Source organism: Streptomyces sp. NPDC047014 (assembly GCF_040644195.1).
Classification (GTDB): domain Bacteria; phylum Actinomycetota; class Actinomycetes; order Streptomycetales; family Streptomycetaceae; genus Streptomyces.
This window is the reverse complement of the sequence record NZ_JBEYVX010000006.1, coordinates 110,750-167,895: the sequence shown is the minus strand read 5'-3', so window position 1 is coordinate 167,895 and position 57,146 is coordinate 110,750. Positions and strand designations below refer to the sequence as shown.

The window sequence follows — 57,146 nt, the reverse complement described above, 5'->3', positions numbered from 1 at the left end:
GGCTCGTGGAGCCTGGAACGCGCCCGCTCCGGCGCCTGGGCCGCCGCCCGCCTCCTGTGGACCCTCCGCCGCTCCCCCGACCTGGCCGAGGACTTCCGCACCACCCTGGACGCCGGCGTCGGCCTGGTAGGCCGCTGCCTCCTGACCCCCACCCCCTGACCCCGGGCCCGCCACGCCTACCCTCCCCCTTGTGACCAGCTTCGCCACGCACCGCCTGCGGGTGCACGACACCGCCCGGCCGGCCCACCGCCGCCTGTCCGCGCTGCGCACGTGCCTGACGGAGTTCGCCCCGTACGGCTTCCGCGCGACCTACCACCACCTGTGCCGCAGCGCGGGCATCCCCGCCGAGCTGGAACGGGACCCGGGGGCGCTCGTCCGGGCCGTGGAGGAGCTGCATGCCGCGCGGGAGATCTGGCTGTCCGGACAGCGCGCGTGGGAGGCCGGGCGCCGCGTCCAGAAGGGGGCGGGGCGGCGCGTCCCGGAGCCTCCCGCGCCGACGCGGATGCTGTGGTGCCCCGACCCCGAGATCCACCCGACGGGGCCGCTGCCCGCGCTGATGCCGCGGATCATGCGCGCCCGTCCCGGGGACCCGGCGGCGGGCTGCCCGCTGTGCGGGGCGGACCACGGCACGGCGGAACGGCACGACGGCCACACCGCCCACCGCACATGCGCCCCCTGCGGAATCAGCCTCGCCCTCCTCCCCACCCACCCCTCACCCCAGCAACTGGCCGAACACACGGCCCGCTGGAAACTCCTGTGGACGCGGACCGCCCCGGCGCGGGGGTGAGCGGGCGTGAGTACGGGCCGCCGCCGCGCTGTTCGCGTGGGGGCGGCCCGTGGTTTCAGGGGACCGGCTCGGTCAGTCCTCCGGGAGTTCGACCGGGGCGATGTCCTCGTAGACGTCGCCCGGGCCCGGGTTGGTGGAGTCCGTGGAGCCGCCCAGGTGGTGCATGACGCCCCAGACCGCGTTCAGGGCCGTCTGGACGGCGCCCTCGGCCCAGCCCGCCGTCCAGGAGATGTCGTCGCCCGCGAGGAAGATGCCGCGCTTGTCCTCGGGGAGGCCGTCCTGCATGAAGTGGGTGAACAGGCGGCGCTGGTAGCGGTAGTGGCCGGGGAGGTTGGCCTTGAACGCGCCCATGAAGTACGGCTCGTTCTCCCAGGACACCGTCACCGGGTTGCCGATGATGTGGCGGCGGATGTCGACCTTGGGGTAGATCTCGCCGAGGGACTTGAGCATGACCTCCATCCGCTCGGCCGCGGACAGCGGCAGCCACTTGAGGCTGTCGTCGCACCAGGTGTACGAGAGGCAGATGACGGCCGGCTTGTCCGGGCCGTTGTCCAGCAGGTACGTGCCGCGCGTCATCCGGTCCGTCAGCGTCATCGACATGACGTCGCGGCCCGTCGGCTCGCCCTTGTCGTCGACGGCCTTGTCCAGCCAGAACGGCCGGTCCACCGGGATGAAGAGCTTGCTCGACTCCATGTAGTGGGTGCGCTCGATCGCCGTCCAGTGGTCGATCGGGAACAGCGTGTCGTCGCACGCGATCTTCGACAGCAGCATCCACGACTGGGCCGTGAAGATCGCCGCACGGTAGGTGCGGATGTCGCCGGAGGAGTCGGTCACCGTGATCCGGTTGCCGGCCGTCCGGTGCAGGCGGGTGACCGCCGGGCGCGGGGTGCCGTCGTGCAGGGAGGACAGCGAGGTGCCCTGCGCCCAGTGCACGATCTTCTCCGGCTCGCGCTCCCACAGGCGCACCGGCAGCTGCTGCGAGCCGCCGACGATGCCGCGGTGGTGGTCGTCCGCCTCGGTGTAGACGACGCGCAGGATCTCCAGGATGGAGTTCGGGAAGTCGGTGTCCCAGCCGCCGGTGCCGAAGCCGACCTGGCCGAAGATCTCGCGCTTGCGGAAGGACTGGAAGGCTTCGGACTTGCAGAGGTAGCCGTAGAAGGTCTCGTCGTCGAGCTTCTCGACCAGCCGGGCCCAGATCTCGCGGATGCGCGGGACGTCCCGCTCGCGCATCGCGGTGTTCATGTCGGAGAAGTCGGCGCCCTCTTCGAGGCAGGCGTTCCACGCGGCGGCGACATCGCGGTAGACCTGCGGGAGGTCGGCGATGGTCTCGGCGTAGTGGGTCTCGCCCTTGAGGTCCACGACGGTGGAGGGGGTGGCCTCGGCCAGCGGGTTCGGGAAGGGCTCGGTGACCAGGCCCACGAGGTCGATGTAGTGCTGGAGCGCGGTGGAGGAGGGCGGGAAGCGCATGGCGCCCATCTCCGCCGTCAGTCCCTCGGTCCCGGCGCCCTCGAAGCCCACGGTGCGCAGCCGGCCGCCGATCTGGTCGGCCTCGTAGACGACGGGCTTGAGGCCCATCTTCATCAGCTCGTAGGCCGAGATGATGCCGGAGAGCCCGCCGCCGATGACGGCGACCTCGGTGCCCAGCTCGGTCGCGGGTATCTGCCCGAGGCCCGCCGGGTGGGCGAGGAAGTCGTCGTAGGCGTAGGGGAAGTCCGGCCCGAACATGGTGATCGGCGGCTGGCCGTCGCTGTGCGGAACGGCGGTCGTGGGCACCGTGGACGTCATGGGTCGGACTCCTTGGGCAGGGCTCAGGGGGTGGAGCGGTGGGGGGCGGAAGAGGGGGCGCGGGTCAGACGAGGGAGGCGTACAGCCCGGGGCGCCGGTCGCGCAGGTAGGGGTTGTTCTCGCGCGAGGCGCCGAGCAGCACGGGGTCGACCTCGCCGAAGACCATCTCCTCGCCGCGCCCGGCACGGGTACGGGTGGTGCCGTCGGGGCTGGCGAGGCAGCTGAGGCCGACGAACTCGAACTCGCCCTCGGGGCCGGTGCGGTTGACGTACGCGACGTACATCTGGTTCTCGAAGGCGCGTACGGGCACCACGTGCTCGGCGACGAACTGGAAGGGGTGCATCTGCGCGGTCGGCACGAGGAGGAGGTCGGTGCCGGCCAGGGCGTGGGCGCGGACGTTCTCGGGGAACTCCACGTCGTAGCAGATCATGATGCCCACGCGGATGCCGCCGAGGTCGGCCTGGACGACGGGGATGTCGCCGGGGGTGAAGGCGTCCTGCTCGAAGCAGCCGAAGAGGTGGGTCTTGCGGTAGTTCGCGAGGAAGGCGCCGTCGGGGCCGATGAGCTGCGCGGAGTTGTAGACCGCCTCGCCGTCGCGCTCGGGGTAGCCGTAGAGGACGGCGACGCCGTGGCGGCGGGCGATGGCGGCGATGGTCCGGGCGGACTCGCCGTCGCGGGGCTCGGCGTGTCCGGGGACGGCGTCGAGGTCGAGCGCGTAGCCGGTGAGGAACATCTCCGAGGTGACCAGCAGCCCGGCCCCACCCCGTGCGGCGCGCGCGGCGGCCTCGTCGAGCGCCTTGAGGTTCTCGGCGACGTCGCCGAGCCGTCCGGAGCTCTGGAGGAGGGCGGTGCGCAGCGTGGGCATGTACATACCTCTGTGGCAGGTGGGGTGGGTGCGGTCCTGTAAACGGTACGTTTCGCCCACCCGGCGCAACAAGGCGCCGATGTTGCGCGCTGCGGTGCGATTCGTTGCGCCTTGAGGGCCGATTACGGCGATTCGTTGCGCGGCTCGCGCGGGACCCGTGCGAGGCTCGCGCGGGGCCCGTACCCGACCGGTACGCGACCGGCCCCCGGGCCGCCGCCTCAGCCCCCGGTACGCCGCAGCAGGAGGGTGGCGAAACCCCAGGTGGCGCGGTATCCGCGCAGCCATTCGGTGCGGTGCGCGGTGGCCGTGGCGAGGGCTTCGGCGCTGTCCGGGTGGCCGGGGTGGTCCAGGGCCCAGGCGGCCAGGGACCCGGTCCACGACCATTCGTAGTCGTCGCGTTCCTCGCGGGTGCTGAGATGACCGTACACCGGGGTCCAGCCGGCCGCTGTGACCTGGTCGACGGTGCCGGGCAGGTCGGCGAGGGGGCCGATGACGTCGAGGTCGGCGGGGGTGGGCGGGTGCTCCCAGTAGCCCTCGCCGATCAGGACGTGCCCGTCCGGGGCGAGGTGGGCGCCGAGGGCGTCGAGGGTCGGCAGCAGCCCGCCGAAGGCGTGGGTGGCGCCGATGCTGAGGGCGAGCTCGAAGGGGTGCGGGGCGGTGTACTCGGCGGCGGGCTCCCGGCGCAGGGTGAGCCGGTCGGCGACGCCGAGGGCCTCGGCGGTACGGGAGGCCCGGTCGAGGGCGGTGGCGGAGATGTCCACGCCGGTGGCGCGGACGCCGGGGCGCCCGCGCAGGGCGCGCAGCAGCCATTCGCCGGGCCCGCAGCCGAGGTCGAGGACGCGCTCGGTGCCCCGCGGCAGGGCGCGGTCCAGGAGGCGGGCGACGGACGTGTCGGCCAGCGGGGCGGCGACGGGGTGGTGGGTGTGGGCGAGGTGCGAGATCAGTTCACGGTTCACCGGGACACCTTCCCGGGTACGCCGCGGGCCCGGCACCTGGTTTTAGGTGCCGGGCCCGCGATCAGGAGGCTTGCTCCGCCGCGCCTACGCCGGTGCGCCCGAGGTGAAGCGGCGCAGCAGCGGGGAGAGCACCAGCACGGACTTGGTGCGCTCCACGAAGGGCTCGCCCGCGATGCGCTCCAGGACCCGCTCGAAGTGCCGCATGTCGGAGGCGAAGACCTGGACGACGGCGTCCGCGTCACCGGTGACGGTCGACGCGGACACCACCTCGGGGTAGCGCTCCAGTCCGCGCCGGATGTCGTCCGGCGAGGTGTTGTGCCGGCAGTAGATCTCGATGAAGCCCTCGGTCTCCCAGCCCAGCGCCGCCGGGTCCACGCGGACGGTGAAGCCGGTGATGGCGCCTTCGGCGCGCAGCCGGTCCACGCGCCGCTTGACGGCGGGTGCGGAGAGTCCGACCTCGGAGCCGATGTCCGCGTAGGAGCGGCGGGCGTCCTCGGCGAGGGCGTGCACGATGCGTTCGTCGAGATCGTTCAGTCGCACGGGGGGTGGGTCACTTCTCTGTCGGTACCTCGGCCGCGGCCACCGCCAGGGTGGAGCGGCGCATTCCGTAGAGGAAGTAGATCACGACTCCGACGGCCATCCAGACACCGAACGCGACCCACGTGGCGACCGGCAGGCTGTACATCATGTAGCCGCAGGCGAGGAAGCCGAGGATCGGGGTGACGGGGAAGAGGGCGACCTTGAAGGTGCGCGGCATATCGGGCTTGGTACGGCGCAGGATCACCACGGCGATGTTGACCAGGGCGAAGGCGAAGAGCGTGCCGATGCTGGTGGCGTTGGCCAGCTCGCCCAGCGGGACGAAGGCGGCGAGGGCTCCACAGAAGAGGGAGACGATGACCACGTTGGCGCGGGGGGCGCCGGTCTTGGCGTCGACCTTGGCGAAGACCTTGGGGACGAGGCCGTCGCGGGACATCGCGAAGAGGATGCGGGTCTGGCCGTAGAGCACGGCGAAGACGACGGAGGCGATGGCGACGACGGCGCCCGCGGCGAGGACGACGCCCCAGAAGGTGCCGCCGGTGACGTTGTTCATGATCTGGGCGAGCGCGGCCTCGGTGCCCTCGAAGTCCTGCCACGGCATGGCGCCGACGGCGACGAAGGCGACGAGGCAGTACAGGATGGTGACGATGCCCAGCGAGAGCATGATCGCGCGGGGCAGGTCCTTCTTCGGGTTCTTGGCCTCTTCACCGGCGGTGGAGGCGGCGTCGAAGCCGATGTAGGAGAAGAAGAGGGTGGAGGCGGCGGCGCTGATGCCGGTGACGCCGAGCGGGGCGAGCGGGGCGTAGTTGCCGGCCTTGATGCCCATGACGCCGATGCCGATGAAGAGCACCAGCGTGACGATCTTGATGACGACCATGATCGTGTTGATCCGGGCGCTCTCCTTGGCGCCACGCATCAGGAAGACCATGGCGAGCAGGACGACGACCAGCGACGGCAGGTTGATCCAGCCGCCGTCACCGAGCGGGGCCGCGGACAGCTTCTCGGGGAGGGTGACGCCGATGGTGCCTTCGAGCAGCTCGTTGAGGTACTGGCCCCAGCCGACGGCCACCGCGGAGACGGAGACGGCGTACTCCAGGACCAGGCACCAGCCGCAGACCCAGGCGATGAACTCGCCCATGGTGGCGTACGAGTAGGAGTACGAGGAGCCCGAGACGGGCACCGAGCCGGCCAGCTCCGCGTAGGAGAGGGCGGAGAACAGCGCGGTGAGGCCCGCGATGATGAAGGAGATCGTGACGGCCGGACCGGCCTTGGGGGCCGCCTCGCCGAGCACGACGAAGATGCCGGTGCCCAGAGTGGCGCCGATGCTGATCATCGTCAGCTGCCACATCGTGAGCGAGCGGCGCAGGACGCCGCCCTCTCCCTGGCCGCCCTCGGAGACCAGCTGATCGACGGGCTTGCGCCGCAGCAACGGGTTCACAGGCTTGCGCGGCTCATCGAGGAGCGGGGGCGCCTGGCCGTGATCGAGCACGAGGGACTCCTTTGACACTGCGGTTGGGGACGAAAGGCGTCGACCGCAGCGGTCCTGAGCAGGAGCAGGCAGAGATCTGCCTGGGCATGGGGGACCGCGAGCAGGCGGTCCGCGCCACTCCACGTACAGCGAGTGAGCCTACGAGCTGAGAGATACCGCCCGTAATGCACCATCCTTGCACATTGCCGCACGATCATTGCGCGGATCTGTCCGGGATGGACCTTTGTTGCGTGCGGATGATCGATCGCTGCGCAGCCCTCCTCCGACCGCCTTTCTTGACAGTTCGTCAGATCTCCCGCAGCGTGCCGACCGGCCATGAGGTGGGCAGACGTACCGGAGGGCGGGTCCGGCGTACGGAGACCACCCGCCCGGCGAACGGAGACGACGGATGAGCGCACCGGCACACGACGAGGTCCGGCCAGGCCCCTGGCGGGACCCGCGGCCCTTCCTGCGCGGGGTCGCCTGGCTGGACCGGGGCCGCCCGGTGCGCGCCGACCCGGCCGACACCATGCGGCTGCCCTGGGACACCGGCGAGCGGGCCACCCTGCCGATCGGGGTCCGGCTGGAGTTCACCACCGGGAGCGCCCACGCCGTGGAGATCCGCTACCGGGCCACCGTGCCCGGCCCCACCGACGCCCTGCGCGACCTCGCCCACGGCTTCGCGCTGTGGGACCGCCACGGGGTGGTCACCGAGGTGTTCACGGAACCGGCCGCGGAGGCCGTCGTACGCATCGAACTGGGCGGCGGGCACGGCCCGTTCACCGTCCACCCGCCCGAGAACCAGTCCCCCGTCGTACTCGGCCTGCGCGGGATCGGCGGGGAGCTGACCCCGGCCCCGGCCGCCCCGCGCTGGGTGGTCCACGGCGACTCCATCACCGAGGGCTGGTGGTCCACCCGCCCCGCCCACGGCTGGCCCGCCGTCGCCGGCCGGGCCCTCGGCTGGGACACGGTCAACCTGGGCTACGCGGGCGCCGCGCGCGGCGAGCTGAGCACCGCCGAACAGCTCGCCGGGCTGCCCGCCGACGTCCTCACCCTCGCCTTCGGCACCAACTGCTGGTCCCGGGTCCCCTTCACCGCACCCCTGCTGTACGAGACCACGCGCGCCTTCCTCGACCTGGTCCGGCAGGGGCACCCGCGCACCCCGCTGCTGCTGGTCTCCCCCGTCCTGCGGCCGGACGCCGAACGCACCCCGAACCGGCTCGGCGCCACCCTGGGCGCGCTGCGCGACGCGATGGAGCGGGCCACCCGGGACCGGATCGCCGCCGGGGACGACCGGCTGGCCGTGCTCCCGGGCCGTGACCTGCTCGGACCGGAGCACCTGGCGGACGGCCTGCACCCCAACGACAGCGGACACCAGGTGCTCGGCCTCGCTGTGGTCACGGCCCTGCGGCGGGCCGGGTTCGGCCCCGGGTGAGTGAAACAGCCCACACCGGTCCGGCTGAACAGATCCGGGCCCGGGCGGCGTGTCCTGAGCACAGTTGCCGCCGCTCCGGTGGCGGCCACGCGAGACACCACACGTGGGAGAGATCAAGATGGGCATCAAGCGGGGAACCACTCTGGCCGCGGCCGCGATCGCCGTAGCGCTCACGGCGACGGCCTGCGGTACGACGGACTACAAGGCCGGCGACACCACCCAGCCCGCCGCGAACGCCGCCGCGCAGCCCGCCTATCCGGCCGCCGACGCGGGCGCGGCGGCGAAACCCGCCGGGCAGCTGGCGACCGTCTCCAACGAACAGCTCGGGCAGATCGTCACCGACAGCGCCGGAATGACCCTCTACCGCTTCGACAAGGACACCCCCAAGCCGCCGAAGTCGAACTGCGAGGGCGACTGCGAGAAGACCTGGCCCGTGGTCGCCGCGGGCGATGCCACCGCCGCCGCCGGCATGGACCCGGCGGTGCTGGGCGAGGTGGTGCGCGGGGACGGCAGCAAGCAGCTGACGATCGGCGGCTGGCCCGCCTACCGCTACGCCAAGGACACCAAGGCGGGCGACGTGAACGGGCAGGGCGTCGGCGGGGTGTGGTTCGCGCTGGCGCCCGACGGCAAGAAGGCGGCCAAGGGCGGCGGCGCCGGGGCCGGCGAGGCCGACAAGGGCGAGGCGGAGAAGAAGGAGCCGGGCAAGGCGGAGGGCGGCCAGGGAGGGTACGGCCAGGGCGACTACGGCAAGCCCGAGGGCGGCGCCGCCGAGGCGGGCGCGGGCGAGGCCGCCCCCGGCCTGTCCGTGGCCAAGGACCCCAAGCTGGGCGACCACATCGTCGACGGCAAGGGCATGACGGTCTACCGCTTCAAGCCCGACACCGCCTGGCCGATGGTCTCCAAGTGCGTCGGCGACTGCCTGAACAAGTGGCCGGTGGTGCCCCCGGTGGAGAAGGGCAACGCCAAGGGCATCACCGAGCGGAACTACCGGGTCATGGACCGCCCCGACGGCAAGAAGCAGCAGACCGTCGACTGCTGGCCCGTCTACACCTTCACCGGGGACAAGAAGCCCGGCGACACCAACGGCCAGGGCGTCGGCGGCACCTGGTACGCCATCTCCCCCGAAGGCAAGCTGATCACCACCCAGTGACCCCGGGGCGCCCCACGCCCCCTCTCCCCCCACCACGGTCCGCGCGGCCCCCGCCCTCCCTCCCCCCGGGGCGGGGGCCGCGCCTTCCGTCCCACCGCCCGCCGCAGGCCCGGACGGGATCCGCGCGGCACGGCCTAGACTCGGCCGCATGCTGCGCGTGCTCGCTGTCGACGACGAGAAGCCGCTCCTGGAGGAACTGCTCTACCTGCTGCGCGCGGACCCCCGCGTGCGCAGCGCGGAGGGCGCCTCGGACGCCACCGGCGCACTGCGCCGGGTCACCCGCGCGCTGGAGTCCGGCCCGGACGGCCCCGAGGGCATCGACGTCGTCTTCCTCGACATCCACATGGCCGGGCTGACCGGCCTGGACATCGCCCGGCTGCTGGCCGGGTTCGCGCGGCCGCCGCTGATCGTGTTCGTCACCGCCCACGAGGGCTTCGCCGTCCACGCCTTCGACCTCAAGGCCGTGGACTACGTCCTCAAGCCCGTACGCCCCGAGCGGCTGGCCGAGGCCGTGCGCCGGGCCTGCGAGCGGCTGGGCCGCACCGGGGAGGCGCCGCCCGCGCCCCCGGCGGCCGCCGCCGGGCGCGGCCCGGAGCAGATCCCCGTCGAACTGGGCGGCGTCACCCGCTTCGTGGCCATCGACGACATCGCCCATGTCGAGGCGCAGGGCGACTACGCCCGCCTGCACACGGACGAGGGCAGCCATCTGGTCCGGATCCCGCTGTCCACGCTGGAGGAGCGCTGGGCGGAGCGCGGGTTCGTCCGCATCCACCGCCGCCACCTGGTGGCGCTCTCCCGGATCGAGGAGCTGCGGCTGGACGCGGGGACCACCACGGTCCGGGTCGGCTCGGCGGAGCTCCAGGTCAGCCGGCGGCACGCGCGGGAGCTCCGCGACCTGCTGATGCGGCGCGCCACGCACTGACACGGGCCGTCCCCGGCCGCGGGGCCGGGCCCGCCGCGTGCCTGTCGCCCGCGCCGGGGCCGTGCGTAGACTCCGCTGACCGCTCCCCCAGCCGAAGGACCGCCCGGTGAACCAGACGTACGCGCTGACCGCGGTCGCCGTCGTCGTCCTGGTCACGATCCTGCTGGGCGCGCTCGGCCTGCGGATCTCGCGCACCACCTCCGATTTCTACGTGGCCTCGCGCACGGTCGGGCCCCGGCTGAACGCGGCGGCCATCAGCGGCGAGTACCTGTCCGCCGCCTCCTTCCTCGGGGTGGCCGGGCTGGTGCTGCTCCAGGGGCCGCAGATGCTCTGGTACCCGGTGGGCTACACCGCCGGGTACGTGGTGCTGCTCGCCCTGGTCGCGGCCCCGCTGCGCCGCTCCGGCGCCTATACGCTGCCCGACTTCGCGGAGGCACGCCTGCAGTCCCGGGCGGTGCGCCGGATCGCGGTGCTGTTCGTCCTCGGGGTGGGCTGGCTGTACCTGCTGCCGCAGTTGCAGGGCGCCGGGCTGACCCTGGAGATCCTGACCGGGGCCCCCGAGTGGGTCGGGGGCGTGGTCGTGGCCGGCGCGGTGAGCCTGGCGGTGGCCGCCGGGGGCATGCGCAGCATCACCTTCGTGCAGGCGTTCCAGTACTGGCTCAAGCTCACCGCGCTGCTGGTCCCGGCCTTCTTCCTGCTCGGCGCGTGGGCCGGGGACGGCGCGCCCCGGGCCACCTTCGACGCCCCGGCGGTCTTCCGCGAGCACACCGCGGTCACCCTGGCGCAGGACGTCCGGCTGGCGGTGCGGGAGCCGCTGGCGCTGACCGTGACCGGGCAGGTGGACGGGCGTACGTACACGGGGGCGCCGCTGACGCTGGAGCCCGGGGAGCATGCCGTACGGGCCCACGCGCGGCTGGAGTTCACCCCGGGCACGGCCCTGCCGGAGGCCCGTACGGAGGCGGGGCGCGGGGTGCCCACCTGGTCCGAGCCGCCGTCCGGGGAGCCCGTGGAGTACCGGCTGTACGCCACCTACGGGCTGATCCTGGCCACCTTCCTCGGCACGATGGGCCTGCCGCACGTGGCGGTGCGCTTCTACACCAGCCCCAACGGGCGGGCCGCGCGCCGCACCACGCTGGTCGTGCTCGGCCTGGTCGGGGTCTTCTACCTGCTCCCGTCGGTGTACGGGGCGCTGGGCCGGATCTACGCGCCCGAGCTGGCCCTGACCGGCGACGCGGACGCGGCGGTGCTGGTGCTGCCCGGCCGGATGCTGGGCGGGACGGCCGGGGAGCTGCTGGGGGCGCTGCTGGCCGGGGGCGCCTTCGCGGCGTTCCTGTCGACGGCGTCGGGGCTGACGATGGCGGTGGCCGGGGTGCTGCACCAGGACGTGCTGCCGGGGCGCGGGGTGCGCGGGTTCCGCCCGGCGGCGCTGCTGGCGATCCTGGTGCCGCTGGCGGTGAGCACGGCGGCCGCGGCGGTGCCGGTCGCGGACGCGGTGGGCCTGGCCTTCGCGGTGTCGGCCTCGTCGTTCTGCCCGCTGCTGGTGCTGGGCATCTGGTGGCGCGGCCTGACCCCGCCGGGTGCGGTGGCCGGGCTGCTCACCGGCGGCGGGGCGGCGCTGGGCGCGGTCCTGGCGACCCGCGCCGGGCTGGCTCCGGCGGGCTGGGCGCACGCGCTGCTGGCCTGGCCCGCGGCCTGGTCGGTGCCGCTCGGCTTCGCGACGATGACCGGGGTCTCCCTGGCCACCCGCTCCCGGATCCCGCCCGGTACGGCGGCGGTGCTGGCCCGGCTGCATCTGCCCGAGGCCGTGGCGGGCAGCCGTACGGGGGCCCTGCGGTGAGCGGGGCCGGGCAGGCGCTGCCGGTGGTGCTGGGGGCGGCGGGCGCGGCCCTGCTGCTCGGTACGGGCTGGGCGGGCGGTCGGTGGCAGGCCCGCCGGGGCGAACGGCTGACCGGGACCGACCTCGGGACCCCGGTGGAGCGGGCCACCTTCCACACCCTGCACACGGCTTCGCTGGCGGCACCCCCGCTGCGGGCCGGGCTGACGGAGGACGCGGCCCGCAAGGCCGCCCGGCGGCTGCGGTCGCTGCTGGGCACGGAGGCGCTGTGCCTGACCGACCGGGAGTCGGTGCTGGCCTGGGACGGGCCGGGCGCCGACCACCACGGGCGGCGGGTGATGGAGCGGGTGGCGGAGCTGCTGGAGTCGGGGCGCGGCCAGAGCCTGCGGACCGACTGCGGGCGGCCCGGCTGCCCGCTCAAGTGGGCGGTGTTCGCGCCGCTGACCGGCGAGGACGGCGTACTCGGGGCGCTGGTGGCCTACGGGTCCCGGGAGTCGGCGGTGCTGGTGCGGGCCGCGACGGAGCTCGCGCGCTGGGTTTCCGTACAGCTGGAGCTCTCCGAGCTGGACCGCTCGCGGACCCGGCTGATGGAGGCGGAGATCAGGGCGCTGCGGGCGCAGATCTCCCCGCATTTCATCTTCAACTCCCTGGCCGCGATAGCGTCGTTCGTCCGGACGGATCCGGAGCGGGCGCGGGAGCTGCTGCTGGAGTTCGCGGACTTCACCCGCTACTCCTTCCGGCGGCACGGCGATTTCACCACGCTGGCCGACGAGTTGCGCTCCATCCAGCAGTATCTGGCGCTGGCCGGGGCCCGGTTCGGGGACCGGCTCACGGTGACGCTCCAGGTGGCTCCGGAGGTGCTGCCGGTGGCGCTGCCGTTCCTGTGCCTGCAGCCGCTGGTGGAGAACGCCGTCAAGCACGGGCTGGAGGACTCCACCGAGGAGTGCCGGATCACCATCACGGCGCGGGACGCCGGCCCGGACGCGGTGATCACCGTCGAGGACAACGGGGTGGGCATGGACCCGGCCCTGCTGCGCCGGATCCTGGCCGGGGAGCAGGCCGGGTCCGGCTCGGGCATCGGGCTGCCGAATGTGGACGAGCGGATCCGGCAGGTGTACGGGGACGCCTACGGGCCGGTGATGGAGACGGGCGTGGGGGCGGGCATGAAGGTGACGGTGCGCATCCCCAAGTACCGGGCGGGCGTGCACAGTCCGCTGCCGGCGCAGCTCCCGCCGCGGCCCTGAACGCCCGTGGCCCCCGGCCGTCCGCGCAAGGACGGCCGGGGGCCACGGAACGGGTGCGGCTAGCTCCAGCTGGCGTGCAGCGGCTTGCCCTCGGCGTAGCCGGCGGCGGACTGGATGCCCACGACGGCCTTCTCCTCGAACTCCGCGAGGGAGCCGGCACCGGCGTAGGTGCAGGAGGAGCGGACGCCCGCGATGATCGAGTCGATCAGGTCCTCGACACCCGGGCGGGCCGGGTCGAGGAACATCCGCGAGGTGGAGATGCCCTCCTCGAAGAGGCCCTTGCGGGCGCGGTCGTAGGCGGACTCCTCGCTCGTACGGTTCTGCACCGCGCGGGCGGAGGCCATGCCGAAGGACTCCTTGTACAGGCGGCCCTCGGCGGACTGCTGGAGGTCGCCCGGGGACTCGTACGTCCCGGCGAACCAGGAGCCGATCATGACGTTGGAGGCACCGGCGGCCAGCGCCATGGCCACGTCGCGCGGGTGGCGGACACCGCCGTCGGCCCAGACGTGCTTGCCGTACTTCTTCGCCTCGGCCGCGCACTCCAGCACCGCGGAGAACTGCGGGCGGCCCACGCCGGTCATCATGCGGGTGGTGCACATGGCGCCGGGGCCCACACCGACCTTGATGATGTCCGCGCCGGCCTCGATGAGGTCCTTGACTCCCTCGGCGGCGACGATGTTGCCGGCCACGATCGGGACCTGCGGGTCCAGCGCGCGGACGGCCTTGATCGCGTTGATCATCGACTCCTGGTGGCCGTGCGCGGTGTCGATCACGAGCGTGTCCACGCCCGCGTCGAGCAGCTGCTTGGCCTTGGCCACGAAGTCGCCGTTGATGCCGACGGCGGCCGCGATGCGCAGCTTGCCGTCCGCGTCGGTGGCCGGGGTGTAGAGGGTCGCGCGCAGGGCGCCCTTGCGGGTGAGGATGCCGACGAGCCGGCCGTCCTCGTCCACGGCGGGGGCCAGCTTGCGGTGGCCGGCGTCGAGCTGGTTGAAGGCTTCGCGCGGGTCCATTCCGGCGTCGATGAGCAGCAGCTCCTTCGACATGACCTCGGAGAGCTGGGTGAAGCGGTCGACACCGGTCAGGTCGTGCTCGGTGACGACGCCCACCGGGCGGCCCTCGCCGTCGACGACGACACCGGCGCCGTGCGCGCGCTTGGGCAGCAGCGACAGGGCGTCCGCGACGGTCTGGGTGGGCGCCAGCGTGATCGGGGTGTCGAGCACGAGGTGGCGGGTCTTCACCCAGGAGATGACGTCGGTGACGACCTCGATCGGGATGTCCTGCGGGATGACGACCATGCCACCGCGGCGGGCGACGGTCTCCGCCATCCGGCGGCCCGCGATGGCGGTCATGTTCGCCACGACCAGCGGAATGGTGGTGCCGGTGCCGTCGGGCGAGGTGAGGTCCACGGCCTGGCGGGAACCGACCGCGGAACGGCTCGGCACCATGAACACATCGTCGTACGTCAGGTCGTACGGCGGCTTCAGGTCATTGAGGAAACGCACGTGCTGAACATCCCAGTCGATCGAAGGACTTTCTACGGCCTCGACAGAGAGGACAGCCGAGGAAACGCACGTACTTCATTCTCCCACGACCTGCCACGCACGCCGCCCGGTCCGATCGTCCAAGGCCCCCGGAACGGCCTGGTGCGTTCCTACGGGACCTTGGTCCCGCAGGCGCGCGCTGAGCAGGCGGGCGGCGTGGGCGACGCTGGCGAGGGTGGCGTGGTGGTGCCAGCCGCGGAAGGACCGGCCCTCGAAATCCCGGATCCCGACGGGCTCGCAGACCTCGGTGAAATCCCGGTCGACCCGGTCGGTGAGCCGGGCGAGCAGCATGAGCCGTCCGAGGGACCGGTCACCGATATTGGTCACCCAGTACGCGCCGGGGTCCGTGGCGGGGACCTCCTCGCTCCAGGCCCCCACCAGCAGCAGCGGACTCTCGGCACCGGGAGCGGTCAGCACAGGAGCAGAGGTCAGGGCGGTCACGGCCCCCTCCTCACCCCGGTCCCGCACCCGCTCGACGACACGCCCCCGGCAGCGCAGCGAATCGACCACCTCGCGGGCGGAGGCGGCACAGCGCCCGCCCCGCCCGAAGCGGACCGGCAGCGCGCCCTCCACCTTGAACAGGAAGGGAATCCCGCACCGCCCGAGAAACTCGGCACTCTCCGCGCAGTCCTCCGTGGCCACCTCCATCACCACGGGCCGCCGCGGCAGCCGCCAGGTGGCGGCCATCCGCCGGACGGCGTGCACGGCGTCCTGCGCGGGGGTGAGGGAGCGCGCGGTGTCGGGTATACCGGCGCGGCGCCGGCGCAGGAGCTCGCCGGTCCACTGACCCGGGAGGGTGAGCGTCCACTCCACGGGGAAGCTGGCCTGCCCGGAGGCGAGCCAGATCCCGCCGGCCTGCTGGCAGTTGGCGGTCCGCCCGAGCTGCGGCACGAACTGCCGCCCGACCCCCACGGACCGGTCCCCGGCCTTCTCGACGACCATGGGCCGGAGCACCCAGGCCAGGGGCCGCTGGGCGGAGCGTTCGAGATGCTGGGCGAGGGAGCGGCGTACGGGGATCCAGTCCCAGGGCGACTTACTGACGAACTGCTGAAGACTCTGCTCCACGGAACTCGCCCCCGACCCGGCGATATTCCGGATGGTCTTCTTCCCGGCGGTCCGCACGAGCCCGTTCAGATACACACGGGCCCAGTTGCGCTGATCCCGCCGGGGTAAGGAGGCAAACAGCGGCGCGATCATCCGATCGATAACCTGCGAAACCTCCCACACCCCCTCCTCCCCCACAAACCCCACCCCACCCTCCCCAACCCAACACCCCTCCCACCGACGGTACCCGCCCCCACCACCCGGCCAACACATTCCGGCCACGACCCCAGCCCCACACTTTCAGCCCCGCCGGCGTTTGAGGCGCGGGGCCCGGGGCGGAGCCCCAAATCCAGCCTCGCCGGCGTTTGAAGCGCGGGGCCAGGGGCGGAGCCCCAAATCCAGCCTCGCCGGCGTTTGAGGCGCGGGGTCCGGGGCGGAGCCCCGTGCACTCGGCCCGCAGCCATGCGCACGCACCACCCCGGGCGGAGCCCGAATCTAGCCCCGCCGGCGCTTGAGGCGCGGGCCCCCCGGCAAAGAACCCGGCTCGGCGAGCACCACCCTCAACTCCCCCCGCCAGAACTCCACCGCCTCCTCCAGCACCTCCACAAACGTCCCCCACTCCCGCGGCCACCCCACCGCGAACCCACCCCAAGAGCTCACCACAAGCACCCGCCCCACCTCGGGCAACCACCCCAAATCCCGCAAGGCATCAGCCAACGCATCCCAGTTCCCCCCCACCCACCCCGGCACCCGCAGAGCCACCCCGCACCGCGCGATCAGCTCCGCCTTCCCCCGTACCCCCTCCAGGTCCAGCCGGATGACCTCCCACCGCGCCCCCGCGCCCTCCACCTCCGCCAGCACCGCCGCCAGCGCCCGCCGCTCAAGCGTCATCGCAGAACCGCCTTGAAGGTGTCGTAGTGGTCGTCCGTGTAGTAGAACTCCCCACCCTGCCCGGTCACGATCCGCCGGGCCCCCCGGTCCCGCTCCCCGGGCGTCCGTACCGTGAACTCGTGGTAGTAGCCGCGCTTCTGCCGCGGCAGCGCCTTCTCGAAGTTCCCGAAGACGGTGCCGTCCTGCCGGTACGGGTACGGCCCGCCCGCGTCGATCAGCGCCAGGACCTCCCGCGCCTCCCGCGGCAGCGCCCCGGCCCGTACGACGCCCATCCCGCGCGCCCAGTCCGGGGTAGCGCCGACCTCGGCACCACGACTGGCCTCAGCACTGCGGCCGGCATCGGCACTGCGACTGGCCTCAACACGGCCACTGGCCTCGGCCGGCCCGGCACCCCCCGCACCGCACCCCGCCGCCCCCACCAGGACGGCCACGCACAGGAACAGCGCCCCCAGCACGAGCCGGGCGCGCCGCACACTCCGCACGAACCGCGCGTTCCGAAGGATCATGCGCAGATCGTGCCAAATATCCGATTCGCTCGCGAATCGCCCTACGCTCTACGGCACGCTCTACGGCCTCAGAGCGCGGCCATCTTGTCGTAGGGACTCAGGATCCGCTTCTGGACCGACCCGAAGTCGACGAGTACGGCGATTCCCTCCTCGATCCCGACGACACGGCCGAGGCCGTACTCGTCGTGAGTGACCCGGTCACCGACGCCGAACTCCCGTACGGGCAGTTCGACAGGCGGCTTGAACGGGCTGGACGGCAAGTGACGGCGAGGTACCACGGGCTTTGTCATCGCCTCCAGTATGCGCCCCCGCGCCCGCCCCGCGGTCCTCATTCGAAGATCGGCCTCCCCGGGAGAGCCCGCGCCCCGCCACTCGGCCCGCGACCCGGCCCGCGACCCGCCCCGCCCGGCCGCCCACCCGGGCTCAGTCGTCCGGATCCGCCCGGTCCAGCGCGGGTCGCAGCCCCGGGGCCGACTCGGTCAGCAGGTAGTCCGCCACCGCCGTGTCCGTGACCAGGCTGGTCACCAGCCCGGACCGCAGCACCGCCCCGATCGCGGCCGCCTTCCGCAGCCCGCCCGCGATCGCGACGACCTCGGGGATCCGGCGCAGCCGGTCCGCCTCGACGGTGATGCACCGCTCGCCGAGGTCCCGGCCGACCCGCCGCCCCTCGGCGTCGAAGAGGTGCGCGGACATCTCGGCCGCGACGCCGAGCGAGGCGTAGTGTCCGCGCTCCTCGTCGGTGAGCATGTCGTGGACGGTGGAGATGCCCGGCTCCCAGGAGCCGATGGAGACGGCCGCGACCGTCACCTTGTCGAAGTACTCGAAGGCGCGCGCGATCCCCGTCTGGTTCCGCAGCGCCGCCGCCGTGGCCGGGTCGGGCAGCAGCATGGGCGCGTAGATCGGGTGCGCGTCCCCGCCGGAGACCTGCGCGGCCCGGCGTACCGCCTCGACGGAGCCGCGCTCGGCGGTGCCCGCGTCGTACACGCCCGTCAGCTGCACCACGGTGCAGGGCGGCAGCCGGTGCAGGGAGGCGGCCATGTGGATGGTGGACCGCCCCCATGCGAGGCCCAGTACGTCGCCCTCGCTCACCAGCTCGCCCAGCAGGTCCGCGGCGACGGCGCCCAGGTTCTCCGGGTCCGGCGCGTCCTCGGTGGCGTCGGCGGGCGACTCCACGACGACGGCGTGCCGCAGCCCGTAGCGGGCGCGGAGCGCGTCCGACCGCTCCGCGTCGAGCTCGGCCGGTACGCGGATCTCGATGCGTACGAGGTCACGTTCGAGGGCGGTCTCCAGGACCCGGGCCACCTTGAAGCGGCTCACGCCGAACTCCTCGGCGATCTGGATCTTGGACTTGCCCTCCAGGTAGAAGCGGCGGGCCATGGCCGCCGCCTGCACCAGCTCCGCGGGTCCCATCCGCAGGGCTGACCGTCCCGCCGACATTGCAGACACCGCGTTCTCCTCACTGCTGTTCACACTCTCGTGTTCACACTCTCGACTCGCCGTTCATCCTGTCAGATCCGACGGCCGTTGATCAGCCTGGACAGCTCCCGTTCACCGAGCTGTTCATCAACCCTTGGCTCAGTGGTCGCAAGCCCACGGCGCCGCCGCGATCGCCGCACCCGCCTGGTCACGGAGCGTACGGACGGCCGCGGCCGGGTCGACCGCGCCGTAGACCGCGCTGCCCGCCACGAACACGTCCGCGCCGGCCTCGGCGCAGCGCTCGATGGTCGAGGCCGAGACCCCTCCGTCGACCTGGAGCCACAGCTCCAGACCGTGCTTGGCGATCAGCTCCCGGGTGCGGCGGATCTTGGGGAGCATGATGTCGAGGAAGGGCTGGCCGCCGAAGCCGGGCTCCACGGTCATGATCAGCAGCATGTCGAGCTCGGGGAGCAGGTCCTCGTACTGCTCGATGGGCGTCGCGGGCTTGAGCGCCATCGACGCCCGCGCCCCCTTGGCCCGGATCTCCCGCGCGAGCCGCACGGGCGCGGCGGCGGCCTCGGCGTGGAAGGTCACGGAGCCCGCGCCGGCCTCCACGTACTGCGGGGCCCAGCGGTCCGGGTCCTCGATCATCAGGTGCAGGTCGAGCGGAATGTCGGTGGCCCGGCTCAGGGACTCCACGACGGGCATGCCGAGGGTGAGGTTCGGGACGAAGTGGTTGTCCATGACATCGACATGCAGCCAGTCGGCGCCTTCCACCGCCTTCGCCTCCTCGGCGAGGCGGGCGAAGTCGGCGGAGAGGATGCTGGGAGAAATCTGAGCGACCATGCCCCAAGCCTGCCATGCCCCCACCCCCTTCCGGCCACGACCCCGACAACTCACCCCGACCCCGCCGACCCTGCCCTCACCCGGCGGTGGGGGACGCCGTGCCCGTGGGGCGGAAGCAGGGGGAGGTCACCTTGAGGGAGGCGAGCCCCTCCCCCTTGGCGCGATCGGTCACGCCCGTCACCGCGTCCATCCAGAAATCGTCGGACCGGGTCCGCAGATAGACCGCCGGGAACGGGGTGGACCAGTCCACCTCACCCGACGTATTGCGCTCGTGGCCCTGCTCCAGCCAGGCGTCCCGCGCCTGGCGCACAAGGTTCTGAGCCTCGGCGGCGGGTACACCCGTCAGCTTGTAGACGACCGTGACCTGCACGCGGTCGTCGGGACGGTGATCGTCCCGGGCGATGCAGGCGCCGACGGGCGCCGGGCCCATCCGCTCCGGCGTGGGCCGCGGGGACATGCCGTCCACCGCCTGGCGAATGATCTCTTCCGCCCGGTCGAGCGCCCGCCGCTCGTCCAGGGCCGCCAGCCGCGGCGCCGGGGCGCCGGTGCCGCCCCCGTTCCCCGGCGCCCCGCAGCCACTGACCGTGATCATCACAGCCAGGGCCGCGGCCGCCGGGGCAGTTGTACGTGGGTGCACGGGCCCGCTACGCCGTGCGGCGGAGGAGGGCCAGGTACATGGCGTCCGTGCCGTGGAGGTGGGGCCAGAGCTGGATGTCCGGGCCGTCGCCCAGGGCCGGGACGCCCGCCATGTACGGCCTGGCGTCGATCAGTTCGGCCGCGACCGGGGCGGCGCCCGCGCCGCGGCCCTTGAGGACGTCGTCCACGACGACCCGGGTCTCCGCCAGGTGCGGGGAGCAGGTCGCGTAGCCCACGACCCCGCCCACGCGGACCGCCGAGAGGGCCTGGCGCAGCAGCCCCCGCTGGAGCGGGGCGAAGCCCTCCAGGTCCTCCGGGCGGCGGCGCCAGCGCGCCTCGGGGCGGCGGCGCAGGGCGCCGAGGCCCGAGCACGGGACGTCCATCAGGACCCGGTCGAAGGAGCCCGGCAGCCACGCCGGACGGGTGCCGTCCGCGGCGATGACCTGGTAGGGGCCCGGGTTGCCCGCGAGGGACCGCTCCACCAGCCGGGCCCGGTGCGGCTGCTTCTCCGAGGCCAGCAGGAAGGCACCCCGCCCGGCCGCCAGCGCCCCCAGCAGGGCCGCCTTGCCGCCGGGGCCCGCGCAGCCGTCGAGCCAGCGCTCGTCGCGGCCCTCCACCGGCACGGCCGCGAGGGCCATCGCCACCAGCTGGCTGCCCTCGTCCTGCACGCCCGCCCGGCCCTCGCGCACCGCCTCCAGCGCGCCCGGCTCGCCGCCCTCGGCCATCCGGACCGCGTACGGGGACCAGCGCCCGGGAAGAGCCGAGTCCTCGCCGACCGCCTCCAGCAGCTCCTGCGGCGTGGAACGGCCCGGCCGGGCGACCAGGGTCACCTCGGGCCGCTCGTTGTCGGCCTCCAGCAGGTCCTCGATCCCGGCGCGGCCGCCGCCCAGCGCGTCCCACAGGGCGCTGACGACCCAGCGCGGGTGCGAGTGGTAGACGGCCAGGTGCTCCTCGGCGTCCTCCTCGTACGGCGGGGCCACCCGCTCCAGCCAGCCGTCCAGGTCGTGCGCGGCGATCCGGCGCAGCACGGCGTTGACGAACTTGGCGCGCCCGTCGCCGAGCACCACCCGGGCCAGTTCCACGCTCGCCGAGACGGCGGCATGGGTGGGGATGCGGGTGCCCAGCAGCTGGTGGGCGCCGAGCGAGAGCACGTCGAGGACCGGCGGGTCCACCTCGCGCAGCGGCCGGTCGATGCACGCCTTGATCACCGCGTCGTAGGTGCCCTGGCGGCGCAGGGTCCCGTAGACCAGCTCGGTGGCCAGGGCGGCGTCGCGCGCCTCGAAGCCCTCGTTCTGGCGGGCCTTGCGCAGCAGCGGGGGCAGGACGAGGTTCGCGTAGGCGTCGCGCTCGTCCACCGCCCGCAGCACCTCGAAGGCCAGCATCCGGACGGGGTCCTTCTGGGGCCGCCGGTAGGGCTTGGCCGGCCGCTTGCCTGCGGTGCCGCGCGGGGGACGGTGCTGTTCGCTCACGTGAAAGGTGCTCCGGGGTTACGAGGTGGTGCCGACTGCGGACCGGTGCCCGATCGGGGTACCGGCACCGCTCAGCCTACGTCGGCCCCGCCGAGCCGCTCGCCGGGAGCGATCCGCACCCCGCGCGCCCAGTCGGCGGCGCGCATCGGCTTCTTGCCCTGCGGCTGCACCCACAGCAGCTCGACGGCGTGCGAGCCGGTGCCGACGTGGACGTTGTTCTTGGCGGGGGCCAGCAGGCCCGGCTCCAGGTCGGTGCGGTCGGGGACCAGGCCGAGGGAGATCAGCTTGAGCCGTTCGCCGCGGAAGACGGTCCACGCGCCGGGCGCGGGCGTACAGCCGCGTACGACGCGGTCGGCGCGCAGCGCGGGCGCGGTCCAGTCGATCCGCGCGTCCTCGACGGTGATCTTGGGGGCGAGGGAGACGCCGTCCTCGGGCTGTCCGACCGCGCGCAGGCTGCCGTCCTCGATGCCGTCCATGGTGGCGGCGAGCAGTCCGGCCCCGGCGAAGGCGAGCCGGGTGAGCAGGTCGCCGCTGGTGTCGGTGGGGCGGATCTCCTCGGTGAGGACGCCGTAGACCGGGCCGGAGTCCAGGCCCTCCTCGATCAGGAAGGTGGAGGCGCCGGTGACCTGGTCCCCCGCCATGATCGAGTGCTGTACGGGCGCGGCGCCGCGCCAGGCCGGCAGCAGCGAGAAGTGCAGGTTCACCCAGCCGAGCCGGGGGATGTCCAGGGCGCTCTTGGGCAGCAGGGCCCCGTAGGCGACGACCGGGCAGCAGTCCGGGGCGATCTCGCGCAGCCGGGCCTGGAAGTCGGGGTCGCGCGGGCGGGCCGGCTTGAGGACCTCGATGCCGGCTTCCTCGGCGCGCTCGGCGACGGGGCTGGCGACGAACCGGCGGCCGCGGCCGGCCGGTGCGTCGGGCCGGGTGACGACGGCGGCGACCTCGTGGCGGCCCGAGGCGAGCAGTGCGTCCAGGGCGGGCACGGCGACCTCGGGGGTGCCGGCGAAGACGAGCTTCACGGGGGTCCAACCTCGCTGTATGGGCGCACACAGCAGCGCACCGGTCTGTGAACGCGCCCGCCGCCGGAGCGACGGGCTGCCACCCGAAGGTCGCGGGTCCGGCCCGAACCGACCCCGTTCGGAGCAGGCCCAAACTACCAGAAAGATCCACGCGCGCACGGGGCGCGGGGGGCGTACGTCCGCGCTCCGCACACCCCTCGCATATGCCGACCCGCCCCCACAGCGTGACCTGCACGACGGGTGGAGCGTTGGTCAAGAGAGATTGACCGTAACGGGCCGCGTACGCAGGGTGTCCGCGGCCCGACCAGCCCTTAGCACCGGTTCGAGAGGCTTCTTCATGGCCGACCACGCCACCCACGACGCCCAGGCCCGGGCGAGTCTGCACCTGCTGGTGCGGGACATCGAGCGGGTCCGCCGGCAGGTGGACGCTCTGCGTACGCTCACCGCCCAGCTCGGCAATGTGTACCGTCCCCGCCGGTCCGGCCCCTCCACGGGCTTCGTCGTCTACGGCCGGGCGCCCGCGCCCACCGTCCGCCTCGCCCAGGAGCTGCGGGACAGCGTCGAGACGCTGGTCACCGCCGCGGTGGACTTCGACCGCTCGCTCGGCTTCTCGTGGGACGCGGTCGGCTCGGCCCTCGGTGTGACCAAGCAGGCCGTGCACCGGCGCTACGGGGCCCGGCGCGCGCAGTCCGCGGAGACCGCGGAGCCGCTGGCCGAGGGGACGACCACCCGGACCCTGGGACCGCTGCCCACCGTCCCGGCCGCCCGTTCGGCGCCGCCGCAGCCCGTCCGCGAGGAGGCCCCGGCCACCGCCGCGGTGCCGCAGGCCGCCCGGCCGCTCGCCGAGCCCGCCCGCTCCCCCGCCTTCCCCGGCCCGCGCGGCGGCTGAGCCGCCCCGCCGCCGGGATGCCGACCCCCGGTGGCCGGCCCCGCGCGAGCGCCGCGCCCGCAGCCGCCCCCGGTGGGACGACCGTACGGTCCCCGCCGGGGGCTTCGGCGTATCCGGCGGCCCCGCGGGCGGTACGGCCCCGCTCAGCCGATGTCCGGCGGGTCGATCCGGACCCGGACCGCGTCGGCCGCGGCCACCCGCCGGGCCGTCCGGGCCGCCTGCGCGGATTTCAGCGCGGCGGCCAGGGCGGAGCCGCTGCCGGGCGGCACCCGGACCAGCGCCCGCTCCCCCGGCGAGGGCTCCCCGCGCCGGCCCGGCAGCGGCACCGGGCCCAGGATCTCGGCGTCCGGCGGCAGGTCGGCCGCGGCCAGGAACTCCTCCACGGCGGCGGCCCGCCCCACCACCGACGCCATCCGCGACACCGGCGGGAAGCGCAGCTCGGCCCGCTCCGCCAGCTCCCGCAGGGCGTGCCCCACCGGGTCCCACCGCACCAGCGCCTGGACCGGCCGCAGGGTCGGTTCGGCGACGACGACCACCTGGCCCTCCCCGCGCACCAGGCAGGCGGCGGCGATCCAGCGGCGCAGCGCCTCCTCCCCGGCCCGCAGGTCGGGGAAGCCGAGCATGGCCCAGCCGTCCAGCAGCAGGGCCGCCGCATAGCCCGCGCCCTCGGCCACCGGTTCGGCGCCGGGCGTGGACACGATCAGCGCGGGCGCCTCCGGGACCCGCTCCAGGACATGGTCGCGCCCCGAGGTGCGCACGGGCACCGCGGGGAAGGCCCGCCCCAGCTCCTCGGCGGTCCGCCGGGCGCCGACGACCTGCGCCCGCAGCCGGAAGGAGCCGCACTCCTCGCAGTGCCAGGAGCTCTCCGGCAGCCCGCACCAGCCGCAGTGCAGCTCCCGCTGGTCGGGGGCCTCCAGCGGGCCCGCGCAGGCCCGGCAGCGGGCCGGAGTCCGGCAGCGCTCGCAGGCCAGCCGGGGCACATAGCCCCGCCGCGGCACCTGCACGAGCACCGGCCCCGTTTTCAGCCCCTCCCGTACGGTCTCCCAGGCCAGGCTGGGCAGCCGGGCGGCCCGGGCCGCCTCGTCGCGGGCGAGCAGTTCGTCCCCGACGGTACGGATCCGGGGCGCGCAGGCCCGTACGGTCGCGCGCTCGGCGACCAGGGGGCGGGCCCAGCCGGACTCCACCAGCTGGGCGGCCTCCACGGTGCAGCCGGTGCCGCCGAGGAGGAAGCCGCAGCCCTCGGTGAGGGCGCGCAGCTGGAGCACTTCGCGGACGTGCGGGAAGGGGGCGCTGGTGTCGCTGTGGCTGGAGTCCCCGTCGTCCCAGATCGCCACGAGGCCGAGCCGGTGCACGGGGGCGAACATCGCGGCCCGGGTGCCGATGACGGCCCGGACCGCGCCCCGGTGCACGGCGAGCCACTGGGAGTACCGCTTCTGGGGGCCGGACTCGGCGGTGAGCACGGCATGCAGGCCCTTGCCGACGAGGGCGGTCAGCGCCTCGTCGAGCCGGGCGGCGGTGCGGCCGTCGGGGACGACGGCGAGCGCTCCGCGCCCGGAGGCCAGGGTGGCGGCCATGGCGCGGGCCAGTTCCTCGGGCCAGGTCGGGCCGGGCAGGGCCGTCCACACGGTGCGCGGGCTCGCTCCGGAGGCCAGCTCGCGCAGCAGGGTGGGCCCGGCCGGATAGCGCTCCCAGCCGCCGGGGGCGGGGGCCTCGGGCGGCGGCAGCGGGGCGGGCGAGGGGCGGCTCTCGGCCTGGCCGTGCCGGGGCGGGATGGCCAGTTGCAGGACGTCCGCGAGGCTGCCGCCGTAGCGCCGGGCGACCGCGCGGGCCAGCCGCTCGATCTGCGGGCTGAGGACCCGCTCGGGCGAGACCACCTGGGCGAGGGCCGCGAGAGGCCGGTCGTAGTCGGTCTCGGCGACCCGCTCGATGAGGTAGCCGTCGATGAGGCCGCCGCCCTCGCGGCGCCCTTCGCGGACCCGGCCCTCGCCGGCGCCGAACCGGACCCGGACGCGGACCCCGGGCTGGGCCTCCTCGGCCAGGTGCTCGGGGACGGCGTAGTCCCAGGTCTGGTCCAGATGCAGGACGCCCTTGTTGACGAGGACCTTGGCGATCGGCAGCTCCCCGGCCAGGGCGGCTCCGCGCCAGGTGCGCGGCTTCGCCTTGGGGGCCTTGGCCTGGGACTCGGCCACCATCTCCCGCATGAGCGCGAGCTGTTCCGGCGGGCCACCGGGATCCTCGTCCCAGCGCCGCCGCTCGGACTCGTTCGCGCTGCTCACACCCGCATTCTTACCAAACGGCACTGACAAACGGGCGGCCCCCGGACCGCCGAAGGCCCGGACCGGCCGGCTCCGGCACCGCCGAAGCCCCGGACCGCGCGGCTCCGGGAACGCGGAAGGCCCCGGACCGGGCGGGTCCGGGGCCTTCCGTGCTCAGGTCCTACAGACCGGCGGCGGCGCGCAGGGCGTCCACGCGGTCGGTGCGCTCCCAGGTGAAGTCCGGCAGCTCACGGCCGAAGTGGCCGTAGGCGGCGGTCTGGGCGTAGATCGGGCGCAGCAGGTCCAGGTCGCGGATGATCGCGGCCGGGCGCAGGTCGAAGACCTGGCCGATCGCGTCCTCGATCTTCTGGACCTCGACCTTGGCGGTGCCGAAGGTCTCGACGAAGAGACCGACGGGCTCGGCCTTGCCGATGGCGTACGCGACCTGCACCTCGCAGCGCGAGGCCAGACCGGCGGCGACCACGTTCTTGGCGACCCAGCGCATGGCGTAGGCGGCGGAGCGGTCGACCTTCGACGGGTCCTTGCCGGAGAAGGCGCCGCCACCGTGGCGGGCCATGCCGCCGTAGGTGTCGATGATGATCTTGCGGCCGGTGAGGCCGGCGTCGCCCATGGGGCCGCCGATCTCGAAGCGGCCGGTCGGGTTCACCAGGAGGCGGTAGCCCTCGGTGTCGAGCTTGATGCCGTCCTCGACGAGCTGGGCGAGCACGTGCTCGACGACGAACTCGCGGATGTCGGGGGCGAGCAGCGAGTCCAGGTCGATGTCCGAGGCGTGCTGCGAGGAGACCACGACGGTGTCCAGGCGCACGGCCTTGTCCCCGTCGTACTCGATGGTGACCTGGGTCTTGCCGTCGGGGCGGAGGTACGGGATGGTCCCGTTCTTGCGGACCTCGGACAGGCGGCGCGAGAGCCGGTGCGCGATGTGGATCGGCAGCGGCATCAGCTCGGGGGTCTCGTCGCAGGCGTAGCCGAACATCAGGCCCTGGTCGCCGGCGCCCTGCTTGTCGAGCTCGTCCTCGTCGCCCTCGACGCGCTTCTCGTAGGCGGTGTCGACGCCCTGCGCGATGTCCGGGGACTGCGCGCCGATGGACACCGAGACGCCGCAGGAGGCGCCGTCGAAGCCCTTCTTCGAGGAGTCGTAGCCGATCTCCAGGATCTTCTCCCGGACGAGCTGGGCGATCGGGGCGTAAGCCTTGGTCGTCACCTCACCCGCGATGTGCACGAGACCCGTGGTGATGAGGGTTTCCACGGCCACGCGCGAGGTCGGGTCCTCGGTGAGGAGTGCGTCGAGGATCGTGTCGCTGATCTGGTCAGCGATCTTGTCGGGGTGGCCCTCGGTCACGGACTCCGAGGTGAACAGACGACGGGACACAACGCTCCCTGGGGTTGCAGCGGCTGCTGGCTGATCATTTGGCGGAACCACATCGGGGGCTGCGCCCGATCACGTTCCGAAGGCAGTTTATCGGTCGCCGCCGTGGGCCGGACCACCCGTCTCGCCTTCTGGGAGCCCTGTGACCTGCGGCACTCACATTCTTGCGCACGGAGGGGAGCTGGAGAAGGGAAATCGGCTCAGGCGCGTCGGGGGCTCAGCCGCTCGGCCACCCGGTCCCAAATCACCTCGGCCAGGGCCTCCTTCGGTCCATGGGGCACCGGGAATTCCGAGCCGTCGGAGCCCAGGACGACCGCCTCGTTCTCCTCGGATCCGAAGGTGCGGGCCTCCCCGACCTCGTTCACGACGAGAAGATCACATCCCTTGCGGCGGAGCTTGGCGCGCCCGTTGTCGAGGACGTCGTCGGTCTCGGCGGCGAAGCCGACGACCACCTGCCCCGCCACGGCCCGGTCGGCCGAGACCTCCGCGAGGACGTCGGGGTTGCGTACGAGGGCCACCGGGGCCGGCTCCTCCCCGTCCTTCTTCTTGATCTTGCCGCCCGCGTACACGGCGGGCCGGAAGTCGGCCACGGCCGCGGCCATCACCACGGCGTCGGCGTCCGCCGCCGCCTTGAGCACGGCCTCGCGCAGCTGCACGGCGGTCCCCACCCGTACGACGTCCACCCCGGCCGGATCGGCCAGCGCGGTGTTGGCCGCCACCAGGGTGACCCGCGCGCCGCGGGCGACGGCCGTGCGGGCCAGTGCGTAGCCCTGCTTGCCGGAGGAGCGGTTGCCGAGGAAGCGGACCGGGTCCAGGGGCTCGCGGGTGCCGCCCGCGCTGATCACCACATGCCGGCCGGCGAGGTCCGGCTCGACCACGCCGCGCCGCAGGACCTGGCGGCACACCTCGAAGATCTCGTCGGGGTCGGGCAGTCGGCCCTTGCCGGTGTCCTTGCCGGTGAGCCGGCCGACGGCGGGCTCGATGACGAGGGCGCCGCGGCGGCGCAGCGTGGCCACGTTCTCCCGGGTGGCGGGGTGCTCCCACATCTCCGTGTGCATGGCCGGGGCGAAGACCACCGGACATCGGGCGGTCAGCAGGGTGTTGGTCAGGAGGTCGTCGGCGAGGCCGTGGGCGGCCTTGGCGAGCATGTCGGCGGTGGCCGGGGCGACGACCACGAGGTCGGCGCCCTGCCCGATGCGGACGTGCGGCACCTCGTGGACGGTCTCCCACACCTCCGTGGAGGCCGGGTTCCCGGAGAGGGCGGCCCAGGTGGCCTCGCCCACGAAGTTGAGCGAGGAGGCCGTCGGCACCACCCGTACGTCGTGACCGGACTCGGTCAGACGGCGCAGCAGCTCGCACGCCTTGTAGGCGGCGATCCCGCCGCTGACGCCCAGTACGACCTTCGGCTTACCCACCAGAGACTCCCCTTCGGCTGTGGTCCTCGTACCCACCCATGACACACCACAGGCCCGGCTGATGTTCTGCCGGGCCTGTGGTGAAAGGAATTCCGGGTGCCCTACTGGGCCGGGGCCTCGATGGCCTCGGAGGTCAGCAGACCCGCGTTGATCTCGCGCAGCGCGATCGAGAGCGGCTTCTCGTGGACGTGGGTGTCCACGAGCGGGCCCACGTACTCCAGCAGGCCCTCGCCCAGCTGCGAGTAGTAGGCGTTGATCTGGCGCGCCCGCTTGGCCGCGTAGATCACGAGGCTGTACTTCGAGTCCGTGGCCTCGAGCAGCTCGTCGATCGGCGGGTTGATGATGCCCTCGGGCGCGGTGATGGAAGAGGACACGCTCTACCTTCCGAAGATGGGTGAAAGATCGGGCTGACCTGGTCCCGGGCGACGCGTGGGCGGCGACCGGCGATCAGACAACTTCCATCAAGGCTAGCAGCTCGCGTGCCACGTCCTCGACGGAGGTGTTGACCAGGGTGACGTCGAACTCGGATTCGGAGGCGAGCTCGATCTTGGCCGCGGCCAGCCGGCGCTCGATGACCTCGGGCGACTCCGTGCCCCGGCCGGTGAGCCGGCGGACCAGCTCGTCCCAGCTGGGCGGGGCGAGGAAGACCAGCTGTGCGTCGGGCATCGACTCACGGACGAGCCGTGCGCCCTGGAGGTCGATCTCCAGCAGCACCGGCTCGCCGCTGTCCAGGCGCTCCAGCACCGCGCCGCGCGGTGTGCCGTAGCGGTTGCCCGCGAACTCGGCCCACTCCAGCAGCTCGCCGTTGGCGATCAGCTTGTCGAACTCGTCGTCGTTGACGAAGAAGTACTGGACTCCGTGCCGTTCACCGGGCCGCGGCTTGCGGGTGGTGGCCGACACCGAGAGCCATACCTCGGGGTGAACCTTGCGCATATGCGCGACGACCGTGCTCTTGCCGACCCCGGAGGGGCCGGAGAGCACGGTCAGCCGCGGACGAACCTCTGCTGCCATAAAGCGATTATCCAGGCTCTCGGGACTGCCTGAGAACACCGGGAGAACGCCAGGCGACGCCTCAGGCGCCGGTGCTGCCGAACTCGCGCTCCAGAGAGGCGATCTGGTTGGAACCGAGACCTCGGACACGCCGGGACTCGGAGATGCCGAGACGCTCCATGATCTGCTTGGCGCGGACCTTGCCGACGCCGGGGAGGGACTCGAGCAGGGCGGAGACCTTCATCTTGCCGATGACGTCATTCTCCTGACCCGTCTTGATGACCTCTTGGAGCGAGGCGCCGGAGTGCTTGAGTCGATTCTTCACCTCGGCCCGCTCCCGGCGAGCCGCGGCGGCCTTTTCGAGCGCGGCTGCGCGCTGTTCAGGGGTAAGGGGCGGAAGAGCCACGCCTACGTCACCTCGGATGTCGAACTGTCGGATACGGACCGGTGGGGAACCCAAAGGCACCACACCTGGCGAGGTCCCGAACAGCGATGGAACTCGTTCGCTGCGCGTTCACTCTGGTCGGAGACTAGCGGCCAACACCGCTCCAGTCAGCGAGAACGGACGAAAAGTCCTGGTCAGCCTCCACTGAACCGTACATCACGGACAAACTACCCCCGTTTTGTCCGGTGAAGTACGTTCGATTTCCGTCAGCACGTACGAGACCCCGCTCCGCACGGATGCGCAGCGGGGTCCCGGGCATGTTCGGCTACGCCCCGGCAGCCTCACGGATCCCGTCCGCGAAGCCGGCCGCCGCGTCGCGCAGCGCCGCCGGGTCCGGGCCGTGGCGCAGCACCCCGCGCGAGACGTTGGGGACCACGTTGCGCACGGCCGTCCCGAAGACCGCCGGGAGGTCGGCCGCGGTGGCGCCCTGCGCGCCGACGCCGGGGGCCAGCAGCGGGCCGTTGATGTCCAGGTCGAAGGAGGACAGGTCGCCCAGGGTGGCGCCGACCACCGCGCCGAAGGAGCCGAGGGGCTCGGCGCCGGCGTTCTCGGCGGCCAGGTGGCGCAGCATGGTCGCGCCGACGCCGAGGCCGTCCTCGCGCACCGCGCGCTGCACCTCGGCGCCCTCGGGGTTGGAGGTGAGGGCGAGGACGAACAGCCCGGCGCCGTTCTCCCGGGCCAGCTCCACGGCGGGCGCCAGGGAGCCGTAGCCCAGGTACGGGGAGACCGTCAGGGCGTCGGAGAAGAGCGGGGAGTCCTTGTGCAGGAAGGTCTCGGCGTACGCGGCCATGGTGGAGCCGATGTCGCCGCGCTTGGCGTCCATGACCACCAGGCCGCCGGCCGACCGGACGTCGGCGACGGTGCGCTCCAGGACGGCGATGCCCCGGGAGCCGAAGCGTTCGAAGAAGGCGGCCTGCGGCTTGAAGACGGCCACCTGGCCGGCCAGGGCCTCCACGACGGTGCGGGAGAACCGCTCCAGGCCCGCGACGTCGTCGCCGAGGCCCCAGGCGGTCAGGAGGGAGGCGTGCGGGTCGATGCCCACGCAGAGCGGGCCGCGGGTGTCCATCGCCTCGCGCAGGCGGGTGCCGAAGGAGATCACTGGGCGTCCTTCCGGGTCTCGGCGCCCACCGCTTCGGCGAGGGTCGCGTAGGGGCTGGCGGCCAGGCGCGCGGCCAGGCCCTTGTGGACGGCTCGGGCGTAGCAGGGGCCCTCGTAGACGAAGGCGCTGTAGCCCTGGACGAGGGTGGCGCCGGCGAGGATGCGCTGCCAGGCGTCCTCGGCGTTCTCGATGCCTCCGACGCCCACGAGGACCAGCCGGTCCCCCACACGGGCGTACAGGCGGCGCAGGACCGCGAGCGAGCGCTCCTTGACGGGGGCGCCGGACAGTCCGCCGGTCTCCTTCACCAGGGAGGGCTCGGACCGCAGGCCCAGGCCCTCGCGGGCGATGGTGGTATTGGTGGCGATGATGCCGTCGAGGCCGAGCTCCAGGGCCAGGTCGGCGACGGCGTCCACGTCCTCGTCGGCGAGGTCGGGGGCGATCTTGACCAGCAGCGGGACCCGGCGGCCGGTGACGGTGCGGTCGGCGGCCTCGCGGACGGCGGTCAGCAGCGGGCGCAGCGACTCGGTGGCCTGGAGGTTGCGCAGGCCGGGGGTGTTCGGGGAGGAGACGTTGACCACGAGGTAGTCGGCGTGGCGGGCCAGGCGCTCGGTGGAGAGCACGTAGTCGGCGGCGGCCTCGGCCTCGGGCACCACCTTGGTCTTGCCGATGTTGACGCCGACGACCGTGCGGAAGACCGGGTTACGGGCGGCCAGGCGGGCGGCGACGGCCTCGGAGCCCTCGTTGTTGAAGCCCATGCGGTTGATCAGCGCGCGGTCCGGGACCAGGCGGAACAGCCGCTTCTTGGGGTTGCCGGGCTGCGCCTGGCCGGTGACCGTGCCGATCTCGACATGGTCGAAGCCGAGCATGGACATGCCGTCGATGGCCACGGCGTTCTTGTCGAAGCCGGCGGCCAGGCCGAAGGGGCCGTGGAAGCGCAGGCCCAGGGCCTCGGTGCGCAGCTCCTTGTGGCGGGGGGCGAGGTAGGCGGCGACGAAGGTGCGCAGCACCGGGGTGCGGGCGGCGAGGCGGATCCAGCGGAAGGCCATGTAGTGGGCCCGCTCGGGGTCCATCCGCTTGAAGACCAGGTTGAAGAACAGCTTGTACATCGTCCGATTTTTCCCTTGAATCCCTTGTGCGCTCGGAAGGACCTCATGAAAGGGGGGACACCGGTCGCTGTCGCCGGTGCCCCCCTTTCGTACGGGCTGCTAGTCGCGGGCCGCGGTCAGGTGCTCCGCGTGCTCCTGGAGGGAGCGGACGCCCACGTCGCCGCGGTTGAGCGCGTCGATGCCCTGGACGGCGGCGGCGAGCGCCTGGACCGTGGTCAGGCACGGGACGCCGCGCGCCACGGCCGCCGTACGGATCTCGTAGCCGTCGAGGCGGCCTCCGGTGCCGTACGGGGTGTTGACGATCAGGTCGACCTGGCCGTCGTGGATCAGCTGGACGATGGTCCGCTCGCCGTTCGGGCCCTCGCCCTCGCTGAGCTTGCGCACCACGGTGACGTTGATGCCGTTGCGGCGCAGCACCTCGGCGGTGCCGGAGGTGGCCATCAGCTCGAAGCCGTGGGCGACCAGCTCGCGCGCCGGGAAGATCATCGAGCGCTTGTCGCGGTTGGCGACGGAGATGAAGGCGCGGCCCTTGGTCGGCAGCGGGCCGTAGGCGCCGGCCTGCGACTTGGCGTAGGCGGTGCCGAAGACGGCGTCGATGCCCATGACCTCGCCGGTGGAGCGCATCTCCGGGCCGAGGACGGTGTCCACGCCGCGGCCGTGGATGTCGCGGAAGCGCGACCACGGCATGACGGCCTCCTTGACGGAGATCGGCGCGTCGATCGGCAGGGTGCCGCCGTCGCCGGCCTTCGGCAGCAGGCCCTCCTCGCGCAGCTCGGCGATGGTGCTGCCGAGCGAGATGCGGGCGGCGGCCTTCGCCAGCGGGACGGCGGTGGCCTTGGAGGTGAAGGGGACGGTCCGGGAGGCGCGCGGGTTGGCCTCCAGGACGTAGAGGATGTCGCCCGCCATCGCGAACTGGATGTTGATCAGGCCGCGGACGCCGACGCCCTGGGCGATGGCCTCGGTGGAGGCGCGCAGGCGCTTGATGTCGTAGCCGCCGAGGGTGATCGGGGGCAGGGCGCAGGCGGAGTCGCCGGAGTGGATGCCGGCCTCCTCGATGTGCTCCATGACGCCGCCGAGGTAGAGCTCGGTGCCGTCGTAGAGGGCGTCGACGTCGATCTCGATCGCGTCGTCGAGGAAGCGGTCGACCAGCACGGGACGGGTCGGGGAGATCTCGGTGGACTCCGCGATGTAGGACTCCAGGCGGGCCTCGTCGTAGACGATCTCCATGCCGCGGCCGCCGAGCACGTACGAGGGGCGCACCAGGACCGGGTAGCCGATCTCGTCCGCGATGGCCTTCGCGCCGGCGAAGGTGGTGGCGGTGCCGTGCTTGGGGGCGGGGAGCCCCGCCTCGGCCAGGACGCGGCCGAAGGCGCCGCGGTCCTCGGCGGCGTGGATGGCCTCCGGGGAGGTGCCCACGACGGGGACGCCGTTGTCCTTGAGGGCCTGGGCGAGGCCCAGGGGGGTCTGGCCGCCGAGCTGGACGACGACACCGGCGATGGGGCCGGCCAGGGACTCGGCGTGGACGATCTCCAGCACGTCTTCGAGCGTCAGCGGCTCGAAGTACAGGCGGTCGGAGGTGTCGTAGTCGGTGGAGACGGTCTCCGGGTTGCAGTTGACCATCACGGTCTCGTAGCCGGCGTCGCTGAGGGCGAAGGAGGCGTGGACGCAGGAGTAGTCGAACTCGATGCCCTGGCCGATGCGGTTCGGGCCGGAGCCCAGGATGATCACCGCGGGCTTCTCGCGCGGGGCGACCTCGCTCTCCTCGTCGTAGGAGGAGTAGAAGTACGGGGTCTTCGCGGCGAACTCGGCGGCGCAGGTGTCGACCGTCTTGTAGACCGGGCGGACGCCGAGGGCGTGGCGCACCTCGCGGACGACGTCCTCGCGCAGGCCGCGGATCTCAGCGATCTGGGCGTCGGAGAAGCCGTGGCGCTTGGCCTCGGCGAGCAGTTCCGGCTCCAGCTTCTCGGCGCCGGCGAGCTCGTCGGCGATCTCCTTGATCAGGAAGAGCTGGTCGACGAACCAGGGGTCGATCTTCGTGGACTCGAAGACCTCCTCCTGGGTGGCGCCGGCGCGGATGGCCTGCATGACGGTGTTGATGCGGCCGTCGGTGGGGCGGACCGCGGTGGCCAGCAGCTCCTCCTTGTCGCCGGGCTCCCCGACGAAGGTGAACTGCGAGCCCTTCTTCTCCAGGGAGCGCAGGGCCTTCTGGAGGGCCTCGGTGAAGTTTCGGCCGATGGCCATGGCCTCGCCCACGGACTTCATGGTCGTGGTGAGGGTGGCGTCGGCCAGTGGGAACTTCTCGAAGGCGAAGCGCGGGGCCTTGACGACGACGTAGTCGAGGGTGGGCTCGAAGGAGGCCGGCGTCTGCTCGGTGATGTCGTTGGGGACCTCGTCGAGGGTGTAGCCGATGGCCAGCTTGGCGGCGATCTTGGCGATCGGGAAGCCGGTGGCCTTGGAGGCGAGCGCCGAGGAGCGCGAGACGCGCGGGTTCATCTCGATGACGATGACGCGGCCGTCGGCCGGGTCGATCGCGAACTGGATGTTGCAGCCGCCGGTGTCGACGCCGACCTCGCGGATGATCGCGATGCCGATGTCGCGCAGCCGCTGGTACTCGCGGTCGGTGAGCGTCATGGCCGGGGCGACGGTGATGGAGTCGCCGGTGTGGACGCCCATCGGGTCGAAGTTCTCGATGGAGCAGACGACGACCACGTTGTCCTTGGTGTCGCGCATCAGCTCCAGCTCGTACTCCTTCCAGCCGAGGATGGACTCCTCAAGGAGCACCTCGGTGGTCGGGGAGAGCGTGAGGCCCTGGCCGGCGATGCGGCGCAGCTCGTCCTCGTCGTGGGCGAAGCCGGAGCCGGCGCCGCCCATGGTGAAGGAGGGGCGTACGACGACGGGGTAGCCGCCGAGGGTGTCGACGCCCTGGAGGACGTCGTCCATCGAGTGGCAGATGACCGAGCGGGCGGACTCGCCGTACCCGATCTTGCCCTTGACGGCCTCGACGACGCCCTTGAAGAGGTCGCGGTCCTCGCCCTTGTTGATGGCCTCGACGTTGGCGCCGATCAGCTCGACGTTGTACTTCTCCAGCACCCCCTGCTCGTGCATGGAGATGGCGGTGTTCAGGGCCGTCTGGCCGCCGAGGGTGGGGAGCAGCGCGTCGGGGCGCTCCTTCGCGATGATCTTCTCGACGAACTCGGGGGTGATCGGCTCGACGTACGTGGCGTCGGCGATCTCCGGGTCGGTCATGATCGTCGCCGGGTTGGAGTTCACCAGGATGACGCGCAGGCCCTCGGCCTTGAGCACGCGGCACGCCTGGGTGCCGGAGTAGTCGAACTCCGCTGCCTGGCCGATGACGATCGGGCCGGAGCCGATGACCAGGACGGACTGGATATCGGTGCGCTTAGGCACGCTCGGCCTCCATCAGGGCGGTTTCCATCAAAGACGTGAAGCGGTCGAAGAGGTACGCGGCGTCGTGCGGGCCGGCGGCCGCCTCGGGGTGGTACTGGACGGAGAAGGCCGGCTGGTCGAGCAGCTGGAGACCTTCGACGACCTGGTCGTTCAGGCAGACGTGAGAGACCTCGGCGCGGCCGTAGGGGGTCTCGGAGACCTTGTCGAGGGGCGCGTCGACGGCGAAGCCGTGGTTGTGCGCGGTGATCTCGACCTTGCCGGTGGTGCGGTCCTGGACCGGCTGGTTGATGCCGCGGTGGCCGTACTTGAGCTTGTACGTGCCGAAGCCCAGGGCGCGGCCGAGGATCTGGTTGCCGAAGCAGATGCCGAACAGCGGCGTCCTGCGCTCCAGCACGCCGCGCATGACGGCGACGGGACCGTCGGCGGTGGCCGGGTCGCCGGGGCCGTTGGAGAAGAACACGCCGTCGGGGTTGACCGCGTACACGTCCTCGACGGTGGCGGTGGCGGGCAGCACGTGCACCTCGATGCCGCGCTCGGCCATCCGCTGCGGGGTCATGCCCTTGATGCCGAGGTCGACGGCGGCCACGGTGAAGCGCTTCTCGCCGATCGCGGGGACGACGTACGTCTCCTTGGTGGCGACCTCCGCGGAGAGGTTCGCGCCCTTCATCTCGGGCTGGGAGCGGACCTTGGCCAGCAGGGCCTCGTCGCGGATGCCGACCCAGGTGTCGCCGGAGAAGATGCCGACGCGCATGGCGCCGCGCTCGCGCAGGTGGCGGGTGAGGGCGCGGGTGTCGATGCCGGAGATGCCGACGACGCCCTGGCGGGCCAGCTCCTCGTCCAGCGTGCGGCGGGAGCGCCAGTTGGAGGGGATGCGGGCGGGGTCGCGTACGACATAGCCGGAGACCCAGATCCGCGCGGACTCGGGGTCCTCGTCGTTGACGCCGGTGTTGCCGACGTGCGGGGCGGTCATGACCACGACCTGCCGGTGGTACGACGGGTCGGTCAGGGTCTCCTGGTAGCCGGTCATGCCGGTGGAGAACACGGCCTCGCCGAAGGTCTCCCCCACTGCGCCGTAGGCGCGGCCGCGGAAGATGCGGCCGTCCTCCAGGACGAGTACGGCGGGAGCTTTGGCTGCTCCCCTGGTGGAGGTCGTCATCGTTCGGCGCCTTCCGTCGTGATGGATGGGTTCATGAGGTTGACGGCTTCGACCCAGGCGGCGTGTTCGGCCGCCCGGTCGGAGCGGAATCCGGAGTCGATCAGCTTGTCGCCGTGCGCCCAGGTGACGACGAGCAGACCGCCCTCGGTGAGTACCTTGCCCGCGATTCCCTTGTCGAGGCGGGCGCCGCGCAGCTGCGCGGCCGGTACGAAGAAGTCGTTCGCACCCGGTCGGACCACGTCGAGGCCCGCGTCGGTGAGCGTGAGCTCGACCCGGCTGCGGACGCCCAGACCGTGGGCGACGATCCGGTCGAGCCATTGCCCCGCGGTGGTGGACCCGTGGTACCGGCCGGTGAGGGCGAGCCAGTGCTCGGGGAGTCCGTCGGGGGCGGCGGGGAGCTCGGGCAGATCGTTCTGCAGAGCCCCTCGCCATTTCCAGCCCTGCCGCATCAGCCAGTACACGAACGCGATGAAGACGACCAGGCCGATCACCCACGCGATGCGCGCGCCGACCTGGGTCACCTCCGCCGACTGTCGTTCGGCGGCCTCGGCGGCCAGTTGGATCACTGCAGGTGTCACGCCAGTTTCCCGTCCACGACCGTTGCCCGGCCCCGCAGGAAGGTGTGAGTGACGCGTCCCGGCAGCTCGCGGCCCTCGTAGGGCGTGTTGCGGCTGCGGGAGGCGAAGTGTGCGGGGTCCACGACACCACGGTACGAGGTGTCGACCAGGGTCAGGTTCGCGGGTTCACCTGCCGAGACGGGACGGCCGTGGTTGCTGAGACCGCCGATCCGCGCCGGGGCGGCGGACATGCGGTCGGCGACGCCCGCCCAGTCGAGCAGTCCGGTCTCCACCATCGTCTGCTGGACGACGGAGAGGGCGGTCTCCAGGCCGACCATGCCCATGGCGGCGGAGGCCCACTCGCAGTCCTTGTCCTCGTGCGGGTGCGGGGCGTGGTCGGTGGCGACGATGTCGATCGTGCCGTCGGCCAGCGCCTCGCGGAGCGCGAGGACGTCCTTCTCGGTGCGCAGCGGCGGGTTGACCTTGTACACCGCGTTGTAGGAGCGGACGAGCTCGTCGGTGAGGAGCAGGTGGTGCGGGGTGACCTCGGCGGTGACGTCGATGCCGCGGGACTTGGCCCAGCGGACGATCTCGACGGAGCCGGCGGTGGAGAGGTGGCAGATGTGGACGCGGGAGCCGACGTGCTCGGCGAGCAGCACGTCGCGGGCGATGATCGACTCCTCGGCCACGGCCGGCCAGCCGCCGAGACCGAGCTCGGCGGAGACGATGCCCTCGTTCATCTGGGCGCCCTCGGTGAGGCGGGGCTCCTGGGCGTGCTGGGCGACGACGCCGCCGAACGCCTTCACGTACTCCAGGGCGCGGCGCATGATCACGGCGTCGTCCACGCACTTGCCGTCGTCGGAGAAGACGGTGACGTTGGCGGCGGACTCGTGCATGGCGCCCAGCTCGGAGAGCTGCTTGCCCTCCAGGCCGACGGTGACGGCGCCGATGGGCTGCACGTCGCAGTAGCCGGACTCCTTGCCCAGGCGCCAGACCTGCTCCACGACGCCCGCGGTGTCGGCGACGGGGAAGGTGTTCGCCATGGCGAAGACCGCGGTGTATCCGCCGGAGGCGGCGGCGCGGGTGCCGGTGAGGACGGTCTCGGAGTCCTCGCGGCCGGGCTCGCGCAGGTGGGTGTGCAGGTCGACGAGGCCGGGGAGGAGGACCTGGCCCGCGGCCTCGACGACGGTCGCGCCCTCGGCGGAGAGGTTCTGGCCGACCTCCGCGATGGTCTCGCCGTCGATCAGGACGTCCTGCGCCTCGCCGCCGAGTACCTTCGCGCCACGGATAAGGATCTTGCTCATGGTTACTTGCTCTCCTCGGTACGCGCGGCGGGGGTGGTGGTGACGGCGGGCTCGGAGCCGCCGAGCAGCAGGTAGAGCACGGCCATCCGGGTGGAGACGCCGTTGGCGACCTGCTCGACGGCCGTGCAGCGGTCGGAGTCGGCGACCTGCGCGGTGATCTCCATGCCGCGGTTCATCGGGCCGGGGTGCATCACGATGGCGTGCTCGGGCATCTTCGCCATGCGGTCGCCGTCGAGCCCGTACCGGCGGGAGTACTCGCGCTCGGTCGGGAAGAAGGCGGCGTTCATGCGTTCGCGCTGCACACGGAGCATCATCACCGCATCGGACTTCGGCAGCACCTCGTCGAGGTCGTAGCTGACCTCGCACGGCCAGGTCTCGACGCCGATCGGGACGAGCGTGGGCGGGGCCACCAGGGTGACCTGGGCGCCGAGGGTGTGTAGCAGGTGGACGTTGGAGCGGGCCACGCGGCTGTGCAGGACGTCACCGACGATGGTGATGCGGCGGCCGGCCAGGTCCTTGCCGAGGCCCGCGTCGCGGCCGACCAGGCGGCGGCGCATGGTGAAGGCGTCCAGCAGGGCCTGGGTGGGGTGCTCGTGGGTGCCGTCGCCGGCGTTGACCACGGCGGAGTCGATCCAGCCGGAGGTGGCGAGCCGGTAGGGGGCGCCGGAGGCGTGGTGGCGGATGACGACCGCGTCGGCGCCCATGGCCTCCAGGGTCAGCGCGGTGTCCTTGAGGGATTCGCCCTTGGAAACGGAGGAACCCTTCGCGGAGAAGTTGATCACGTCGGCGGAGAGCCGCTTGGCGGCCGCCTCGAAGGAGATCCGGGTGCGGGTCGAGTCCTCGAAGAAGAGGTTCACGACGGTGAGGCCGCGCAGGGTGGGCAGCTTCTTGATCGGCCGGTCCGCGACGCGGGCCATCTCCTCGGCGGTGTCGAGGATGAGGACGGCGTCGTCGCGCGTGAGGTCGGCGGCCGAGATGAGGTGGCGCTTCATCTGGATGGCTCCGTAGGTCGGGAGGGCATGCGGGAGGACGGACGGGCGGCTCTGCGAGCGGGCAGGGCAGGGCGCGGCGCGGACCCGCTCGGGGTCCGGCGCCGGAGGGGGCTACTGCCCTGCCGGCTGGGCGGTCCGCTGTCCGAGCAGCACGGCGTCACGGCCGTCCTCCTCCTGGAGCTGGACCTTGACGGTCTCCCGCAGCGACGTGGGGAGGTTCTTGCCGACGTAGTCGGCGCGGATCGGCAGCTCGCGGTGGCCCCGGTCGACGAGGACGGCGAGCTGCACGGCGCGCGGACGGCCCAGGTCGCCGAGGGCGTCGAGCGCGGCGCGGATGGTGCGGCCGGAGAAGAGGACGTCGTCGACGAGGACGACGAGACGGCCGTCGAGGTCGTCACCGGGGATCTCGGTACGGCCGATGGCGCGGGCCGGCTTCATCCGCAGGTCGTCGCGGTACATGGTGATGTCGAGCGAGCCGACCGGGATCTTCGTACCGGTGATCTCTTCGAGCTTGGCGGCCAGCCTGCGGGAGAGATGGACACCGCGGGTGGGGATGCCGAGAAGCACCACGTCGTCGGCACCCTTGGCGCGTTCGACGATCTCGTGGGCGATGCGGGTCAGGACCCGCGCGATGTCCTGCGCCTCGAGTACGGGGCGCGCGGAATCGGAGTTCTGCTGGGCGTCCATGAAAAGGACCTCCTTCTCCGCCTCACGGGACGGACCTTAAAGGACGTCTGATGTACGCCTCACACCGTACCAGGGCCGGACGGGTGACCGGACACCGGCTCCTCGCGCGGGGCCGCCGGGAGCCCGCCGGGGACCGCGGGCGAGGGGTGGCGGTGACCATTCGGCTTGACGCACCCAAGTAACGCTGCGTAACCTCACAGTGAGTTACCAGCCCGCGCGGCGGAGCCGCATGGTGTCCATGTCGTCACAGCGTCACAGCGTCCGGGAGCGTTATGTCCAGCGAATACGCCAAACAGCTCGGGGCCAAGCTCCGCGCCATCCGCACCCAGCAGGGCCTTTCCCTCCACGGTGTCGAGGAGAAGTCCCAGGGCCGTTGGAAGGCCGTGGTGGTCGGGTCGTACGAGCGCGGGGACCGCGCCGTGACCGTCCAGCGCCTTGCCGAGCTGGCGGACTTCTACGGGGTTCCGGTCCAGGAGCTGCTGCCGGGTACGACGCCCGGCGGTGCGGCCGAGCCGCCGCCGAAGCTGCGTCTCGACCTGGAGCGCCTGGCGGGCGTACCCGCCGAGAAGGCCGGCCCGCTCCAGCGCTACGCGGCGACGATCCAGAGCCAGCGTGGCGACTACAACGGCAAGGTGCTGTCGATCCGCCAGGACGACCTGCGCACTCTGGCCGTCATCTACGACCAGTCGCCCTCGGTCCTGACCGAGCAGCTGATCAGCTGGGGCGTGCTGGACGCGGACGCCCGTCGCGCCGTGGCGCACGAGGAGATCTGAGCCGGTCCGCCCGGCCTGCAGAAACGTTTACCGGCGGGTGCCGGGTCCTTCCGGGGATCCCGCGCCCGCCGGTTTTTTTCATGGCCGGGTTCCATGGCCCGTTTCATGGCCCGCACACGGAAGGGCCCGCAGCGCGTGCGCTGCGGGCCCTTCCGGATGGCGGTGCCAGTGCTGTGGCGGCGTGCGGTGCTCAGCTCTCGCTGCGCCGCAGGCTCGGCTTCAGGTCCTTGAAACGGGCCAGCAGCCCGTTCACGAACGACGGGGAGTCGTCCGTCGAGAACTCCTTGGCCAGCTGGACGGCCTCGTCGATGGCCACGGCGTCCGGGGTGTCGTCCACCCAGATCAGCTCGTAGGCACCGAGCCGCACGATGTTCCGGTCCGCGGCCGGCATGCGGTCGAGGTCCCAGTCCACGGCGTAGGTGACGATCAGGTCGTCGATGCGGTTCACCTTGTCGGCATAACCCTCGACGAGATCCATCGTGAAGGCGCTGACCGGCGGCTGCCGGTCGTCCGACCGCGCGTGGCGGATCCAGTCCGCGAGGACCTCGCGGACGGACACCCCGCGCTGGTCGGCCTCGAAAAGGATCTGGAAGGCGCGCTTGCGCGCGTTGCTCCGGGCAGCCACGGTTAGCTGTTCACCCGGCCGAGGTAGTCGCTGGTGCGGGTGTCGACCTTGACCTTCTCGCCCGTGTTGACGAACAGCGGGACCTGGATCTCGTGACCGGTCTCCAGCTTCGCCGGCTTGGTGCCACCGGTGGAGCGGTCGCCCTGGACGCCCGGGTCGGTGTGCTCGATGGTGAGCTCGACGGCGGCGGGCAGCTCGACGTAGAGCACGGAGCCCTCGTGCTGCGCGACGGAGGCGGTGAAGCCCTCGATGAGGAAGTTGGCGGCGTCGCCGACGGCCTTGGAGTCGACCATCAGCTGGTCGTAGGTCTGCATGTCCATGAAGACGAAGTACTCGCCGTCCATGTACGAGAACTGCATGTCGCGGCGGTCGATGGTGGCCGTCTCGACCTTCGTGCCGGCGTTGAAGGTCTTGTCGACGACCTTGCCGGAGAGCACGTGCTTGAGCTTGGTGCGCACGAAGGCCGGGCCCTTGCCGGGCTTGACGTGCTGGAACTCGACGACGGACCAGAGCTGGTCACCGTCGAGCTTGAGCACCATGCCGTTCTTGAGGTCGTTCGTGGAAGCCACGGTTGCGGAATCTCCTGCACTGGAAGACCACGGGCGCACGCCCGGCCCGGCAGTGCGGGCTAGAGCGCGAGCAGCTCCTTGGTCGTAATGGTGAGTAGCTCGGGACCGCCGTCCGCCTCGGGGCGTACGACGAGCGTGTCATCGATCCGGACACCTCCCCGGCCGGGGAGGTGAACCCCCGGTTCGACGGTGACCGGCACGCAAGCGTCCAGTTTACCCATTGCCGTAGGTGCAAGCTGCGGGTCCTCGTCGATTTCGAGGCCGACCCCGTGACCGGTCCACGGAGCGATGGCCTCCGCGTGCCCCGCCGAGTCCAGTACGGAGCGGGCAGCGTGGTCGACCTCCCGGTAGGCCGTGCCGGGCAGCAGGGCCTCGCGGCCCGCCCGCTGCGCGTTGAAGACCACGTCGTACAGCTCGATCTGCCAGTCGGCCGGGGTGGTGCCGATCACGAAGGTCCGGCCGATCTCGCAGCGGTAGCCGCGGTAGCTGGCGCCGAGGCAGACGGAGAGGAAGTCGCCCTCCTCCACCCGGCGGTCGGAGGGCCGGTGCCGGGAGCGCCCGGAGTGCGGGCCGGTGCCCACGGAGGTGGGGAAGGCCGGGCCGTCCGCGCCGTGGTCGACCAGCCGCCGCTCCAGCTCCAGGGCCAGATGCCGTTCGGTGCGCCCGACCAGGATGGACTCCAGCAGCTCGCCCAGGGCCTGGTCGGCGATCTCGGCCGCGATCCGCAGGCAGGCGATCTCGCCCTCGTCCTTGACCAGCCGCTGCTGCTCCACGGCCGTGCCGAGGTCGGTGAGGCGCAGCGCGGGCGCCACGGAGTTCAGCGCCCGGTGCCGGGCGACGGTGAGGTGGTGCTCCTCCACGCCGAGGGAGTCGGCCCGCGCGGAGGCGGCCGCGTCGGCCGCGGCCACGGCCGGGTCGCCGCCGCGGCCCGCCAGCACGGAGACCCGGAGGTGTTCGTCGAGGCGGCCCTCGTCCACCTCGCCGGTGGGGGCGCCGGAGCAGAACATCATGTCGTCGGACGGGCCGACGAGCAGGACGGCCCCCAGCGGGGAGGCCCCGGAGAGGTAGCGGACGTTCGCCGGACGCGTGATCAGCGCGGCGGCGGTCCCCGCGGCGGCGCAGCGGTCGCGGAGCAGGCCCCGGCGGGCGGCGTACACGTCTGACATGTCTTCGAGACTACGAGCGGCACGCCGATCCGGCCCGGCGAGCGCGTCCGGACGGGCGCGGGGCCCGTCCGGGGTCACCGGCCGGCGTCACCGGCCGGGGATGCCTACCAGCCGCCGGGCGCCGAGAGGGTGCGGGCCAGAGCCTCGTCCAGGGCGCGGGCGGTGCCCTCCACGTCGAGGTGGGAGTTGTCGATGATCGGCAGCCCGGAGCCGTACCAGCCGGCCATCCGGCCGTGGATGCGGGCGACCTCCTCGTCGGAGAGCCTGCGGTTGCCCGAGCGTTCCGCGTTGCGCTCCAGGACGATCTCCAGTCCGGGCAGCAGCACGACGGGCAGCAGCGAGGGGCCCACGTGCCGCTTCCAGCCGCCCAGGCCCACCACGGGCCGGTCGGGGAAGACCGCGTCGTCGAGGATGCAGGAGATGCCGTTGGCGAGGTAGTTGCGGGCCGCGAAGCCGCAGGTGCGACGGGCCAGCCGGTACTGGGCCTCGGAGTGCTCGTTCCAGCCGGCCTGCGGGTCGGCGAAGCCGGAGCAGACCCACTCCCGGACGTCGTCCAGGCTGACGTGGGCGGTCGCCACCGGGCGGGTGCTGGCCCAGTGCCGTGCCACGGTGGTCTTCCCGGCGCCGGCCGGGCCGATGAGCAGCACGGCGAGCACCGCTCCCCCGGTCCCGCCCGCCGCGGGCGGCAGCGGGATGTGCCCGGTGGCCTCGGGAACCGGCGGCACCGGGGGTGCCTGGGGCACCTGGGGCTGCTGGTGCGGGGGGTGGTGCGGAGACTGCGGCGGGGGCGTGCCCGGCCAGCCCTGCGCCGGGGGTATCGGCGGCTGCGGCGGTGCCGCCGGCTGCGGTCCCGGCTGCCCCCAGGCGCCGCCGCCCACTCCTTGCTGCATCCGCTGCCACTCCGTCTCGTTCCTGCGACTGATGCGAGAACGTTATATGACCGCCAGGGCCCGGCCGTCCACCAGGACCGCCGGGCCGTGCCCCGTACGGAGTCTCAGGAGGCGATCTCGTCCGCCAGCGCCCGCAGCGCCAGCCGGTAGGAGCCGATCCCGAAGCCCGCGACCGTGCCGGTGGCCACCGCCGCGATCACGGAGGTGTGCCGGAACTCCTCGCGCGCGTACGGGTTCGAGATGTGCACCTCGATCAGCGGCGCCGTGCGCTGCGCCGCCGCGTCCCGCATCCCGTACGAGTAGTGGGTGAAGGCCCCCGGGTTGATCACCACGGGGAGCTTGCCGTCCGCCGCCTCGTGCAGCCAGCGGATCAGCTCGCCCTCGTCATTGGTCTCGCGGACCTCGACGTCGAGGCCCAGCTCCTCCCCCAGCGTCCGGCAGCTCTCCACCAGCCCCGCGTACGAGGTGGCCCCGTACACATCGGGCTCGCGCGAGCCGAGCCGGCCCAGGTTCGGGCCGTTCAGCACGAGCACGCGGCGGCTCACGCCGACACCTCGCCGTAGGCGGCGACGAGGTGCGCCGGGTCGGGGCCCTCCAGGACGGTCGGCTTGCCCAGTCCGTCGAGGACGATGAAGCGCAGCAGGTTGCCGCGGGACTTCTTGTCGACCTGCATGGTCTGGAGCAGCTTGGGCCACTGGTCGCCGCGGTAGGTCAGCGGCAGTCCGACGGAGGCGAGCACCGCCTTGTGCCGGTCGGCGGTCGCGTCGTCCAGGCGTCCGGCGAGCCGGCCGAGTTCGGCGGCGAAGACCATGCCGACGGAGACGGCCGCGCCGTGCCGCCACTTGTAGCGCTCGTTCTTCTCGATGGCGTGCGCGAGGGTGTGACCGTAGTTCAGCACCTCCCGCAGCCCCGACTCCTTGAGGTCGCTGGAGACTACGTCGGCCTTGACCCGGATGGAGCGGACGATCAGCTCGGCGGTGTGCGGACCGGCGGGCGTACGGGCCGCCTGCGGGTCCTCCTCGATCAGGTCCAGGATCACCGGGTCGGAGATGAATCCGGCCTTGATGATCTCGGCGAGGCCGCTGACGTAGTCGTTGACCGGCAGCGACTCCAGCGCCGCCAGGTCGCAGAGCACCCCGGCCGGCGGGTGGAAGGCACCCACGAGGTTCTTGCCCTCGGCGGTGTTGATGCCGGTCTTGCCGCCGACGGCCGCGTCCACCATCGCGAGGACGGTGGTCGGTACGGCGACCCAGCGCACCCCGCGCAGCCAGGTGGCCGCGACGAAGCCCGCGAGGTCGGTGGTGGCCCCGCCGCCGACGCCGACGATCACGTCGGTGCGGGTGAAGCCGGACTGGCCGAGGGCCTTCCAGCAGTACGCGGCCACCTCGGCGGTCTTGGCCTCCTCGGCGTTCGGCACCTGGATGGCGACCGCCTCGTAGCCCTGCTCGGCCAGGTCGTCGCGCAGCGCCTCACCGGTCGAGGCCAGCGCCTCGGGGTGGATCACGGCGACCCGCTGGGCCTTCGTACCGATCAGGGAGCCGAGCTCGCCGAGCAGCTGCTGCCCGACCAGCACGTCGTACGGCTCGTGGCCGGCGCTTCCGCCGACGTGGATCCGCGTCACCTGCTCTGTCATACGTCCTTCAACTCCAGTGCGTCGAGGACCGCCTGGGCGACCTCTGCGGGGGTGCGGTCGTCGGTGGGCACGACGACGCGCGCGACTTCGGTGTAGAGCGGGCGCCGGGCCTCCATCAGCTCGCGCCACTGCCGGCGCGGGTTGACGGCCAGCAGGGGGCGCGCGGCACCGAGCCCCACGCGCCGTACGGCCTCCTCCACGTCCATCGACAGATAGGCGACGGGCAGGCCGGCCAGCAGGGCGCGGGTGCCGTCGTCGAGGACGGCGCCGCCGCCGAGGGCGAGGACTCCGGTGTGCTCGGCGACGGCGGCCGCGACGGCCCGCCGTTCCAGCTCGCGGAAGTACGGCTCGCCCTCGTCGACGAAGAGGTCGGAGATCTCCCGGCCCTGGGCCGCGACGATGTCCGCGTCGGTGTCCCGGTAGGGCACGCCCAGCCGTTCGGCGAGCAGCGCCCCCACCGTGGACTTGCCGGACCCCATGGGTCCGACGAGGACGACGAGCGGTCCGCCCGTCACCGGATCTGCAGGTGGTCGAGGTAGGACCGGACGTTGCGGCGGGTCTCGGCCACCGAGTCGCCGCCGAACTTCTCCACGACGGCGTCGGCCAGCACCAGGGCGACCATGGCCTCGGCGACGATGCCCGCGGCGGGCACGGCGCAGACGTCGGAGCGCTGGTGGTGGGCGACCGTGGCCTCGCCGGTGGCGACGTCGACGGTGGCCAGCGCCCGCGGCACGGTCGCGATGGGCTTCATCGCGGCCCGTACGCGCAGCAGCTCGCCGGTGGTCAGACCGCCCTCGGTGCCGCCGGAGCGGCCGGAGGTCCGCCGGATGCCCTCGGGGGTGGAGACGATCTCGTCGTGGGCCTTCGAGCCGGGTACGCGGGCCAGCTCGAAGCCGTCGCCGACCTCGACGCCCTTGATGGCCTGGATGCCCATGAGGGCGGCGGCGAGCCGGGCGTCGAGACGGCGGTCCCAGTGCACGTGCGAGCCGAGGCCGACGGGCACGCCGTAGGCCAGCACCTCGACGACGCCGCCGAGGGTGTCGCCGTCCTTGTGGGCCTGGTCGATCTCCGCGACCATCGCCTTGCTCGCGTCCGCGTCGAGGCAGCGCACCGGGTCGGCGTCGAGCTTGTCCACGTCGGCGGGGGTGGGCAGGACCCCGTACGGGGCCTTGGCCGCGGCCAGTTCCACCACGTGCGAGACGATCTCGATGCCCGCGACCTCCTTGAGGAAGGAGCGGGCGACGGCGCCGAGGGCGACGCGGGCGGCGGTCTCACGGGCGCTGGCGCGCTCCAGGATCGGCCGGGCCTCGTCGAAGCCGTACTTCTGCATGCCGGCGAGGTCGGCGTGGCCGGGGCGCGGCCGGGTCAGCGGCGCGTTGCGGCCGGTGTCCTTGAGCAGCGCGGGGTCGACCGGGTCGGCCGACATGACGGTCTCCCACTTGGGCCACTCGGTGTTGCCGATCATGACCGCGACCGGGGAGCCCTGGGAGAGTCCGTGGCGGACGCCGCCGAGGAAGGTGATCTCGTCCTGCTCGAACTTCATCCGGGCACCGCGGCCATAGCCGAGCCGGCGCCTGGCCAGGTGATCGGCCACCAGCTCGGTGGTGACCGGGACGCCGGCGGGAAGGCCCTCCAGCGTCGCGACCAGTGCCGGTCCGTGCGACTCTCCTGCGGTCAGCCAACGCAACCTGCTCAACGATGCTCCTCATGCTCGCGCCGGGTACTGCGACGGCGCGATCGGGTGCGCGGCCCTGACCCGCCTGCCCCGATCCTCCCACGTCCGGAGGGGTCTCCAGGGCCGAGGTCCAGCTGTCGGACGGTCGGTCCGTCATGTGGTCGGCCGGCGGCGCTCCCGGAGCCAGCTGACGGCGGTCCAGACCCCCAGTGAGCCGACGAGCCCGCAGACGAGGACCTTGGCCCAGACGGGCAGGTCCCCGAAGGCCACCCTGAGCGTGCCGGCCAGTACGAAGGGCAGGTCCCACTTCGACGCGAGTAACTGCCCGGCGCCGGTCTCGTCCATGTTCTCCCCCTGTGAGGACGCGGGGGGAGAGCCTATCGGGCGGCCAGCGCCCGCTCCCCGGCGGCCCGCATCGCGGCCAGCGGGCCCGGAGTGCGGCCCGTCATGCGCTCCACCTGGAGCACCGCCTGGTGGACGAGGAGGTCCAGCCCGCCGACCACCTGGCCGCCCCGGTCCGCCCAGGAGGCCGCGAGCGCGGTCGGCCAGGGCTCGTACAGCACGTCGAAGAGGGTGCCCGGAGCCTCCGGTACGGAGGCGGCCAGGGCGTCGGTGGTACCGGCCGGTGTGGTGGCGATCACCAGCGGCGCGGCCAGGGCCTCCGCCGCGTCGGCCCAGTCTGCCGTGCGGACGGCGACGCCGAGCCGGTCGCCCCACTGCCGCATCTCGTCCGCGCGGGCCCGCGAGCGGACGTACGCGGTGACCTCGCCGGTGCAGATCCGCGCGAGCGCGGCGAGCGCCGAGGAGGCGGTGGCGCCCGCGCCGAGGATCGCGGCGGCGGGCACCTTCCCGACGCCGCGCTCGCCGAGCGCGGCGACGATGCCGGGGATGTCGGTGTTGTCGCCGAGCAGCCGGCCGTCCCCGGTGCGGACCACCGTGTTGACGGCCTCGACGGAGGCGGCCGTGTCGCTGACCCCGTCCAGCAGCGGCAGGACCGCCCGCTTGAGCGGCATGGTCAGCGACAGCCCGGCCCACTCGGGGCCGAGCCCGGCCACGAACCCGGGCAGCGCGGCCTCGTCGATCTCGAAGCGGTCGTACGACCAGTCGTCGAGGCCGAGCGCCCGGTAGGCGGCGCGGTGCAGCACCGGTGAGAGGGAGTGCTCGATGGGCGAACCCAGCACCGCGGCCCGTATCCGTGACATGTTTGCGCCTATCCGCCGTTCTTCTGCTTCTGCCGCTCCTGGAACTCCGCGACGAGCTTCAGGTGCTCCTCGTAGGTCTTGGTGAAGGTGGTCTTGTCACCGTCGACCGACACGAAGAACATCCAGCCCCCGCGGTCGGGACTGAGCGTAGCGGTCACGGCGTCCGTGCCCGGGTTGCCGATCGGGCCGGGCGGCAGGCCCTTGATGAAGTGCGTGTTGTAGGGGTTGTCGAAGCGCTGGGCTTCCTTGAGGTTGAAGTTGATCTCGCTCTGGTTCTTGACGTAGTTGTACGTCGAGTCGAACTCGATCTTCTGGTTGGTGACGTCGTTGGTCTTCTTGAGGCGGTTGTAGACCACCTCCGACATCTTCCGGAAGTCGTCGTGGTTCTTGCCCTCGGCGTTGACGAGGCTGGCGATGGTGACCACCTGGAGCGGGTTCTCCAGCCCCAGTTCCTTGGCCTTGGCCTCGACGCCCAGCTCCACGTACTTGTCGGCCGCGTTCTTGACCATCTGCCGGAGCAGCGTCTCGGGCGTGGTGTCCTTGCCCAGGTCGTAGCGCGCCGGGTACAGGAAGCCTTCGAGCGGGTCGATGAGCTTCGGGTTGTTGCCCGCCCAGGCCGGCAGGCCCAGGTTCTTGGCCTCGCGCTGGGCGATCTCCTGCGTGGTGCCCTGCGGCTTGCCGAGCTTCTTGTCGATCGCCTCGTAGACCTTGCTGTTGCGCCAGCCCTCGGCCACGGTGAGGACGTTCAGCTTGCTGGGGTCGACCATGACGGCCACGGCGGCCGCCGCCGACATCTTCTTCTTCAACGGGTAGACGCCGGGCTGGATCGCCTTGCCCTTGGGGTTGGCGTTGGCCGCGTCCACGAACGCCTGGGCACTGGCGACGATCCCGGCCTCCTTGAGGATCCGGCCCATCTGGCCCAGGCCCGCGCCCTTGGGGATCTCGACGTCGACGCTCTCGCCCGAGCCCTCGCCCGCGAAGTCCTCGGCCGCGCCGAAGCGCTCCTTGAGGTAGGAGTAGCCGTAGTAACCGCCACCGCCGACGACACCGATGATCACCACGGCGGCGAGCAGGCAGGCGGTACCGCTGCGCTTCTTGGGCTTGCCGCCCTTCGAGCGGCCGCCGCGGCGGCCCGGCTCCTCGCCGTCGCCGTCGTCCCCGCCGCCACCGGTGAGGAGCGTGCCCTCGGGCTCTTCCTCCTCCTCGACGGGCTCGGGCTCCAGGTGCCGGCGGCCCGGGGGCGTCGGCGGCGCGTAGGCGTCGTCGGTGCTGTAGAGGTCGGGGGCCTCGCCCGGGTACTCGGTGACCGGCTGCTGGGTGTACGGGTCGACCCCGGCGTAGAGGTCGGTCTGCACCGCGGCCTGGTACTGGCCCTGGCCGGTGTCCCAGCCCTGCTCGTCGTAGACCGGCTGCTGCGGGGCGTACCCCTGCTGCTGCTGGTGCTGGTGCTGCTGCTGCGGCTCGGCGTACTGCTGGGGGTGTTGGGCCTGCTGCTGCGGGTGGGCGTACTGCTGGTGCTGCTGCGGCTGCTGCGGCTGGTGCTGCTGCTGCGCGTACTGCTGCTGGTACTCCGGGTACTGCTGGTACTGCTCGGGGTACTGCTGCTGGTACTGGGGCTCCTGCGGATACGCCTGCTGCTGCGGGGCACCGCCGTAGGGCACCTGGCCCTGCTGGGCCTGCTGGGCCTGGTGCCCGCTCCACTGCTGGTCCCCGTACAAGGGGTCCTCAGGGTGCCAGGGTTCGGGGCCACGGCCCCGGCCATAGTCAGTCATCGGTCCCCTAGAGCCGCGAGACGGAGGCCACGGACTTCCGTCATCCATGGCAACCGGTTCCGCCTCTGTGACGGTGCTCGACGGCTGTTCGAACGCCGTCTCATCGCGCGGAACGTTACCGTATCGCGATCAGACAACCACTTCGACGCACTCGCCAGGCGGATTACCTGATACCCGTTCGGTCTCAAGAGCGTTCTGGAGGATGATCACAGCGGCGGCCTGGTCGATCACCGACCTGCCCTTCTTCGCGTTCCGGCCGGAGGCCCGCAGGCCCTGGGCGGCGGTGACGGTCGTCATCCGCTCGTCCACCAGACGGACCGTCACCGGCTTGATGCCCTTGGCCAGTTCGTTCGCGAAGGCCCGCACCTTGGCCGCGGCCGGCCCCTCCCGCCCGCTGAGCGAGCGGGGGAGGCCGACCACGACTTCAAGGGGCTCGTACTCCGCGACGAGCTGCCGCAGCCGCCGGTGGGCGAAGGGGATGTCCCGGCCGGGAACGGTCTCGACCGGGGTGGCCAGCACCCCGTCGGGGTCGCAGGAGGCGACCCCGATCCGGGCGTCCCCGACGTCGACGGCCAGCCGGCGGCCGCGGCGCAGTGTCATCGTCCTCAGGCCGTCTCTGCCACAAGGCGCTCGACCGCGGCGATGGCCTCCGGCACGGCGGCCGGGTTCTGGCCGCCGCCCTGGGCCACGTCCGGCTTGCCGCCACCGCCGCCACCGAGGGTCTTGGCGGCCGTACGGACCAGGTCACCGGCCTTGAGACCGCGCTCGCGGGCGGCCTCGTTGGTGGCGATGACGGTCAGCGGACGGTCGTTGGCCACGGTGAAGAGGGCCACGACGGCCGCCCGGTCGCCCGGGATGCGGCCGCGGACGTCCAGGACCAGCTTGCGCAGGTCGTCGGCGCCGGTGCCGTCCGGCACCTGGCCGACGACGAGGGCGACGCCGTTGATGTCCTGGGCGTTCTGGGCGAGCCCGCCGGCGGCCTGGAGGACCTTCTCCGCGCGGAACTTCTCGATCTCCTTCTCGGCGTCCTTGAGCTTGCCGAGCATGGAGGCGATCTTCTCCGGCAGCTCCTCCGGACGGCCCTTGACCAGCTCCTGGAGCTGGGCGACAACCGTGTGCTCCTTGGCGAGGAAGTTGTACGCGTCCACGCCCACCAGGGCCTCGACACGGCGCACGCCGGAGCCGATGGAGGACTCCCCGAGCAGCTTCACCAGACCCAGCTGGGCGGTGTTGCCGACGTGGGTGCCACCGCAGAGCTCCTTGGAGAAGTCCCCGATGGTGACGACGCGCACGCGCTCGCCGTACTTCTCACCGAACTCGGCGATGGCCCCCTGCTTCTTGGCCTCGTCGATGCTCATGATCTCGGCGGTGACCTCCAGCTCGCGGGAGAGCACGTCGTTGATCTTCTGCTCGACGTCGGTGAGGACCGTGCCGGGGACGGCGTTCGGGGAGCCGAAGTCGAAGCGGAAGCGGCCCGGGCTGTTCTCCGAACCGGCCTGGGCGGCCGTCGGGCCCAGGGCGTCGCGCAGCGCCTGGTGGGTCAGGTGGGTGGCCGAGTGGGCGCGGGCGATGGCCCGGCGGCGCCGGACGTCGATGGCGGCGTAGGCGGGGGCGCCCACGGTCACCTCTCCGACCTGGACCGATCCCTTGTGCACGGAGACACCGGGGACCGGCTGCTGGACGTCGCGGACCTCGATCACGGCGCCCGTGTCGAGCTTGATCCGGCCCTGGTCGGCGAGCTGGCCGCCGCCCTCGGCGTAGAAGGGGGTGCGGTCGAGGACGACCTCGACCTCGTCGCCCTCGGAGGCGGCGGGCGCGGAGACGCCGTTGACCAGGAGGCCGACGATGACGGACTCGCCCTGCGTGGTGGCGTAGCCGGTGAACTCGGTGGCGCCGGCGGTGTCCGCGATCTCCCGGTAGGAGGAGACGTCGGCGTGGCCGGTCTTCTTGGCCTTGGCGTCGGCCTTGGCCCGGTCGCGCTGCTCCTGCATCAGGCGGCGGAAGCCGGGCTCGTCCACGGAGAGGCCCTGCTCGGCGGCCATCTCCAGGGTGAGGTCGATCGGGAAGCCCCAGGTGTCGTGGAGCAGGAACGCCTTGTCGCCGGAGAGGACCTTGCCGCCGGCGGCCTTGGTCTCGGTCACGGCGGTGTCGAGGATGTTCGTGCCGCCCTTGAGGGCCTTGAGGAAGGCGGCCTCTTCGGCGAGCGCGACGGTCTCGATGCGCTTGCGGTCGGTGATCAGCTCCGGGTACTGCTGCCCCATCGTCTCGATCACGACGTTGATCAGGTCCTGGACCACGGGACCGGTGGCGCCCATGAGGCGCATGTTGCGGATGGCGCGGCGCATGATGCGGCGCAGCACATAGCCGCGGCCCTCGTTGCCGGGGGTGACGCCGTCACCGATGAGCATGGTCGAGGTGCGGATGTGGTCGGCGACCACGCGCAGCGAGACGTCCGTGTTCTGGGCGGCGCCGTAGCGCACGCCGGTCAGCTCGGTGGCCTTGTCCATGACCACGCGCAGGGTGTCGGTCTCGTACATGTTCTGCACGCCCTGCAGGATCATGGCGAGGCGTTCGAGGCCGAGACCGGTGTCGATGTTCTTCGACGGCAGGTCACCGAGGATCGGGAAGTCCTCCTTCCCGTCGCCGGCGCCGCGCTCGTACTGCATGAAGACCAGGTTCCAGATCTCCACGTAGCGCTCGTCGTTGACGGCGGGGCCGCCCTCGACGCCGAACTCCGGACCGCGGTCGTAGTTGATCTCGGAGCAGGGGCCGCAGGGGCCCGGGACGCCCATGGACCAGAAGTTGTCCTTCTTGCCCAGGCGCTGGATGCGCTCGGCGGGGACGCCGATCTTGTCGCGCCAGATCTGCTCGGCCTCGTCGTCGTCGAGGTAGACGGTGATCCAGAGCTTCTCGGGCTCCAGGCCGTAGCCGCCGTCCGCCACGGAGCTGGTGAGCAGCTCCCAGGCGTACTTGATGGCGCCTTCCTTGAAGTAGTCCCCGAAGGAGAAGTTGCCGCACATCTGGAAGAACGTGCCGTGGCGGGTGGTCTTGCCCACCTCTTCGATGTCCGGCGTACGGACGCACTTCTGGACGCTGGTGAGCGTCGGGGCCGGCGGCTTGGTCTCACCCAGGAAGTAGGGCTTGAACGGCACCATGCCCGCGGGCACCAGCAGCAGAGTCGGGTCGTCCGCGATGAGCGACGCCGAAGGGACAACGGCGTGACCGCGCTCCTCGAAGAAGCTCAGCCAGCGGCGACGAATTTCAGCCGACTCCATCAGTGGTCCTCATTCCGGTTGTACGAAAGCGTGGGGCGGTGCGTGGTCTGGTCGTTCTCGATGGCCCGCAGCCGCCGCGGCCCGGGCAGGGCGGTGACGTTGTCGGGCCGGTCGGGGTCCTGGTGGAGCCCCAGTGCATCGTTCAGCTCGTCCTCGCGCTGGGTCATTCCCGCCTTGACGTCGAGCGCGAAGTCCTTGAGGCGGTGCCCCGCCTCCAGGGCCTTGTCGGCCGCCTGGGCCGCGAGACTCTCCGGGGTCAGCTTCTTGAGCTGCTGGTTGACCTTGGTGGTGGCCCACACACCGGCGGCCGCGCCGGCGGTGAACCAGAAGGCTCGGCGGAACATCGGCGGTCTCAGCCCTTCTGCTTCCGGCGCCGGGCGCCCGGCACCGTACGGCCTACGATCACGGTACGGCCGCGGCCGTCCGTGCGGGAGCGCCGGGGGGAGTCCGCGGCGTCCCCCTTGCCCAGTGCCTTGCGGACGCCGTAGCCGAACGCGGCCACCTTCACCAGCGGCCCGCCGAAGGCGGTCGCCACGGTGGAGGAGAGCGCGGAGGCGTTGGAGGTGACCTCCTGCACGTCGCTCGCGATGGCGTCGACCCGGTCGAGCTGGGTGCGCGCGGAGCGGACGGTGGTGGAGGCGTCCGCGAGCAGCGGTACGGCCTGGTCGGTCACCTCGGCCACCAGCTTGGTGGTCGCCCTGAGCACCTGCGCCAGCCTCACCAGAGCCACGGCGAGGAAGGAGATCAGGATGGCCCAGAAGACGGCCACGATGATCCCGGCCACCTCTACACCGGACACGTAGCACCGCTCTCTGTCTGCATCTGGACTGTGGAGAATTCCTCCTCCGACCCTATCGCGCCGGAGATCCCCGCCCGTACCCCAATTCCCGGACGGGCGCGACCGCCTTGGACGCAGCGCATCCGGACCAGTACGCTCCGTGTCCCATGCGACACAGTCCCCTTCCACGCACCGCCTGGGGCAATCTTCCCTCCGAGCTCAGCGGCCTCGTCGGCCGGGGTGCCGAACTGGCCGGGCTGGAGCGGCTGCTGGAGTCCTCGCGGCTGGTGACGGTGACCGGCGTGGGCGGGGTGGGCAAATCCCGGCTGGTGCTGGCCGCGGCCCGCAGGACTCCGCAGGAACGCTCCTGCGACGGGGTGCGGCTGGCCGAGCTGGACTCCGTACGGGATCCGGCGCTGCTGGAGCTGACCGTCTCCGAGGCGCTGGGACTCACCGACCACACCCGGCGCCCGCCCCGGGAGGTACTGGCCGAGTATCTGGCGGGGCGGCGGCTGCTGCTGGTGCTGGACGGCTTCGAGCAGGTGGTGGAGGAGACCGCCGCCCTGGTACGGGAGCTGCTGCGGCGCTGCCCCGACCTGCGGGTGCTCGCGGCGGGCCGGCGCCCGCTGGACGTGGCCGGGGAGGCCGTACTGCCGCTGGCCCCGCTCGTCCCCGACGAGGCGCTGGCGCTGCTGGAGGCGCGGGCCACGGCCGCCGGGGCGGGCGCCGCCGTGGCGGCGGCCGGGCGGGAGGAGCTGCTGGAGCTGTGCGCCCGGCTGGAGGGGATCCCGCTGGCCCTGGAGCTGGCGGCGGGCCGGCTGCGGACGCTGACCCCGGCGCAGGTGCTGGAGCGGCTGGAGGACCGCTTCGCCCTGCTGACGGGCGGTGCGCGCGGCGGTCTCCCCCGGCACCGGGCGCTGCGGACGGCCATCGGCTGGAGCCATGAGCTGTGCACCCCGGCGGAGCGGCTGCTGTGGGCGCGGCTGTCGGTGTTCGCGGGCCAGTTCGACCTGGACGCGGTGGAGTACGTGTGCGCGGGCCCGGACCTGCCGGTGGAGGGCGTGCTCGACCTGGTGGGGGAACTGCTCGCGCAGTCCCTGCTGGTACGGGAGGACACGCCCGCCGGGGCCCGCTTCCGCATGCTGGAGACCGTACGGGTGTACGGGGCGGGCTGGCTGGAGTCGCTGGGTGACGCGGGGCGGCTGCGCCGGCGCCACCGGGACTGGTACCTGGGCCTGGCGACCTGGTGCGAGCTGGACTGGTTCAGCCCGCGCCAGCACGAGGTGGCCGCGCTGGTGGAGGTGGAGCTGCCGAATCTGCGGCTGGCCCTGGAATGCTGCCTGGACGAGCCGGACGAGGCGCACCTCGGGCAGTACCTGGCGGGCACCCTGTGGTTCTACTGGGCGGGCTGCGGGCGGCTCACCGAGGGCCGGCACTGGCTGGACCGGACCCTGGAGTGCGGCGGCCGGGCGGCGGCGGAGTACGAGAGCTCGCGGCTCAAGGCCCTCTGGGTGCTGGGGTACGTGGCCGCCCTGCAAGGGGACGCGACGGCTTCGATGAGCGCCCTCTACGCCTGCCGGGACGGGGCGGCGCGCGGCGGCAACGCGGTGGCGGCGGCGTACGCGGTGCACCGGCTGGGCTGCCTGGCCCTGGTCTCGGACGACATGGCGCGGGCCCGGGAGCTGCTGGGGGCGGCGCTGGAGCAGTACCGGGCGGCGGGCGAGCTGAACAGCAATGTGCTGATGTGCCAGGTGGAGCTGGCGATGGCGCTGGCTTTCCTGGGGGACCTGCCGGGCGCGGTGGCGCTGTGCGGCGAGGTCCGGGAGATCTGCGAGGAGCGCGGGGAGCGCTGGACGAAGGCGTACGCCCTGTACGTCCTCGCCTACGCGGCCCTGGACGCGGGCGACGCCGGGGAGGCGCGGCGGCTGCTCACCGAGTGCGTGGAGATCAATCACACCTTCCACGACCTGGTCGGGCTGGTGCTGGCGCTGGAACTGCTCGCGCTGGTCACCGTCGCGGAGGGCGATCCGGCGGAGGCGGCGGTGCTCCAGGGGGCGGCGGAGCCGCTGTGGGACGGGGTGGGGCTCCAGCTGTTCGGCTCGGGGTACTTCAACGCGCCGCGGCTGATGTGCCGCGAGCGGGCGGGCGAGCTGCTGGGCGCCCGGGGCTACGAGGCGTACGCGGCCGAGGGCCGGCGGCTGAGCCGGGACGCGCTGGTCGGGCGGGCCCGGTACGGGCCGGACGACGCGGCGGCGCCGGCGCAGCGGCCGGTGCTCCGGGGCGGGAGCCGGGGCTCGCGCACCCCGCGCCGGGCGGCGGCCGCGGACCAGCCGCGGGAGTGAGCGCGGGGCGCGGCGGCGGGGCACGCGGGGACGGGGGCCGGGAAGGGTGCCCGGGAACGGGAAAACCCGCCGCCCCCGGAGGGGACGGCGGGCTGACCAGTCTCGGGGACTACGCCTGCGTCAGCGGGCGTAGTACTCGACGACGAGCTGCTCGTCGCAGATGACCGGGATTTCCTTGCGGTTCGGGTCGCGGTCCAGGCGGAAGGCCAGGGCCTTCAGGTTGACCTGCAGGTAGCGCGGGGTCTCGCCCTCGCCTGCGTAGCCACCCTCACGGGCGACCTGGAAGGGAACCTTCTCGCGGCTGCGCTCGCGCACGGTGATGACGTCGTCCGGGCGGACACGGAACGACGGCTTGTCGACCTTGCCACCGTTGACCTCGATGTGGCCGTGAACGACCATCTGGCGGGC

General features: G+C 72.6%; 55 protein-coding genes (2 of these 55 running past the window's edge). 10 read left to right on the top strand and 45 right to left on the bottom strand.

All coding sequences use genetic code 11. From position 1 onward, the window contains the following. Together ABZ873_RS06410 and ABZ873_RS06405 are read left to right on the top strand one after the other, a co-directional pair. Nucleotides 1-159, top strand: the final stretch of a protein-coding gene (locus tag ABZ873_RS06410; RefSeq protein WP_360866052.1) for a DUF5995 family protein. 483 nt of this gene lie to the left of the window's left edge; the window shows 159 of its 642 coding nt (coding positions 484-642); its start codon lies off the left edge, out of view; its stop codon occupies nt 157-159. Between the two features lie 31 nt (nt 160-190). Beyond that, a complete protein-coding gene (locus tag ABZ873_RS06405) occupies nt 191-787 on the top strand; it encodes a hypothetical protein (RefSeq protein WP_360866049.1) in 597 nt (198 codons plus the stop codon). A 72-nt stretch (nt 788-859) separates the two neighbouring features. Here the strand turns inward: ABZ873_RS06405 and ABZ873_RS06400 are convergent, their stop codons facing one another. The 5 genes from ABZ873_RS06400 to ABZ873_RS06380 all read right to left on the bottom strand — a co-directional run bounded on the left by ABZ873_RS06400 (nt 860) and on the right by ABZ873_RS06380 (nt 6,419). Then, a complete protein-coding gene (locus ABZ873_RS06400) occupies nt 860-2,572 on the bottom strand; it encodes an NAD(P)/FAD-dependent oxidoreductase (RefSeq protein WP_360866046.1) in 1,713 nt (570 codons plus the stop codon). Nucleotides 2,573-2,636: 64 nt separating this feature from the next. Next, entirely contained in the window at nt 2,637-3,437 is an 801-nt protein-coding gene (locus ABZ873_RS06395; RefSeq protein WP_360866043.1) for a carbon-nitrogen hydrolase family protein, read from the bottom strand. A 218-nt stretch (nt 3,438-3,655) separates the two neighbouring features. Continuing rightward, nucleotides 3,656-4,393: a class I SAM-dependent methyltransferase gene (locus ABZ873_RS06390; RefSeq protein WP_360866040.1), complete on the bottom strand. Its 738-nt coding sequence runs from the start codon at nt 4,391-4,393 to the stop codon at nt 3,656-3,658. Between the two features lie 84 nt (nt 4,394-4,477). Continuing rightward, complete coding sequence (locus ABZ873_RS06385; protein ID WP_360866037.1) at nt 4,478-4,933, bottom strand: Lrp/AsnC family transcriptional regulator; 456 nt, start codon at nt 4,931-4,933, stop codon at nt 4,478-4,480. A 10-nt stretch (nt 4,934-4,943) separates the two neighbouring features. Continuing rightward, complete coding sequence (locus tag ABZ873_RS06380) at nt 4,944-6,419, bottom strand: amino acid transporter (protein ID WP_360866034.1); 1,476 nt, start codon at nt 6,417-6,419, stop codon at nt 4,944-4,946. Nucleotides 6,420-6,807: 388 nt separating this feature from the next. Between ABZ873_RS06380 and ABZ873_RS06375 the strand changes: the two genes are divergently transcribed. From ABZ873_RS06375 to ABZ873_RS06355, 5 genes are all read left to right on the top strand, one after another. Beyond that, nucleotides 6,808-7,833, top strand: coding sequence for a GDSL-type esterase/lipase family protein (locus tag ABZ873_RS06375; protein ID WP_360866032.1), 1,026 nt, complete (start codon nt 6,808-6,810; stop codon nt 7,831-7,833). Nucleotides 7,834-7,936: 103 nt separating this feature from the next. Beyond that, on the top strand, nt 7,937-8,983 hold the full coding sequence (locus ABZ873_RS06370) for an SCO0930 family lipoprotein (protein WP_360866029.1): 1,047 nt from the start codon (nt 7,937-7,939) through the stop codon (nt 8,981-8,983). Between the two features lie 148 nt (nt 8,984-9,131). Next, nucleotides 9,132-9,905 carry a LytTR family DNA-binding domain-containing protein gene (locus ABZ873_RS06365; protein WP_360866026.1) on the top strand — a complete coding sequence of 258 codons (774 nt, stop codon included), beginning with the start codon at nt 9,132-9,134 and terminating at the stop codon, nt 9,903-9,905. Nucleotides 9,906-10,011: 106 nt separating this feature from the next. Further along, complete coding sequence (locus ABZ873_RS06360) at nt 10,012-11,742, top strand: cation acetate symporter (protein WP_360866023.1); 1,731 nt, start codon at nt 10,012-10,014, stop codon at nt 11,740-11,742. Continuing rightward, on the top strand, nt 11,739-12,983 hold the full coding sequence (locus ABZ873_RS06355; protein WP_360866020.1) for a histidine kinase: 1,245 nt from the start codon (nt 11,739-11,741) through the stop codon (nt 12,981-12,983). Before ABZ873_RS06360 ends, ABZ873_RS06355 begins: the two co-directional genes overlap by 4 nt. Nucleotides 12,984-13,042: 59 nt before the next feature. Here ABZ873_RS06355 and ABZ873_RS06350 read toward each other — a convergent pair whose 3' ends face one another. From ABZ873_RS06350 to fmt, 10 genes are all read right to left on the bottom strand, one after another. Further along, nucleotides 13,043-14,485: a GuaB1 family IMP dehydrogenase-related protein gene (locus tag ABZ873_RS06350; protein ID WP_360866017.1), complete on the bottom strand. Its 1,443-nt coding sequence runs from the start codon at nt 14,483-14,485 to the stop codon at nt 13,043-13,045. 75 nt (nt 14,486-14,560) lie between these two features. Next, a complete protein-coding gene (locus ABZ873_RS06345) occupies nt 14,561-15,721 on the bottom strand; it encodes a transposase (RefSeq protein ID WP_360866015.1) in 1,161 nt (386 codons plus the stop codon). Between the two features lie 342 nt (nt 15,722-16,063). Next, nucleotides 16,064-16,459, bottom strand: coding sequence for a barstar family protein (locus ABZ873_RS06340; RefSeq protein ID WP_360866012.1), 396 nt, complete (start codon nt 16,457-16,459; stop codon nt 16,064-16,066). Beyond that, entirely contained in the window at nt 16,456-16,965 is a 510-nt protein-coding gene (locus tag ABZ873_RS06335) for a ribonuclease domain-containing protein (protein WP_360866009.1), read from the bottom strand. The genes ABZ873_RS06340 and ABZ873_RS06335 overlap by 4 nt, the downstream gene beginning before the upstream one ends. A 68-nt stretch (nt 16,966-17,033) precedes the next feature. Next, nucleotides 17,034-17,255 (bottom strand): hypothetical protein, encoded by a 222-nt coding sequence (locus ABZ873_RS06330; RefSeq protein ID WP_360866006.1) that lies wholly within the window; start codon nt 17,253-17,255, stop codon nt 17,034-17,036. 133 nt (nt 17,256-17,388) lie between these two features. After that, on the bottom strand, nt 17,389-18,402 hold the full coding sequence (locus ABZ873_RS06325; protein ID WP_360866173.1) for a sugar-binding domain-containing protein: 1,014 nt from the start codon (nt 18,400-18,402) through the stop codon (nt 17,389-17,391). 138 nt (nt 18,403-18,540) lie between these two features. Then, nucleotides 18,541-19,227, bottom strand: a complete 687-nt coding sequence (rpe, locus tag ABZ873_RS06320) for a ribulose-phosphate 3-epimerase (RefSeq protein WP_360866003.1) — start codon at nt 19,225-19,227, stop codon at nt 18,541-18,543. Nucleotides 19,228-19,303: 76 nt separating this feature from the next. After that, nucleotides 19,304-19,819 (bottom strand): hypothetical protein, encoded by a 516-nt coding sequence (locus ABZ873_RS06315; protein ID WP_360866000.1) that lies wholly within the window; start codon nt 19,817-19,819, stop codon nt 19,304-19,306. 52 nt (nt 19,820-19,871) lie between these two features. Next, complete coding sequence (locus ABZ873_RS06310) at nt 19,872-21,332, bottom strand: transcription antitermination factor NusB (RefSeq protein ID WP_360865997.1); 1,461 nt, start codon at nt 21,330-21,332, stop codon at nt 19,872-19,874. Between the two features lie 71 nt (nt 21,333-21,403). Next, nucleotides 21,404-22,348 carry a methionyl-tRNA formyltransferase gene (fmt, locus tag ABZ873_RS06305; RefSeq protein WP_360865994.1) on the bottom strand — a complete coding sequence of 315 codons (945 nt, stop codon included), beginning with the start codon at nt 22,346-22,348 and terminating at the stop codon, nt 21,404-21,406. 337 nt (nt 22,349-22,685) lie between these two features. Between fmt and ABZ873_RS06300 the strand changes: the two genes are divergently transcribed. Continuing rightward, complete coding sequence (locus ABZ873_RS06300) at nt 22,686-23,237, top strand: hypothetical protein (protein ID WP_360865992.1); 552 nt, start codon at nt 22,686-22,688, stop codon at nt 23,235-23,237. 143 nt (nt 23,238-23,380) lie between these two features. Here the strand turns inward: ABZ873_RS06300 and ABZ873_RS06295 are convergent, their stop codons facing one another. The 14 genes from ABZ873_RS06295 to pyrR form a co-directional block, all read right to left on the bottom strand. Beyond that, nucleotides 23,381-25,513: a primosomal protein N' gene (locus ABZ873_RS06295; RefSeq protein ID WP_360865989.1), complete on the bottom strand. Its 2,133-nt coding sequence runs from the start codon at nt 25,511-25,513 to the stop codon at nt 23,381-23,383. Nucleotides 25,514-25,673: 160 nt separating this feature from the next. Further along, nucleotides 25,674-26,882, bottom strand: a complete 1,209-nt coding sequence (gene metK / locus ABZ873_RS06290; protein WP_360865986.1) for a methionine adenosyltransferase — start codon at nt 26,880-26,882, stop codon at nt 25,674-25,676. A 197-nt stretch (nt 26,883-27,079) separates the two neighbouring features. Continuing rightward, nucleotides 27,080-28,294 carry a bifunctional phosphopantothenoylcysteine decarboxylase/phosphopantothenate--cysteine ligase CoaBC gene (gene coaBC / locus ABZ873_RS06285; RefSeq protein WP_360865984.1) on the bottom strand — a complete coding sequence of 405 codons (1,215 nt, stop codon included), beginning with the start codon at nt 28,292-28,294 and terminating at the stop codon, nt 27,080-27,082. 101 nt (nt 28,295-28,395) lie between these two features. Further along, nucleotides 28,396-28,668 (bottom strand): DNA-directed RNA polymerase subunit omega, encoded by a 273-nt coding sequence (gene rpoZ / locus ABZ873_RS06280; RefSeq protein WP_004948662.1) that lies wholly within the window; start codon nt 28,666-28,668, stop codon nt 28,396-28,398. 73 nt (nt 28,669-28,741) lie between these two features. After that, nucleotides 28,742-29,305 carry a guanylate kinase gene (gmk, locus tag ABZ873_RS06275; protein WP_360865981.1) on the bottom strand — a complete coding sequence of 188 codons (564 nt, stop codon included), beginning with the start codon at nt 29,303-29,305 and terminating at the stop codon, nt 28,742-28,744. 61 nt (nt 29,306-29,366) lie between these two features. Further along, nucleotides 29,367-29,690, bottom strand: coding sequence for an integration host factor (locus ABZ873_RS06270; RefSeq protein WP_030008746.1), 324 nt, complete (start codon nt 29,688-29,690; stop codon nt 29,367-29,369). 304 nt (nt 29,691-29,994) lie between these two features. After that, nucleotides 29,995-30,828 carry an orotidine-5'-phosphate decarboxylase gene (pyrF, locus tag ABZ873_RS06265; RefSeq protein ID WP_360865977.1) on the bottom strand — a complete coding sequence of 278 codons (834 nt, stop codon included), beginning with the start codon at nt 30,826-30,828 and terminating at the stop codon, nt 29,995-29,997. After that, nucleotides 30,825-31,934 (bottom strand): quinone-dependent dihydroorotate dehydrogenase, encoded by a 1,110-nt coding sequence (locus ABZ873_RS06260; RefSeq protein ID WP_360865974.1) that lies wholly within the window; start codon nt 31,932-31,934, stop codon nt 30,825-30,827. Before ABZ873_RS06260 ends, pyrF begins: the two co-directional genes overlap by 4 nt. A gap of 99 nt (nt 31,935-32,033) precedes the next feature. After that, nucleotides 32,034-35,342 carry a carbamoyl-phosphate synthase large subunit gene (gene carB / locus ABZ873_RS06255; protein ID WP_360865971.1) on the bottom strand — a complete coding sequence of 1,103 codons (3,309 nt, stop codon included), beginning with the start codon at nt 35,340-35,342 and terminating at the stop codon, nt 32,034-32,036. Continuing rightward, nucleotides 35,335-36,498 carry a glutamine-hydrolyzing carbamoyl-phosphate synthase small subunit gene (gene carA / locus ABZ873_RS06250; RefSeq protein WP_360865968.1) on the bottom strand — a complete coding sequence of 388 codons (1,164 nt, stop codon included), beginning with the start codon at nt 36,496-36,498 and terminating at the stop codon, nt 35,335-35,337. Before carA ends, carB begins: the two co-directional genes overlap by 8 nt. Then, entirely contained in the window at nt 36,495-37,076 is a 582-nt protein-coding gene (locus ABZ873_RS06245; RefSeq protein WP_360865965.1) for a hypothetical protein, read from the bottom strand. The genes carA and ABZ873_RS06245 overlap by 4 nt, the downstream gene beginning before the upstream one ends. Continuing rightward, a complete protein-coding gene (locus ABZ873_RS06240) occupies nt 37,073-38,359 on the bottom strand; it encodes a dihydroorotase (protein ID WP_360865962.1) in 1,287 nt (428 codons plus the stop codon). The genes ABZ873_RS06245 and ABZ873_RS06240 overlap by 4 nt, the downstream gene beginning before the upstream one ends. A 2-nt stretch (nt 38,360-38,361) precedes the next feature. Beyond that, a complete protein-coding gene (locus ABZ873_RS06235; RefSeq protein WP_360865959.1) occupies nt 38,362-39,351 on the bottom strand; it encodes an aspartate carbamoyltransferase catalytic subunit in 990 nt (329 codons plus the stop codon). Between the two features lie 111 nt (nt 39,352-39,462). After that, nucleotides 39,463-40,038: a bifunctional pyr operon transcriptional regulator/uracil phosphoribosyltransferase PyrR gene (gene pyrR, locus ABZ873_RS06230; RefSeq protein WP_360865956.1), complete on the bottom strand. Its 576-nt coding sequence runs from the start codon at nt 40,036-40,038 to the stop codon at nt 39,463-39,465. A 272-nt stretch (nt 40,039-40,310) separates the two neighbouring features. On the opposite strand from pyrR, the gene bldD reads away from it, so the two are divergent. After that, nucleotides 40,311-40,811 (top strand): transcriptional regulator BldD, encoded by a 501-nt coding sequence (gene bldD / locus ABZ873_RS06225; RefSeq protein WP_360865953.1) that lies wholly within the window; start codon nt 40,311-40,313, stop codon nt 40,809-40,811. 190 nt (nt 40,812-41,001) lie between these two features. On the opposite strand, the gene nusB is transcribed toward bldD, so the two are convergent. From nusB to ABZ873_RS06150, 15 genes are all read right to left on the bottom strand, one after another. Then, a complete protein-coding gene (nusB, locus tag ABZ873_RS06220; RefSeq protein WP_360865951.1) occupies nt 41,002-41,436 on the bottom strand; it encodes a transcription antitermination factor NusB in 435 nt (144 codons plus the stop codon). A gap of 2 nt (nt 41,437-41,438) precedes the next feature. Then, nucleotides 41,439-42,005, bottom strand: coding sequence for an elongation factor P (efp, locus tag ABZ873_RS06215; RefSeq protein ID WP_360865948.1), 567 nt, complete (start codon nt 42,003-42,005; stop codon nt 41,439-41,441). 59 nt (nt 42,006-42,064) lie between these two features. Then, nucleotides 42,065-43,171: an aminopeptidase P family protein gene (locus tag ABZ873_RS06210; protein ID WP_360865945.1), complete on the bottom strand. Its 1,107-nt coding sequence runs from the start codon at nt 43,169-43,171 to the stop codon at nt 42,065-42,067. A gap of 104 nt (nt 43,172-43,275) precedes the next feature. Next, entirely contained in the window at nt 43,276-44,061 is a 786-nt protein-coding gene (locus ABZ873_RS06205; protein ID WP_360865942.1) for an AAA family ATPase, read from the bottom strand. A 104-nt stretch (nt 44,062-44,165) separates the two neighbouring features. Continuing rightward, nucleotides 44,166-44,606 (bottom strand): type II 3-dehydroquinate dehydratase, encoded by a 441-nt coding sequence (gene aroQ, locus ABZ873_RS06200; RefSeq protein WP_360865939.1) that lies wholly within the window; start codon nt 44,604-44,606, stop codon nt 44,166-44,168. Beyond that, entirely contained in the window at nt 44,603-45,694 is a 1,092-nt protein-coding gene (aroB, locus tag ABZ873_RS06195; RefSeq protein ID WP_360865936.1) for a 3-dehydroquinate synthase, read from the bottom strand. The genes aroQ and aroB overlap by 4 nt, the downstream gene beginning before the upstream one ends. Next, nucleotides 45,691-46,209: a shikimate kinase gene (locus tag ABZ873_RS06190; RefSeq protein ID WP_360865933.1), complete on the bottom strand. Its 519-nt coding sequence runs from the start codon at nt 46,207-46,209 to the stop codon at nt 45,691-45,693. The genes aroB and ABZ873_RS06190 overlap by 4 nt, the downstream gene beginning before the upstream one ends. Beyond that, entirely contained in the window at nt 46,206-47,390 is a 1,185-nt protein-coding gene (aroC, locus tag ABZ873_RS06185; protein ID WP_360865930.1) for a chorismate synthase, read from the bottom strand. The genes ABZ873_RS06190 and aroC overlap by 4 nt, the downstream gene beginning before the upstream one ends. Before the next feature lie 132 nt (nt 47,391-47,522). Beyond that, a complete protein-coding gene (locus tag ABZ873_RS06180) occupies nt 47,523-47,714 on the bottom strand; it encodes a hypothetical protein (RefSeq protein ID WP_360865927.1) in 192 nt (63 codons plus the stop codon). A 32-nt stretch (nt 47,715-47,746) separates the two neighbouring features. Next, nucleotides 47,747-48,571, bottom strand: a complete 825-nt coding sequence (locus ABZ873_RS06175; RefSeq protein ID WP_360865924.1) for a shikimate dehydrogenase — start codon at nt 48,569-48,571, stop codon at nt 47,747-47,749. Between the two features lie 8 nt (nt 48,572-48,579). Further along, complete coding sequence (gene mltG / locus ABZ873_RS06170) at nt 48,580-50,343, bottom strand: endolytic transglycosylase MltG (protein ID WP_360865921.1); 1,764 nt, start codon at nt 50,341-50,343, stop codon at nt 48,580-48,582. 129 nt (nt 50,344-50,472) lie between these two features. Further along, nucleotides 50,473-50,943 carry a Holliday junction resolvase RuvX gene (gene ruvX, locus ABZ873_RS06165; protein ID WP_360865918.1) on the bottom strand — a complete coding sequence of 157 codons (471 nt, stop codon included), beginning with the start codon at nt 50,941-50,943 and terminating at the stop codon, nt 50,473-50,475. 5 nt (nt 50,944-50,948) lie between these two features. Continuing rightward, nucleotides 50,949-53,618, bottom strand: coding sequence for an alanine--tRNA ligase (gene alaS, locus ABZ873_RS06160; RefSeq protein WP_360865915.1), 2,670 nt, complete (start codon nt 53,616-53,618; stop codon nt 50,949-50,951). Then, the gene (locus ABZ873_RS06155) at nt 53,618-53,962 is read right to left on the bottom strand and encodes a hypothetical protein (RefSeq protein WP_360865912.1); all 345 of its coding nucleotides are present in this window, start codon (nt 53,960-53,962) and stop codon (nt 53,618-53,620) included. Before ABZ873_RS06155 ends, alaS begins: the two co-directional genes overlap by 1 nt. Nucleotides 53,963-53,970: 8 nt before the next feature. Further along, on the bottom strand, nt 53,971-54,417 hold the full coding sequence (locus tag ABZ873_RS06150) for a DUF948 domain-containing protein (protein WP_360865909.1): 447 nt from the start codon (nt 54,415-54,417) through the stop codon (nt 53,971-53,973). A 146-nt stretch (nt 54,418-54,563) separates the two neighbouring features. Between ABZ873_RS06150 and ABZ873_RS06145 the strand changes: the two genes are divergently transcribed. Then, entirely contained in the window at nt 54,564-56,738 is a 2,175-nt protein-coding gene (locus ABZ873_RS06145) for a regulator (protein ID WP_360865906.1), read from the top strand. Nucleotides 56,739-56,858: 120 nt separating this feature from the next. Here the strand turns inward: ABZ873_RS06145 and rpsD are convergent, their stop codons facing one another. Next, on the bottom strand, nt 56,859-57,146 hold the 3' end of the coding sequence (gene rpsD / locus ABZ873_RS06140; RefSeq protein WP_030294564.1) for a 30S ribosomal protein S4. The gene runs 324 nt beyond the window's last position; the window shows 288 of its 612 coding nt (coding positions 325-612); its start codon lies off the right edge, out of view — the gene reads right to left on this strand; it ends in the stop codon at nt 56,859-56,861.

Coding starts and splice junctions, on each gene's coding strand:
- ABZ873_RS06400 (WP_360866046.1), bottom strand. CDS start 2,572: ATGACGTCCACGGTGCCCACGACCGCCGTTCCGCACAGCGACGGCCAG.
- ABZ873_RS06395 (WP_360866043.1), bottom strand. CDS start 3,437: ATGCCCACGCTGCGCACCGCCCTCCTCCAGAGCTCCGGACGGCTCGGC.
- ABZ873_RS06375 (WP_360866032.1), top strand. CDS start 6,808: ATGAGCGCACCGGCACACGACGAGGTCCGGCCAGGCCCCTGGCGGGAC.
- ABZ873_RS06365 (WP_360866026.1), top strand. CDS start 9,132: ATGCTGCGCGTGCTCGCTGTCGACGACGAGAAGCCGCTCCTGGAGGAA.
- ABZ873_RS06345 (WP_360866015.1), bottom strand. CDS start 15,721: ATGATCGCGCCGCTGTTTGCCTCCTTACCCCGGCGGGATCAGCGCAAC.
- ABZ873_RS06340 (WP_360866012.1), bottom strand. CDS start 16,459: ATGACGCTTGAGCGGCGGGCGCTGGCGGCGGTGCTGGCGGAGGTGGAG.
- ABZ873_RS06335 (WP_360866009.1), bottom strand. CDS start 16,965: ATGATCCTTCGGAACGCGCGGTTCGTGCGGAGTGTGCGGCGCGCCCGG.
- ABZ873_RS06330 (WP_360866006.1), bottom strand. CDS start 17,255: ATGACAAAGCCCGTGGTACCTCGCCGTCACTTGCCGTCCAGCCCGTTC.
- ABZ873_RS06325 (WP_360866173.1), bottom strand. CDS start 18,402: ATGTCGGCGGGACGGTCAGCCCTGCGGATGGGACCCGCGGAGCTGGTG.
- rpe (WP_360866003.1), bottom strand. CDS start 19,227: ATGGTCGCTCAGATTTCTCCCAGCATCCTCTCCGCCGACTTCGCCCGC.
- ABZ873_RS06315 (WP_360866000.1), bottom strand. CDS start 19,819: ATGATCACGGTCAGTGGCTGCGGGGCGCCGGGGAACGGGGGCGGCACC.
- ABZ873_RS06300 (WP_360865992.1), top strand. CDS start 22,686: ATGGCCGACCACGCCACCCACGACGCCCAGGCCCGGGCGAGTCTGCAC.
- gmk (WP_360865981.1), bottom strand. CDS start 29,305: ATGGCAGCAGAGGTTCGTCCGCGGCTGACCGTGCTCTCCGGCCCCTCC.
- ABZ873_RS06260 (WP_360865974.1), bottom strand. CDS start 31,934: ATGTACAAGCTGTTCTTCAACCTGGTCTTCAAGCGGATGGACCCCGAG.
- carA (WP_360865968.1), bottom strand. CDS start 36,498: ATGACGACCTCCACCAGGGGAGCAGCCAAAGCTCCCGCCGTACTCGTC.
- ABZ873_RS06240 (WP_360865962.1), bottom strand. CDS start 38,359: ATGAGCAAGATCCTTATCCGTGGCGCGAAGGTACTCGGCGGCGAGGCG.
- ABZ873_RS06235 (WP_360865959.1), bottom strand. CDS start 39,351: ATGAAGCGCCACCTCATCTCGGCCGCCGACCTCACGCGCGACGACGCC.
- pyrR (WP_360865956.1), bottom strand. CDS start 40,038: ATGGACGCCCAGCAGAACTCCGATTCCGCGCGCCCCGTACTCGAGGCG.
- bldD (WP_360865953.1), top strand. CDS start 40,311: ATGTCCAGCGAATACGCCAAACAGCTCGGGGCCAAGCTCCGCGCCATC.
- ABZ873_RS06210 (WP_360865945.1), bottom strand. CDS start 43,171: ATGTCAGACGTGTACGCCGCCCGCCGGGGCCTGCTCCGCGACCGCTGC.
- ABZ873_RS06205 (WP_360865942.1), bottom strand. CDS start 44,061: ATGCAGCAAGGAGTGGGCGGCGGCGCCTGGGGGCAGCCGGGACCGCAG.
- aroB (WP_360865936.1), bottom strand. CDS start 45,694: ATGACAGAGCAGGTGACGCGGATCCACGTCGGCGGAAGCGCCGGCCAC.
- ABZ873_RS06180 (WP_360865927.1), bottom strand. CDS start 47,714: ATGGACGAGACCGGCGCCGGGCAGTTACTCGCGTCGAAGTGGGACCTG.
- ABZ873_RS06175 (WP_360865924.1), bottom strand. CDS start 48,571: ATGTCACGGATACGGGCCGCGGTGCTGGGTTCGCCCATCGAGCACTCC.
- mltG (WP_360865921.1), bottom strand. CDS start 50,343: ATGACTGACTATGGCCGGGGCCGTGGCCCCGAACCCTGGCACCCTGAG.
- ruvX (WP_360865918.1), bottom strand. CDS start 50,943: ATGACACTGCGCCGCGGCCGCCGGCTGGCCGTCGACGTCGGGGACGCC.
- alaS (WP_360865915.1), bottom strand. CDS start 53,618: ATGGAGTCGGCTGAAATTCGTCGCCGCTGGCTGAGCTTCTTCGAGGAG.
- ABZ873_RS06155 (WP_360865912.1), bottom strand. CDS start 53,962: ATGTTCCGCCGAGCCTTCTGGTTCACCGCCGGCGCGGCCGCCGGTGTG.
- ABZ873_RS06145 (WP_360865906.1), top strand. CDS start 54,564: ATGCGACACAGTCCCCTTCCACGCACCGCCTGGGGCAATCTTCCCTCC.